At 62.7% G+C, this 56064-nt stretch carries 53 protein-coding genes, 1 tRNA gene, 1 pseudogene and 1 riboswitch (2 of these 56 running past the window's edge); of the genes and pseudogenes, 25 read left to right on the forward strand and 30 right to left on the reverse strand.

The genetic code is table 11. The features are described from left to right. On the reverse strand, positions 1–82 hold the 5' portion of the coding sequence (locus tag AC13QO_RS10850) for a hypothetical protein (protein ID WP_285193377.1). The gene continues 182 nt to the left of window position 1, outside the view; 82 of the gene's 264 nt are visible here — the first part of the coding sequence; it begins with the start codon at positions 80–82; the stop codon falls past the left edge of the window. Between the two features lie 236 nt (positions 83–318). Here AC13QO_RS10850 and AC13QO_RS10855 point away from each other — a divergent pair, with 236 nt between their 5' ends. Both AC13QO_RS10855 and AC13QO_RS10860 read left to right on the forward strand, forming a co-directional pair. Continuing rightward, positions 319–585: a hypothetical protein gene (locus tag AC13QO_RS10855; RefSeq protein ID WP_285193376.1), complete on the forward strand. Its 267-nt coding sequence runs from the start codon at positions 319–321 to the stop codon at positions 583–585. Positions 586–687: 102 nt separating this feature from the next. Then, positions 688–2748, forward strand: a complete 2061-nt coding sequence (locus tag AC13QO_RS10860; RefSeq protein ID WP_488540637.1) for an ATP-dependent helicase — start codon at positions 688–690, stop codon at positions 2746–2748. 47 nt (positions 2749–2795) lie between these two features. On the opposite strand, the gene AC13QO_RS10865 is transcribed toward AC13QO_RS10860, so the two are convergent. The 5 genes from AC13QO_RS10865 to mscL form a co-directional block, all read right to left on the reverse strand. Continuing rightward, positions 2796–3734: an MBL fold metallo-hydrolase gene (locus AC13QO_RS10865; protein WP_085776868.1), complete on the reverse strand. Its 939-nt coding sequence runs from the start codon at positions 3732–3734 to the stop codon at positions 2796–2798. A 239-nt stretch (positions 3735–3973) separates the two neighbouring features. Beyond that, positions 3974–5026: an enoyl-CoA hydratase/isomerase family protein gene (locus AC13QO_RS10870; RefSeq protein ID WP_085776867.1), complete on the reverse strand. Its 1053-nt coding sequence runs from the start codon at positions 5024–5026 to the stop codon at positions 3974–3976. A gap of 145 nt (positions 5027–5171) precedes the next feature. Further along, entirely contained in the window at positions 5172–6206 is a 1035-nt protein-coding gene (gene galE, locus AC13QO_RS10875) for a UDP-glucose 4-epimerase GalE (protein ID WP_085776866.1), read from the reverse strand. Positions 6207–6408: 202 nt separating this feature from the next. After that, positions 6409–7575, reverse strand: a complete 1167-nt coding sequence (locus tag AC13QO_RS10880; RefSeq protein WP_488540638.1) for a pyridoxal phosphate-dependent aminotransferase — start codon at positions 7573–7575, stop codon at positions 6409–6411. 120 nt (positions 7576–7695) lie between these two features. Beyond that, a complete protein-coding gene (gene mscL / locus AC13QO_RS10885) occupies positions 7696–8133 on the reverse strand; it encodes a large conductance mechanosensitive channel protein MscL (RefSeq protein ID WP_183705949.1) in 438 nt (145 codons plus the stop codon). Positions 8134–8354: 221 nt separating this feature from the next. Between mscL and AC13QO_RS10890 the strand changes: the two genes are divergently transcribed. After that, positions 8355–11858, forward strand: coding sequence for a PAS domain-containing hybrid sensor histidine kinase/response regulator (locus AC13QO_RS10890; RefSeq protein ID WP_488540639.1), 3504 nt, complete (start codon positions 8355–8357; stop codon positions 11856–11858). Positions 11859–11867: 9 nt separating this feature from the next. Here the strand turns inward: AC13QO_RS10890 and AC13QO_RS10895 are convergent, their stop codons facing one another. After that, the gene (locus tag AC13QO_RS10895; RefSeq protein WP_488540640.1) at positions 11868–12425 is read right to left on the reverse strand and encodes a TetR/AcrR family transcriptional regulator; all 558 of its coding nucleotides are present in this window, start codon (positions 12423–12425) and stop codon (positions 11868–11870) included. Between the two features lie 136 nt (positions 12426–12561). On the opposite strand from AC13QO_RS10895, the gene AC13QO_RS10900 reads away from it, so the two are divergent. After that, entirely contained in the window at positions 12562–13764 is a 1203-nt protein-coding gene (locus AC13QO_RS10900) for an MFS transporter (protein ID WP_488540641.1), read from the forward strand. A 15-nt stretch (positions 13765–13779) separates the two neighbouring features. On the opposite strand, the gene AC13QO_RS10905 is transcribed toward AC13QO_RS10900, so the two are convergent. Then, a complete protein-coding gene (locus tag AC13QO_RS10905) occupies positions 13780–14223 on the reverse strand; it encodes a YybH family protein (protein ID WP_285193366.1) in 444 nt (147 codons plus the stop codon). Positions 14224–14341: 118 nt separating this feature from the next. Next, positions 14342–14746, reverse strand: coding sequence for a GFA family protein (locus tag AC13QO_RS10910; RefSeq protein WP_488540642.1), 405 nt, complete (start codon positions 14744–14746; stop codon positions 14342–14344). Between the two features lie 57 nt (positions 14747–14803). Between AC13QO_RS10910 and AC13QO_RS10915 the strand changes: the two genes are divergently transcribed. Beyond that, entirely contained in the window at positions 14804–15304 is a 501-nt protein-coding gene (locus AC13QO_RS10915) for a MarR family winged helix-turn-helix transcriptional regulator (RefSeq protein ID WP_488540643.1), read from the forward strand. A 142-nt stretch (positions 15305–15446) separates the two neighbouring features. Here AC13QO_RS10915 and AC13QO_RS10920 read toward each other — a convergent pair whose 3' ends face one another. The 4 genes from AC13QO_RS10920 to AC13QO_RS10935 all read right to left on the reverse strand — a co-directional run bounded on the left by AC13QO_RS10920 (position 15447) and on the right by AC13QO_RS10935 (position 21421). Beyond that, positions 15447–15656: a cold-shock protein gene (locus AC13QO_RS10920; protein WP_011423929.1), complete on the reverse strand. Its 210-nt coding sequence runs from the start codon at positions 15654–15656 to the stop codon at positions 15447–15449. A 300-nt stretch (positions 15657–15956) separates the two neighbouring features. Beyond that, positions 15957–18173 (reverse strand): FAD-dependent oxidoreductase, encoded by a 2217-nt coding sequence (locus AC13QO_RS10925; RefSeq protein ID WP_488540644.1) that lies wholly within the window; start codon positions 18171–18173, stop codon positions 15957–15959. A 68-nt stretch (positions 18174–18241) separates the two neighbouring features. Then, on the reverse strand, positions 18242–19450 hold the full coding sequence (locus AC13QO_RS10930; protein WP_488540645.1) for an acetyl-CoA C-acetyltransferase: 1209 nt from the start codon (positions 19448–19450) through the stop codon (positions 18242–18244). A 174-nt stretch (positions 19451–19624) separates the two neighbouring features. Then, a complete protein-coding gene (locus AC13QO_RS10935) occupies positions 19625–21421 on the reverse strand; it encodes an acyl-CoA dehydrogenase C-terminal domain-containing protein (RefSeq protein WP_488540646.1) in 1797 nt (598 codons plus the stop codon). 240 nt (positions 21422–21661) lie between these two features. On the opposite strand from AC13QO_RS10935, the gene AC13QO_RS10940 reads away from it, so the two are divergent. From AC13QO_RS10940 to AC13QO_RS10955, 4 genes are all read left to right on the forward strand, one after another. Then, positions 21662–22345: a DNA-3-methyladenine glycosylase I gene (locus AC13QO_RS10940; RefSeq protein WP_085776854.1), complete on the forward strand. Its 684-nt coding sequence runs from the start codon at positions 21662–21664 to the stop codon at positions 22343–22345. Positions 22346–22683: 338 nt separating this feature from the next. Continuing rightward, on the forward strand, positions 22684–26448 hold the full coding sequence (locus AC13QO_RS10945) for a peptidoglycan-binding protein (RefSeq protein ID WP_285193358.1): 3765 nt from the start codon (positions 22684–22686) through the stop codon (positions 26446–26448). Positions 26449–26855: 407 nt separating this feature from the next. Beyond that, positions 26856–27779 carry a sulfite exporter TauE/SafE family protein gene (locus AC13QO_RS10950; protein ID WP_085776852.1) on the forward strand — a complete coding sequence of 308 codons (924 nt, stop codon included), beginning with the start codon at positions 26856–26858 and terminating at the stop codon, positions 27777–27779. Next, on the forward strand, positions 27779–28579 hold the full coding sequence (locus AC13QO_RS10955; RefSeq protein ID WP_085776851.1) for a TIGR02186 family protein: 801 nt from the start codon (positions 27779–27781) through the stop codon (positions 28577–28579). Before AC13QO_RS10950 ends, AC13QO_RS10955 begins: the two co-directional genes overlap by 1 nt. Positions 28580–28609: 30 nt before the next feature. Here the strand turns inward: AC13QO_RS10955 and AC13QO_RS10960 are convergent, their stop codons facing one another. Next, positions 28610–28897: a YciI family protein gene (locus tag AC13QO_RS10960; protein ID WP_097601601.1), complete on the reverse strand. Its 288-nt coding sequence runs from the start codon at positions 28895–28897 to the stop codon at positions 28610–28612. A 12-nt stretch (positions 28898–28909) separates the two neighbouring features. Beyond that, positions 28910–29518, reverse strand: a complete 609-nt coding sequence (locus AC13QO_RS10965; RefSeq protein ID WP_285193487.1) for a TetR/AcrR family transcriptional regulator — start codon at positions 29516–29518, stop codon at positions 28910–28912. Between the two features lie 202 nt (positions 29519–29720). On the opposite strand from AC13QO_RS10965, the gene AC13QO_RS10970 reads away from it, so the two are divergent. Continuing rightward, the gene (locus AC13QO_RS10970) at positions 29721–30278 is read left to right on the forward strand and encodes a dihydrofolate reductase family protein (protein ID WP_488540647.1); all 558 of its coding nucleotides are present in this window, start codon (positions 29721–29723) and stop codon (positions 30276–30278) included. Between the two features lie 117 nt (positions 30279–30395). Next, on the forward strand, positions 30396–30977 hold the full coding sequence (locus tag AC13QO_RS10975) for a transglycosylase SLT domain-containing protein (protein ID WP_221113057.1): 582 nt from the start codon (positions 30396–30398) through the stop codon (positions 30975–30977). 51 nt (positions 30978–31028) lie between these two features. On the opposite strand, the gene pdeM is transcribed toward AC13QO_RS10975, so the two are convergent. Continuing rightward, entirely contained in the window at positions 31029–31754 is a 726-nt protein-coding gene (gene pdeM / locus AC13QO_RS10980; RefSeq protein ID WP_085776846.1) for a ligase-associated DNA damage response endonuclease PdeM, read from the reverse strand. 26 nt (positions 31755–31780) lie between these two features. Then, a complete protein-coding gene (locus AC13QO_RS10985; RefSeq protein WP_285193486.1) occupies positions 31781–34291 on the reverse strand; it encodes a ligase-associated DNA damage response DEXH box helicase in 2511 nt (836 codons plus the stop codon). A gap of 97 nt (positions 34292–34388) precedes the next feature. Here AC13QO_RS10985 and AC13QO_RS10990 point away from each other — a divergent pair, with 97 nt between their 5' ends. Both AC13QO_RS10990 and AC13QO_RS10995 read left to right on the forward strand, forming a co-directional pair. Next, positions 34389–34889, forward strand: a complete 501-nt coding sequence (locus AC13QO_RS10990; protein ID WP_085779951.1) for an RrF2 family transcriptional regulator — start codon at positions 34389–34391, stop codon at positions 34887–34889. 21 nt (positions 34890–34910) lie between these two features. After that, positions 34911–35372 (forward strand): carboxymuconolactone decarboxylase family protein, encoded by a 462-nt coding sequence (locus AC13QO_RS10995; RefSeq protein ID WP_183705974.1) that lies wholly within the window; start codon positions 34911–34913, stop codon positions 35370–35372. 51 nt (positions 35373–35423) lie between these two features. On the opposite strand, the gene AC13QO_RS11000 is transcribed toward AC13QO_RS10995, so the two are convergent. From AC13QO_RS11000 to AC13QO_RS11010, 3 genes are all read right to left on the reverse strand, one after another. Continuing rightward, the gene (locus AC13QO_RS11000) at positions 35424–35591 is read right to left on the reverse strand and encodes a hypothetical protein (RefSeq protein ID WP_285193495.1); all 168 of its coding nucleotides are present in this window, start codon (positions 35589–35591) and stop codon (positions 35424–35426) included. Positions 35592–35879: 288 nt separating this feature from the next. Then, positions 35880–36515: a YitT family protein gene (locus AC13QO_RS11005; RefSeq protein ID WP_488540648.1), complete on the reverse strand. Its 636-nt coding sequence runs from the start codon at positions 36513–36515 to the stop codon at positions 35880–35882. A 212-nt stretch (positions 36516–36727) separates the two neighbouring features. Next, the gene (locus tag AC13QO_RS11010; protein WP_285193353.1) at positions 36728–37660 is read right to left on the reverse strand and encodes a class I SAM-dependent DNA methyltransferase; all 933 of its coding nucleotides are present in this window, start codon (positions 37658–37660) and stop codon (positions 36728–36730) included. A gap of 142 nt (positions 37661–37802) precedes the next feature. Here AC13QO_RS11010 and AC13QO_RS11015 point away from each other — a divergent pair, with 142 nt between their 5' ends. Genes AC13QO_RS11015 through AC13QO_RS11025 form a run of 3 tightly spaced genes read left to right on the forward strand, consistent with a single transcriptional unit; the run spans position 37803 to position 39944 of the window. Next, positions 37803–38069: a DUF6460 domain-containing protein gene (locus tag AC13QO_RS11015; protein WP_085779950.1), complete on the forward strand. Its 267-nt coding sequence runs from the start codon at positions 37803–37805 to the stop codon at positions 38067–38069. A 1-nt stretch (position 38070) separates the two neighbouring features. Further along, on the forward strand, positions 38071–38589 hold the full coding sequence (locus AC13QO_RS11020; RefSeq protein ID WP_097601590.1) for a CAP domain-containing protein: 519 nt from the start codon (positions 38071–38073) through the stop codon (positions 38587–38589). 8 nt (positions 38590–38597) lie between these two features. Further along, the gene (locus AC13QO_RS11025; protein WP_488540649.1) at positions 38598–39944 is read left to right on the forward strand and encodes an MATE family efflux transporter; all 1347 of its coding nucleotides are present in this window, start codon (positions 38598–38600) and stop codon (positions 39942–39944) included. Here AC13QO_RS11025 and AC13QO_RS11030 read toward each other — a convergent pair. Continuing rightward, positions 39920–41008 (reverse strand): quinone-dependent dihydroorotate dehydrogenase, encoded by a 1089-nt coding sequence (locus tag AC13QO_RS11030; protein ID WP_488540650.1) that lies wholly within the window; start codon positions 41006–41008, stop codon positions 39920–39922. The genes AC13QO_RS11025 and AC13QO_RS11030 overlap by 25 nt on opposite strands. Further along, a complete protein-coding gene (locus tag AC13QO_RS11035; RefSeq protein WP_097601616.1) occupies positions 41005–41358 on the reverse strand; it encodes a DUF952 domain-containing protein in 354 nt (117 codons plus the stop codon). Before AC13QO_RS11035 ends, AC13QO_RS11030 begins: the two co-directional genes overlap by 4 nt. Positions 41359–41478: 120 nt before the next feature. Here AC13QO_RS11035 and AC13QO_RS11040 point away from each other — a divergent pair, with 120 nt between their 5' ends. The 5 genes and pseudogenes from AC13QO_RS11040 to AC13QO_RS11060 all read left to right on the forward strand — a co-directional run bounded on the left by AC13QO_RS11040 (position 41479) and on the right by AC13QO_RS11060 (position 44740). Beyond that, positions 41479–41877: a hypothetical protein gene (locus AC13QO_RS11040; RefSeq protein ID WP_097601587.1), complete on the forward strand. Its 399-nt coding sequence runs from the start codon at positions 41479–41481 to the stop codon at positions 41875–41877. Between the two features lie 89 nt (positions 41878–41966). After that, positions 41967–42614: a response regulator gene (locus tag AC13QO_RS11045; protein WP_488540651.1), complete on the forward strand. Its 648-nt coding sequence runs from the start codon at positions 41967–41969 to the stop codon at positions 42612–42614. Positions 42615–42842: 228 nt separating this feature from the next. Next, positions 42843–43514: a S24 family peptidase gene (locus AC13QO_RS11050; protein WP_285193349.1), complete on the forward strand. Its 672-nt coding sequence runs from the start codon at positions 42843–42845 to the stop codon at positions 43512–43514. An 11-nt stretch (positions 43515–43525) separates the two neighbouring features. Next, a pseudogene (locus tag AC13QO_RS11055) lies at positions 43526–44240 on the forward strand (thermonuclease family protein). 86 nt (positions 44241–44326) lie between these two features. Further along, positions 44327–44740, forward strand: coding sequence for a tellurite resistance TerB family protein (locus AC13QO_RS11060; protein WP_011423905.1), 414 nt, complete (start codon positions 44327–44329; stop codon positions 44738–44740). Between the two features lie 10 nt (positions 44741–44750). Here the strand turns inward: AC13QO_RS11060 and AC13QO_RS11065 are convergent, their stop codons facing one another. After that, a complete protein-coding gene (locus tag AC13QO_RS11065; protein WP_085776835.1) occupies positions 44751–45626 on the reverse strand; it encodes a transporter substrate-binding domain-containing protein in 876 nt (291 codons plus the stop codon). 417 nt (positions 45627–46043) lie between these two features. Here AC13QO_RS11065 and AC13QO_RS11070 point away from each other — a divergent pair, with 417 nt between their 5' ends. Then, positions 46044–48059 (forward strand): methyl-accepting chemotaxis protein, encoded by a 2016-nt coding sequence (locus AC13QO_RS11070; RefSeq protein ID WP_488540652.1) that lies wholly within the window; start codon positions 46044–46046, stop codon positions 48057–48059. A 250-nt stretch (positions 48060–48309) separates the two neighbouring features. Here AC13QO_RS11070 and AC13QO_RS11075 read toward each other — a convergent pair whose 3' ends face one another. Continuing rightward, complete coding sequence (locus AC13QO_RS11075) at positions 48310–48690, reverse strand: VOC family protein (RefSeq protein WP_285193485.1); 381 nt, start codon at positions 48688–48690, stop codon at positions 48310–48312. A gap of 342 nt (positions 48691–49032) precedes the next feature. Here AC13QO_RS11075 and AC13QO_RS11080 point away from each other — a divergent pair, with 342 nt between their 5' ends. Then, positions 49033–49311 carry a hypothetical protein gene (locus AC13QO_RS11080; protein WP_285193347.1) on the forward strand — a complete coding sequence of 93 codons (279 nt, stop codon included), beginning with the start codon at positions 49033–49035 and terminating at the stop codon, positions 49309–49311. 23 nt (positions 49312–49334) lie between these two features. On the opposite strand, the gene AC13QO_RS11085 is transcribed toward AC13QO_RS11080, so the two are convergent. Both AC13QO_RS11085 and AC13QO_RS11090 read right to left on the reverse strand, forming a co-directional pair. Further along, positions 49335–49408 (reverse strand) — tRNA-Gly (locus AC13QO_RS11085). Between the two features lie 61 nt (positions 49409–49469). Beyond that, positions 49470–50564 (reverse strand): 2'-deoxycytidine 5'-triphosphate deaminase, encoded by a 1095-nt coding sequence (locus tag AC13QO_RS11090; RefSeq protein ID WP_085776833.1) that lies wholly within the window; start codon positions 50562–50564, stop codon positions 49470–49472. Between the two features lie 74 nt (positions 50565–50638). After that, a riboswitch (SAM riboswitch) is annotated at positions 50639–50717 on the forward strand. Between the two features lie 43 nt (positions 50718–50760). Between AC13QO_RS11090 and AC13QO_RS11095 the strand changes: the two genes are divergently transcribed. Together AC13QO_RS11095 and apaG are read left to right on the forward strand one after the other, a co-directional pair. After that, positions 50761–51945 (forward strand): O-succinylhomoserine sulfhydrylase, encoded by a 1185-nt coding sequence (locus tag AC13QO_RS11095; protein ID WP_488540653.1) that lies wholly within the window; start codon positions 50761–50763, stop codon positions 51943–51945. Positions 51946–52169: 224 nt separating this feature from the next. Further along, positions 52170–52562 carry a Co2+/Mg2+ efflux protein ApaG gene (gene apaG, locus AC13QO_RS11100; protein ID WP_010029240.1) on the forward strand — a complete coding sequence of 131 codons (393 nt, stop codon included), beginning with the start codon at positions 52170–52172 and terminating at the stop codon, positions 52560–52562. 49 nt (positions 52563–52611) lie between these two features. Here apaG and AC13QO_RS11105 read toward each other — a convergent pair whose 3' ends face one another. From AC13QO_RS11105 to AC13QO_RS11120, 4 genes are all read right to left on the reverse strand, one after another. Beyond that, complete coding sequence (locus AC13QO_RS11105; protein ID WP_085776831.1) at positions 52612–53202, reverse strand: hypothetical protein; 591 nt, start codon at positions 53200–53202, stop codon at positions 52612–52614. Positions 53203–53313: 111 nt separating this feature from the next. After that, complete coding sequence (locus tag AC13QO_RS11110) at positions 53314–54306, reverse strand: Hsp33 family molecular chaperone (protein ID WP_183706001.1); 993 nt, start codon at positions 54304–54306, stop codon at positions 53314–53316. Between the two features lie 93 nt (positions 54307–54399). After that, a complete protein-coding gene (argF, locus tag AC13QO_RS11115; protein ID WP_085776829.1) occupies positions 54400–55314 on the reverse strand; it encodes an ornithine carbamoyltransferase in 915 nt (304 codons plus the stop codon). 37 nt (positions 55315–55351) lie between these two features. Beyond that, positions 55352–56064, reverse strand: the 3' portion of a protein-coding gene (locus AC13QO_RS11120; protein ID WP_285191802.1) for an aspartate aminotransferase family protein. The gene runs 487 nt beyond the window's last position; 713 of the gene's 1200 nt are visible here — the last part of the coding sequence; its start codon lies beyond the right edge, outside the window; its stop codon occupies positions 55352–55354.

Here is a 56064-nt window from a genome sequence, read left to right on the forward strand (position 1 = left end):
CGAGTGAGGCATAGGCGGAGCCGGCAAAGACACCGCAACCGATAATCAAGGTCGTTGCCCAGAGGCGAAGAAGCGACTGCATGATGGTCTCCAGCGTTTCAGGTCCGGCATTTCAACACGTGGGGGCTCACTTGGTTCCCTCAGCGCCGCAACAGGCGGCTATGCACATAGCTTCAGCCGACGATGCTTCCGCTATCTAGGCCGCCCGTCGACACCGCCGCGCCGACGCACGAAACCTTCAAGAGGGCTGCGGGCAGGCAGCCCTTGGCGAAGGAGGCTACGCCTTCCATATTCGGTTCGAAAAGAGGGATGACGACGATGAAAGTGCTTCTGCCCGCCTTTGTTGCCGCGGTTTTGCTGGCCGGCTGCTCCTCGGCTGATAGCCCGGCGCTGGAACCCATTCCCGGGAGCATCACCTATGGCGGCCAGCCGCGGACCAAGCTCACAAAATCCCCGATCGGCAGCGCCGTCTACAATCAGTTCTACAATGAGACGGGGCAGCGCGTGGAGGAAACCTATATTCTTCAGCCGGACCGCAGCTTGAAACTGGTGCGGCGCGAGGTGGGACCGGATTTTCCCGATTGAGGATCGCCGCGCCGCAGACTTGACAGCGGCTGAAATCGCGAACATTCAAGGAACATCTAATCTTCTCGCAGTGATTCTGCGGGAGCCCGACCGGACGGCTGGATGTATCTCGAAAAGCTCAATCCCCAGCAGCGCATGGCCGTCGAGCACGGCACGCTCACCGACGGCAGTCATATTGCCGGGCCGCTGCTGGTCATTGCCGGCGCCGGCTCCGGCAAGACGAACACGCTGGCGCATCGCGTCGCCCATCTGATCGTCAAGGGCGCCGATCCGCGCCGCATCCTGCTGATGACCTTCTCGCGCCGGGCGGCCGCCGAGATGGCGCGGCGCGTCGAGCGCATCTGCCGTGATGTGCTGGGTTCGAATGCCGGCATCATGGCCGATGCGCTCAACTGGTCCGGCACTTTCCACGGCATCGGCGCCCGGCTGCTGCGCGATTATGCCCAACAGATCGGCCTCGATGCCGATTTCACCATTCACGACCGCGAAGACAGCGCCGATCTGATGAACCTCATCCGGCACGATCTCGGCTTCTCAAAGACGGAAAGCCGCTTTCCGTCCAAGGGCACCTGCCTTGCCATCTATTCCCGGGCGGTGAATTCGGAAACCGCGCTCGACCAGGTGCTGCGCGACGCCTTTCCCTGGTGCGCGGCGTGGGAGCAACAGCTGCGTGAGCTTTTCGCCTGCTATGTCGAGGCGAAGCAGGCTCAGAACGTGCTCGATTACGACGACCTCCTGCTCTACTGGGCGCAGATGGTCGGCGAGAGCGTGATTGCCGAGGATATCGGCAGCCGCTTCGACCATGTGCTCGTCGATGAATATCAGGATACGAACAGGCTGCAGGCCTCGATCCTTCTGGCGCTGAAGCCCCAGGGACAGGGGCTGACCGTCGTCGGCGACGACGCGCAGTCGATCTATTCCTTCCGTGCGGCGACGGTTCGCAATATCCTCGATTTTCCCGCCGCCTTCAGCCCGGCCGCCGATATCGTCACCCTCGACCGCAATTACCGCTCGACGCAGCCGATCCTGGCGGCGGCGAATGCCGTCATCGATCTCGCCTCCGAGCGCTTCACCAAGAATCTCTGGACCGAGCGGCAATCGGCGGAGCGGCCGCGCCTGGTTTCTGTGCGGGACGAGGCCGAGCAGGCGCGTTATGTCGCCGACAAGGTGCTCGACAATCGCGAGGAAGGCCTGAAGCTCAAGCAGCAGGCCGTGCTCTTCCGCGCCGCCCACCACAGCGGGCCGCTGGAGGTCGAGCTGACCCGCCGCAACATTCCCTTCGTCAAGTTCGGCGGGTTGAAGTTTCTCGACAGCGCGCATGTGAAGGACATGCTGGCCGCGCTTCGCTTTTCGCACAATCCGCGCGACCGGGTGGCGGGCTTCCGGCTGATGCAGATCCTGCCGGGCGTCGGGCCGTCGACGGCGCAGAAGGCGCTCGATCTGATGGCCGAGGATGCGAGCCCGTTGTCTGCTCTGGCGTCTATGCCAGCGCCGCCACGCTCCGGCGAGGACTGGACCGCCTTCGTTTCGATGCTGCAGGAGCTGAAATCCGGCAAGGCCGGCTGGCCGGCGGAAATCGAGCTGGCGCGGCAATGGTATGCGCCGCATCTGGAGCGGCTGCACGAGGACGCTTCGACACGGCAGGCCGATCTGTTGCAGTTGGAGCAGATCGCCGGGGGTTATGCCTCCCGCGAACGTTTCCTCACCGAGCTCACGCTCGATCCGCCGGATGCGACCAGCGATCAAGCCGGCGTGCCGCTTCTCGACGAGGACTATCTCATCCTGTCGACCATCCATTCCGCCAAGGGCCAGGAATGGACGAAAGTCTTCATGCTGAACGTCGTCGACGGCTGCATTCCGAGCGATCTTGCGGTCGGCACCACCGCCGAGATCGAGGAGGAGCGCCGGCTGCTCTACGTGGCGATGACGCGCGCCCGCGATGGTCTCGACCTCGTCGTGCCGCAACGCTTCTTCACCTATGGGCAGAACGCCCAGGGCGACCGGCACGTCTATGCCTCGCGCAGCCGCTTCATTCCCGCGACACTGCTGCAGTTTTTCGAAGCCTGCAGCTGGCCGCAGGTGAAGTCGGAAGCCGCCGCTCAGGCGCAAGCGCGCCAGGTGCGCATCGACGTCGGCGCCCGCATGCGCGGCATGTGGCGATAGATCGCGTTGCATAGATTGGCTCTATGCAACGCTCTTTGGTTCGGCGCTCAATAGTCCCAGAAGACCGGCACCCAACGGAAGGCTTCGCCGTCCACCGCCACCCGGCCGACGGACGGGAACGGCAGGTGCGTGGCCACCAGCTGTTCACCGGTCGCCGCCAGCTCTTGCAAAAGATCGCGGCGGACACGAGCCGCTTCTTCGGGATCATGTTCGAAACCATTGTACCAGTCGGGGTGCTCGAACCCGACCGCAAAGATGGCGTCGCCTGCGAATGTCAACCGGTCGCCGCCGGACGCCAGGCGGACCACGCTATGTCCGGGAGTATGGCCGCCGGTGCGTTGGGCCACCACACCAGGCGCCACCTCGGATTGCTCGTCGAACAGCGTCAGATGGCTGCCATACTCGCTCAGGAAACGTTTTGCCGTCGCACGGAGCGCGTCAGGGAAGCCGGGCGGCATGGATACGTGGCTGAAATCGGGCGCTTCCCAGAACTTCGCCTCGGCAGCCGCCACGTGAATCCTGAGGTCTGGGCGCAGTCGGTCCTTGACCCCTTCGACCAGCAGCCCGCCGATGTGGTCCATGTGCAGGTGCGTCAGCACCACGTCGGTCACGGATGCCAGATCGATGCCGGCGCCTTCCAGTCGCTTGATCAACTGACCCGCGCGCGGCAAGTTCAAGTCCGGATCCAGCCCCAAGCCTGCGTCGATGAGGATGGTCTGGCCGCCGCTGCGCACCAGGACCACGTTCAGCGCCCAGTCGAAAGCGTCCCGCGGCAGGAACATATCATCCAGCCAGACCGCCCGGTCGGCCGCGTCGGCGTTATGTCCCAGCATCGCGGTTGGAAGCGGCAGCACACCATCGCTGATGATCAGCACTTCGATTTCGCCGATCCGTACCGCGTAGCGCGACGGAACCAATTCTTCATGTTTCGGACTGCCAGGCTCCTGCTGACCAGTCGTTCGGGTTCTTGCTTCTGCCTGCGACATGATGCGCTCCTGTTTTGATCGAGAGATGTCCGTATGGGTCACGTCGCGGACACTATGCCGAAGCGTATCTGGCGGTCGATCGGGTCAAGGGAGAGAGAAAGCTAGGCTTTAGGACAGGGCGGCCTATGGTTTCGGCGTGTCGCGCCGGAGATTTGGTATTGAAGAGACTGGCAACAGGAAGCAAAAGGCTCTCACCCGCCGCACGGTGCCGCGCATTCGGCATTCAGAGGATGACAGCGTCAGAGTGAAAGCGGCGGGTCGGCCGGTTCCAAGAAACGTTCGACCGTTTCCGTCTTCACGGCCTCGATTGATGCCGGTGACCATTTTGGATTGCGGTCCTTGTCGATGACAGCGGCGCGGATGCCTTCGAAGAAATCGGGATTATCCAGCATCTGCAGGCAGGCGCCGAGTTCGCGGCGAAGACATTCGGCGAGCGAAGCGCTGCGCCGGCCGGCCCTCAGCAGCCGCAGAGCGAGTTTCAGGCTGGTCGGCGACCTGCTGAGCAGCACCCGGCGCGTCTCGGCGGCAAACTCGCCCTCTTCCTTGGCGAGAGCCCCGAGGATTTCCTCGACGCTGTCGAAGGAAAATGTGTGGTCGATCATATCGGCGTTCTGCCGCAAGCGGCTTTCCCCCAGTGGCTCGGAAAATCCCTGCAGCAGGGCATCGACTTCAGTCGACGCGCTGGCGCGCGGCAGGTCGCAAAGAGCATCGATCACCGCGTCGAGCCGCGACGAAGCGATCTGAACATCGGCAAGACCGGCATAGATCGCATCCGCAGCACCAATGTCGAGTCCGGTCAGGCCGAGCCATGTTCCGGCTTCGCCGGGTGCCTTGGGCAGCAGCCATGTGGCGCCGACATCGGGGACATAGCCGATTCCGGTTTCGGGCATGGCAAGCCGCGTACGCTCGGTCACGATGCGATGGCGGCCATGTGAGGACAGACCGACGCCGCCGCCCATGGTAATGCCGTCCATCAGCGCGACATAGGGTTTGGGATAGACGGCAATCTTATGGTTGAGGCGGAATTCCTCGCGCCAGAAGGTTCCGGCGAGATCATCACCGGCGCGGGCGCTTTCGTGCAAGGCACGGATATCACCGCCGGCACAGAAGCCGCGTTCGCCTTCGCCGGTGATTACGACGCTTGCCACATCGGATTCGGAGGCAAAGTCATGAAGGGCCTCCGTGAGCGCGCGGATCATCGGCAGCGTCAGACTGTTCAGCGCCCGCGGCCGGTTGAGCCGGATGATGCCGGCAGTGCCCCGCCGTTCGATGATCACTTCGCCGTGCTGCATGGTTCACCTCATCTGCTGCACCATGCATAGACGAGGATGCGCCATCGCTCCAGAGCATTTCCGGCCCGGCACCGATCGATTGCTCAGCCCGACAGGGACCCCCGGGCTGATGCCGCGGCTTCGCAGCGGCTCGCATAGACACCTCTCAGAAGGAGGCGGCGGCAAGTGCCCGGTGGATGCTGTGCAGGTCGTCGACGTTTCTGTTTGACAGGAAGAGCTCCCACTCGAGCGAGCTCTGGACGATGGTCTCAAGCGAGTCGTATCGGGGCTTCCAGTCGAGCACCTGCCGGGCGAGCGAAGCGTCGGCGACGACGCTTGCCGAATCGCCGGCTCGCCGCGGCGCCATGTGGATCTTGAAGGAATGCCCGTGCAGGCGGGTGACCATGTTCAGGACGTCGAGCACGGAATAGCCGCTGCCATAACCGCAATTGGCGACGAGCGGGCCCTTGTCTCTGCGCAGGTGCTGCAGCGCTTTCAGATGCGCATCGGCGAGATCGCTGACATGGATGTAGTCGCGCACGCCGGTGCCGTCATGGGTGGGATAGTCGATGCCGTAGACATGGACGCTGTCGCGCTTGCCGAGCGCTGCCTCGCAGGCAACCTTGATGAGGTGCGTGGCGCCCGAGGTCGACTGGCCGGCACGGTGGTGCGGGTCAGCGCCGGCGACGTTAAAGTAGCGAAGCGCGACATAGTTGAAATCATAGGCGGCGGCGGCATCACGCAGCATGATTTCGGTCATCAGCTTCGACTGACCGTACGGATTTTCCGGGTTGAGGGGAGCCGTCTCCTTCACCGGCAGATCGCTCTGCTGCTGGCCGTAAACGGCGGCCGTCGAGGAGAAGACGAAGTTGCGGATGCCGGCCCTGATCGAGGCGGAAAGAAGCGCACGGGTCCTGCCGGAATTGTTGTCGTAATAAGAGAGCGGATCGGCGACAGACACCGGCACGACGGCGGAGCCGGCGAAATGGATGATCGCCTCGATGTCGTTTTCGATGAAGATCTTCTTCAGGATGTCGGGGTCGGCGACGTCGCCGAGATAAAAACGCGCCTCCGGCGCCACCGCCCAGCGGAAGCCGGTGGAGAGACAGTCGAGCACGACCACATCCTCGCCGGCATCGATGAGCGCCCAAACCATGTGACTGCCGATATATCCGGCGCCGCCCGTCACCAAAACCGCCATGCCCCACACCCCGCTTCAATTTATAAGCAGGGGCATCAGGCGCCGGTTTTCTTTCCAATTTTGTTATCACGGCGCCGTTGTTCGGCTTTTGAACGGGTATGTTTAGAGTCGTGGTTAGAGGCCGATTTCGCTCTTCGCTACAGTTTTATCGATCGGCCGATTCCGGCACGAAATCGTCCCGCACGGTGTGCCCCGCGCCCTCTCAGCGCTTGACGATATAGTCGCAGAGCCGCTCGGCCGCGATCGCCACCTGGGCGGGGTCGCGCAGGAAACAGGCACGCAGGAAGAGTTCGCCGCCGGCGCCGAAGGCAGCCCCGGGAGCAAGGCCGACGCCTGTCTTGTCGACGATATCGATGGCGGCGCTGCGGCTGTCGGCAACGCCGTCGATCTTCAGGAACGCATAGATCGCGCCGTCCGGCTTCAGCGTTTCGACGCGATTGGTGGCAATCAGCGCATCGCAGAGGATATCGCGCGACCGCGCCGCCTTGGCGATGTTGGCGGCGACGAAATCATCGCCTTGATCAAGGGCTGCGACGGCGCCCTTCTGCATGAACTGCGCCACGCCTGAGGTCGAATACTGGATGAGATTTTCGAGCACCTGGCCCATTTCGGGGGGTGCCACGATCCAGCCGACGCGCCAACCCGTCATCGACCAGTTTTTCGAGAAGGAATTGACGAAGACGATCTTGTCGTCCGGCTCCATCACGTCGAGGAACGAGGCGGCACGGCCGCCGGCGAAGTAATAGCGCGCGTAGATTTCATCCGCCATGATCCACAGATCATGCTTGCGGGCGAGCGCCAGGATATCGCCGAGATCTTTCTTCGTGGCGGTCCAACCCGTCGGGTTGGAAGGGGTGTTGATGAAGATGCCTCTGGTCCCGGATGTGATGGCGGCTTCGACACGCCCGAGATCGACCGTCCATTTGCCGCCTTCGAACTGCAGCGGGACGCCGACGGAGCGGGCACCTGCTATTTCGAGGGCTGCGGCAATATTCGGCCAGGCGGGGGTGAGATAAACGAATTCGTCGCCAGGCGAAGTCAGCGCCTGCACGCAGATCTGGATCGCCTGCATGCCGGAGCCGGTGACATAGAAATGCTCGGCCGGAAGACGGACGGCGAAATGCCTGTCGTAATAATCCGACAGCGCCCGGCGAAGCTCCGGAATGCCGCGCTGCCAGGTATAGAAGGTCTCGCCTGATGCAAGCGCTTCCATCGCCGCCCTGCTGATGAAGTCGGGGGTCGGCAGATCGCCTTCACCGACCCAGAGCGGCAACAGGCCTTCGCGGCCGCGTGCATAATTGACGACTTCGACGATCCCGCTTTCGGGCGCCGCTATGGCGCGCGGGCTGAGGCTTTTCACAATCGACATGCATATCTCCGGTTTCCGCCTTCATAGCGGATTTGCGCCGGCAAATCCCATGATAACAAGTGATCGCATATCGATTTTCGTGATGAATGGCGGCCCGCCCGACAGCGGGCCGAAGACCGATCAGAGGGCCGGGCGTTTGGCCAGCAGATCGCGGATCTCGGTCAGCAGCTGGACGTCGGCCGGCGGCGGCGGCAATTGTTCCGGCTCCTGCTTTTCCTGACGCTCGACCTGCTGGCGCAGATAGTTCACTGCCTTGACCATCAGGAAGATAATCCAGGCAAGGATCAGGAAGTTGATGAGAACGGTGAGGAAGCTGCCATAGGCGAAGACCGCCCCTTGGGCGCGGGCGGCGGCAAGTGTCGGCGCGTTGACGGCCGACGAGAGCGGCAGGAAATAATTGGAAAAATCGAAGCCCCCGAAAATGGCGCCGACGATCGGCATGATAAGGTCGTCGACCAGCGATTTGACGATGCCGCCGAAGGCACCGCCGATGATGACGCCGACCGCAAGATCCATGACATTGCCGCGGGCGATAAAGGCCTTGAACTCATTGAGCATTGGATCCGTCTCCCTTCGATCCCATTTCAGAGATATGCCGTTGTTTCGATTAGCTACATTTTCGTTGCAATTAATCAATTGCAAATCGCAATTATCTGGTGAAGTCGCCACCAGGCCTTTGACTTAAGGTGTAGATGGACGGGAATTTTCAAGGCACCTGAAATGCCTTAAGCTGACTTCGTTGCGGGAGGTGCCGGCGGCTTTTCGCCGGCGGAGGACTAATGCTTCCAGGCTGGGTCATATTCGCGTCTGCCTTCGGCTATCTGCTCCTGCTTTTCGCCGTGGCTAGCTACGGCGACCGCAAGAACCGCGGTCCGGGCGCGCTCGAAGGCGGATTGCCCGTCGTCTATGCGCTGAGTCTTGCGATCTATTGCACCTCCTGGACCTATTTCGGCAGTGTCGGGCTTGCCGCCCAACGCGGCCTGGAATTTGCCGGTATCTATATCGGCCCCATCCTCGTCTTCACCTTCGGCATGCCGCTGCTTCGCCGCATCATCGAGCTTGCCAAGGCGGAGAAGCTCACCTCCGTCGCCGATTTCGTTGCTGCGCGTTACGGCAAGAATCCGACGGTCGCGACGATCGTGGCGCTGATCTCGCTGATCGGCACCATTCCCTATATAGCCTTGCAGCTGAAAGCGATCTCGAGCACCGTCAGCGCGATGGTCAATCCGTCCGACTACGGCATCGGCAGCGGTAATCTCTATTTCCTCGACCTGCCGCTCATAGCCACCCTGGTGCTTGCCTGCTTCGCCATCATGTTCGGCACGCGGCATACGGATGCGACGGAACATCAGGACGGCCTCATCCTCGCCGTCTCGATGGAATCGGTCGTCAAGCTCGTCGCCTTCCTGACAGCCGGCGTCTGCGTCATCTGGTTTCTCTTCGATGGCCCGGCGGACCTCTGGAGCAAAACCGTCGAGAACGACCTAGTCATGTCGGCGCTTAGCTATCATACGCCGATCAGCCGCTGGATCACGCTGATCGTGCTGTCGGCCTTCGCGATCATCATGCTGCCGCGGCAATTCCACGTCACCGTCGTCGAAAACCGAACGGCAAAGCAGCTGAAACTCGCGGGCTTCCTGTTTCCCAGCTACCTCGTCGCCATCAATCTCTTCGTGCTCCCGGTGGCGATCGGGGGCCTCCTGACCTTCGGCGGCACTGGCAATGCCGACTTCTACATGCTGTCGCTGCCGCTTGCCGGCCAGATGCCGGTGGTTTCGCTCATCACCTTCATCGGCGGCTTCTCCGCCGCAACGGCAATGGTCATTGTCGATTCCGTGGCGCTGTCGATCATGGTGTCGAACGACATCATCATGCCGATCTTCCTTCGGCGCAAACTTGCCGGCCGCGCCGGCCAGCGCGACGATTTCGCCAAGACGCTGCTCAACATCCGCCGCAGCGCCATCTTCGCCGTGCTGCTGTTCGGCTATGCCTATTACCGCTCGACCGGCAGCACCGCCGGGCTCGCCTCGATCGGCTTGCTGTCCTTTGCGGCGATCGCGCAGATTGCGCCTGCGCTGTTCGGTGGGCTGATCTGGCGGCGGGCAAATGCGCGCGGCGCCATCCTCGGCCTGACCTCCGGCTTCACCATTTGGGTCTATCTGTTGTTCCTGCCGTCGCTCGGCGGTCCCGACTATTCCTATGTGGCGAGCGCCGTGCTCGGCTTCATCTTTCCGGGCGCGACGCTGTTTACCGCGCCCGACGCCGACCCGCTGGTCAATGCGACCGTCATGAGCCTGCTCGTCAACACGGCCTTCTTCATCGTCGGCTCGCTCACCCGCAATGCCCGACCGCTGGAGCGCATCCAGGCCGGCATCTTCGTCAAGCGGCATTCGCGATCGCAGTTTGCGACACGCGGCTGGAAGACCCGCATCAGCGTCGGCGATCTCAAGGCGGCGATCTCGCGTTATCTCGGCGAAGAGCGCATGCAGCGCTCGTTCACGACCTATGAGCAAAGTTCCGGCCGCAAGCTGGAGGACGAACAGCAGGCCGATATGGCGCTGATCCATTTCAGCGAACAGTTGCTCGGCAGCGCCATCGGCTCGTCCTCGGCAAGGCTGGTGCTATCGCTGATTCTGCAGAAGATCGAGGACGCCTCGTCCGACACCGCATGGCTGCTCGACCAGGCAAGCGAAGCGCTGCAATATAACCAGGACATGCTGCAGACGGCGCTGTCGCAGATGGATCAGGGCATTGCCGTCTTCGACAGTTCCAACCGGCTGACGATCTGGAACCGACGCTTCCGCCAACTGCTTGAGCTGCCCGAGAGTGCCGGCCAAGTCGGCTTTCCCCTGTCGGAGATCGTTACCACACTCAGCCAGCGCGGGGACATCGCGCCCGGCGATCTCAACCAGACGGTGCGGCATTTCCTGACGCTCGACAAACCCTTCGCGCTGGTGCTCGGCGGCGGCGAGCGGATCATCGAGGTGCGCTCCAACGCCATGCCCGATAAGGGCATCGTCGCCACCTTCACCGATATCACCCAGCGCGTCAGCGCCGACCAGGCATTGAAGCAGGCGAATGAAACGCTGGAGCAGCGCGTCGCCGAACGGACGGCGGAACTCACCCGCGTCAACCGCGAACTTGCCGAGGCGCGGGCGGCCGCCGACGAGGCGAATATCGGCAAGACCCGCTTCTTCGCCGCCGCCGGCCACGACATTCTGCAGCCGCTCAACGCCGCCCGGCTCTATTCCTCGGCGCTGGTCGAGCGCATGGCGCAATCCGACAACAGCCCGATCGTGCGCAACATCGATTCGGCACTGGAATCGGTCGAAACCATCCTAGGCGCGGTGCTCGACATCTCCAGGCTCGATACCGGCGCCATGCGGCCGCGGCTCGCTTCGGTCGCGCTTTCCGACCTCCTGGAGCGAATCGAGACCGATTTTGCGCCGATCGCCCGTGAGAAACAGCTGAAGCTGGTGGTCATGCCGACATCGCTCAGGGTCCGCTCAGACCCGAACCTCCTGCGCCGCCTGGTGCAGAACCTCGTTTCCAACGCCATAAAATACACGATCACCGGCAAGGTGCTGGTCGGGGCGCGGCGGCGCGGGAACCAGGTGATCATTCAGGTGATCGATTCCGGCATCGGTATTCCGCCATCGAAATTCCGCACCGTGTTCAAGGAATTCGCGCGGCTGGATGAAGGCGCCAAGACTGCCTCCGGCCTCGGGCTCGGCCTTTCGATCGTCGACCGCATCGCCCGCGTGCTCAACCATCCGGTCGAGCTGCTCTCGACGCATGGCAGGGGCACTGAATTTCGCATCTCCATGCCGCTCGACGTCTCACGCCCGGCCGAGGCTGCGGCAGCCGTCGCCCCCGCCGACCGCCCGGGGCAGCCGCTCAAGGGACTGAAAATCCTCTGCATCGACAACGAGCCGAAGATCCTCGAAGGCATGCGGTTGCTGCTCAGCGGCTGGGGCTGCGAGGTGACGGCGCTTGATTGCCTTGCCGAGGTGATCGCCATGGACGGCCGGGATGGGCCGCCGGATCTTGCCATCGCCGACTATCATCTCGACGACGGCACCGGCCTTGCCGCAATCCTGCATCTGCGCCGGCAGTTCGGCATCGACATCCCCGCCTTGCTTGTTACTGCCGACCGCACGCCTGAAGTGCGCAGCGAGGCGGAGCGGCACGATATCGCCGTTCAGCACAAACCGGTACGGCCGGCGGCGCTGCGCGCCTATATCACCCAGATATCCGGCCTCAAACGCGCGGCTGCGGAATAGCCGGCAAGCTCAGCCGGCCGGGCTGATGACGCGAGAGACGAGATCGCGTACCCGCGCAGTATCCGGCACCTCGCCAAACAGGATGCGGTACATGATCGGCGCCACAACCTGATCCATCACAAGATCGACGTCCGGGAAGGTTTCGCCCCGCGCCTTTGCCCTGTCGGCGATGACGACGATCTGCTGTCGCGTATATTCGCAGCATTTGCAGGCATTGGCGCCGGCCTGCGCCGCCAACACGTCGCGGATCATCTCGCGGCCCGGCCCGGAGGACATTTCATCGGCATATTGCTCGGCCCAGGCCTGAAGATCGGCCGTGCCGCTGCCGGCGTCGACCGGCTGCATATCTGGCCGCAGCCGCTCGACGGCGACATCGGCGAGAAGCTCCTGCAGGTCGCCCCAGCGGCGATAGATGGTCGACGGCGTCACGCCTGCCCTGGCGGCGATCAGCGGGATCGTCACCTCGGCGCGGTTCATCTCGGCCAACAGATCGCGTGCCGCCTTGTGCACCGACGCCTGGACCCGGGCGCTTCTGCCGCCCGGACGGAGATTCTCTTTCACTGCCATGCCTGCAACCCGACCTTCATCCTGACATCGATGGTTCAAAATCTTTGACAGGAGCATAAACGCAAATAATTTGCCTTTGCGGCGCATCCACCCTACATCGAGCTAACGCAACAGGTTAGCTTTAAGGGGTTTATATATGTTCGCCGCAGCCAAATCCACAGAGAATGCGCCGCGCCCCTCGATCAGTTTCCATGCGCTGACGCTCGCCACCTTCTTCGGCGCCTCCTCGGTGCCGACGCCGCTCTACCGGATCTATCAGGAGAATTTCGCGATCTCGCCGGTGCTGATCACCGTTATTTTCGCCGTCTATGCCTTCGCGCTCTTGGCGGCGCTGCTGACAGCCGGCTCGATCTCAGATCATCTCGGCCGCAGGCCGGTAATCTTTTCCGCCCTGCTGCTCGAAATCGTCGCCATGATCCTATTCGTCGTCGCCAGCGGCCCCGGCTGGCTGATCGCGGCGCGGATCGTCCAGGGCATTGCCACCGGCATCGCCGGCGCCTCTCTCGGAGCAGCCCTTGTCGATGTCGACCGGGCGAAGGGACAGATCGTCAATTCGATCGCGCCGCTTTCCGGCATGGCGCTGGGTGCGGTCGGCACCAGCGCCCTGATTCAGTACGGCCCCTTCCCGATGCATCTCGTCTATGCGCTGCTGCTCGTCGCCTTCGCGTTGCAGGCGGCCGCCATCTGGCTGATCCCCGAGAGCGGCGGCACGCGCCCCGGCGTTGTCGGCTCGCTGGTCCCGCGCGTTTCCATTCCGCCGCAGGCGAGGCGGCCGCTCTCGCTGGTGACGCCGATCAATATCGCCAATTGGACGGTCGGCGGTTTCTACCTTTCGCTGGTCCCCTCCCTAGTCGCTACCACGACCGGCAGCGCCGCACCGCTGACGGGCGGAGCAGTCGTCGCGGCTTTGACGGCGAGCGGCGCGATCGCCGTCTATCTCAGGCGCGGCAGGACGGCCACGGCCAATCTCGGCTTCGGCGTATCGGCAAAGACGCTCGGCATCCTGACGGTCGTCGCCGGCGTGCATCTCGCCAATGTGCCGCTGCTGTTGATCGGCACTATTCTTACCGGCGCCGGTTTCGGCACCAATTTCCTGGGCTCGCTCGGCAGCATCATGCCGCTTGCCAAAGCGGACGAGCGGGCCGGACTGCTGTCGGCCTTCTACGTGCAGAGCTACCTCGCCTTCAGCCTGCCGGCGATATTGGCAGGCTTCCTGGCGAAATCCGCCGGCTATCAAGTGACGACGGACATTTATGCGACGGCGATCCTGCTGTTGCTGGGCGTCGGCATCGTGGCCCTTCGCGCCGGCCGAGGAAAGACTGCGGAGAATGCGGCCTAATTCCGGAGGGAGTGTTCACGGCTGCAGATCCAGCAGTGCCCGGCCGCTGCCATCCATGGCGAAAGGCACCGAGGCGTGCTGGTGGGCGACCAGCCAGCGGCCATCCTGCTTGACGAGGCCGAGGGTCTGACGGAACCAGAGATCGACTTCGGTGCCATCGGTCTTCGTCCCGGTCATCCGCGTGAGGCCACTCCAGAAAGCGACACCCTCGCCGACCGTCAGTTTGGCATCGCGCACCTCGCCGCCAATCGGGCCTTCCCAGGTGTCGAACCAGGCCTGCAGGCCTGCCTTGTCCTTGCCGTTGATGACCAGCGGCGGCGCCAGGGAAAATTCCACGGAATCTTCGGCCTCGTAGGAAAGCGCCTCCTCGGCGTTCTTTTCCCCCAGCGCCTTGGCCCGCATCATCAGCATGGCGATGACCGCCTCTTCCTCGTGCCTAACATTTGCTTCGTCGTTCACGGCCGTTCTCCTTTTCCGCTATGGACAGAGGACGAGCGGCAGGAGAACGATCCGACAATGATGCATTTCACTCTCGGCAATTTCGGATGCAAGATCGCTGCGTTCCACCGGAATTACTTCAGAGATAACTCGTCACTGCGGGCTCGTTCCACCAGGCATCGTGCCTGCCATCGGCGTAACGAACCGGCAGCCCCGCCAGTTCCTCCGGCGTGATATTATCCAGGCAGGCGATGTTGATCGAGACATAGGCGCCGCCGATCGCCTCGACATAACCGTCGCCATAGGCGGGGACGCCGCAGGTGCGGCAGAAGCGGTGATGGCCGCTCATCGTGTTGAACTGGTAATCGGATGTCTCCGCCGGGTCGGACATCAATCGGAAATCCTCGGGCTTGACGTGAGCGCCCCAATAGCGCCGCTTGGCACAGATCGAGCAATTGCAGCGGCCGGTGCCGGCTTCGAGGTCGATATCCACCTCGTAGTGCACTTTGCCACAATGGCAGCTTCCCTTGTAAGTCTTCTTCATGGCGATCTCCCCATCGGCGTTGCCTTCAGCATGTCAGTATGACAATGTGTTGTCATTATGAATGAGATACAGAATAGACAACATGTTGTCAAACAGAATCGGCCGGAGCGAACGTTGGAAGCGGATGCCTTTTCCGCTTTCGCGATCACGGCCCTGCGTCTGGCCGCTCACCTGACGGCGGCCGGCGACCGGTTGGCGAAGCCTGCAGGACAGACCAGTGCGCGCTGGCAGGTGCTCGCCGCGGCAAGGCGCGGCGACCTGTCGGTGGCGCAGATCGCCCGCGCGCTCGGCCTCGCTCGTCAGGGCGTTCAGCGGCTGACCGACGTGCTGGAGAGCGAAGGGCTGATCGCCTATGCCGACAACCCGCAGCATCAGCGCGCCAAGCTGGTGCGACTGACGGCGGACGGGGCGGCACGGCTGGGGGCGATCGAGGTGGCGCAGGCCGGATGGGCAAACAAGCTCGGCGCCGGGTTTACCTCAGCCGAGCTCGATGTGGCGCGGGCTGTCATGGCGCGGGCAATGGAGGCGATGGAGGTGGACGAGGCGTCCGGCAGTTGAGCAATTCGCCCCGCGGTGATGCGCCCGCCGTGGACTGAAAACGAAAAAAGGCCGGGCTAACCCGACCTTCCCTGCCATCTCGACGAACCGTGCCAGTACATCCGTGGTCACGATCCGGAGATGATATTCAAGCCGCGGAGGCTCAGGCCGCCTGGAGGCGGTCTGCCGACATCTTGCCGGACTTGTTGTCGCGGACGAGATCGTAGGACAGCTTCTGGCCATCCTTGAGGTCACGCATGCCGGCGCGTTCAACGGCCGAGATGTGGACGAAAACGTCGGCAGCGCCGTCGTCCGGCTGAATGAAGCCGAAGCCCTTGGTTGCGTTGAACCACTTTACGGTACCTGTGTTCATGACGATATCCTTTCGACTCGCTCATAGAAGATTGCAGCCCGGAAATACCGAACGGCGATGAAAACCGATTTTGGAGGAAGGTCGCCAGGAACGACGCAAGCGCCGTTTCAAAGTTCATCTAGCAAGATCGATGTGCAGGGGTGTAATCGGAAATTGTGTCCGCGGCAAGGCGTCGGCAAGGAAAAGTGGAGTTCGGCGAACTGGAGAAAGCGCGGGATTCTTTGCGCCGTGACCCGGCATCCCTCTGCCCTGCCCGGCAGAGGGTGGCTACGTTTGGCGGAAAACGATAGCAAAAACAGGTTACGCCGCCGCCTTCGCCCCTGCATAGGGATCGAACCGCCCATAAAATGTCTCACCCTTGGCGTCCATATCCTTCAACAGTGGCGTCGGCTTGAAATGCTCTCCGTAAGCCGACGCTAACTTTTCCGCCAGTTCCACGAATGCCTTTACGCCCATCCCATCGATATAGCTCAGCGCCCCGCCGGTGTAGGGCGCGAAGCCAAAGCCGAGGATCGAGCCGACATCGGCTTCGCGCGGATCTGTGACGATGCCTTCCTCGACCGTCCGGGCGGCTTCGAGCGCGATGGTGACGAGGAAACGTCGCTTGAGGATGGCGACGTCCACCTCGTCCGGGCTTTTCTGCGGATAGAAGCTCTTCAGCTCAGGCCAGAGCGACTTCTTCGCCGGTTTCGGCGGATAGTCATAGAAGCCCTTGGAATTCTTGCGGCCGAAGCGTCCTTCCTTTTCGACCATGCGGGAGATCAGCTCCATGTGCCTGGGATCGACAGCCCTTTCGCCGAGATCGGCGACCGTCGCCTTGAGGATCTTCAGCGAAAGGTCGATCGCCACCTCGTCGTTCAAAGCCAGCGGCCCCACAGGCATGCCGGCCATCTTGGCGGCATTCTCGATCATGGCGGGCGGCACGCCCTCGATCAGCATGTCGTAGCTTTCAGACATGTAGCGCAGCACGCAGCGATTGACGAAGAAGCCGCGGGTGTCGTTGACGACGATCGGCGTCTTCTTGATCGCCGCGACATAATCGAGCGCCACGGCGAGCGCCTTGTCGCCGGTTTCGCCTCCGAGGATCACCTCCGTCAGCATCATCTTTTCGACCGGCGAGAAGAAGTGAATGCCGATGAAGTCGGCGGGGCGTTTCGAATTCTTCGCAAGGCCCGTGATCGGCAGCGTCGAGGTATTGGAGGCGAAGATCGCGCCCTCGGGCAGCGCTGCTTCGACCGCCTCGATAACAGCCTTCTTGACTTCGCGATCCTCGAACACGGCCTCGATGACGAGGTCGGCATTGGCGAGATCGGCGTAATCGGCCGACGGCGAGATGCGGGAAAGAAGGGCTGCCGCTTCGTCCTGCGTCAGCCTTCCCTTACCGATCGAATCCTTAACGAGCCCTTCGGAGACGGCCTTGCCCTTGGCGGCCGCTTCCATATCGCGGTCGATCAGGGTCACCGGAATGCCGGCGGCGGCGGTGACATAGGCGATCGAGGCGCCCATGAAGCCGGCGCCGACGACGCCGACATGTTTCAGCTCCGTCTTCGGGATACCGGCCGGGCGGCGTGCGCCCTTGCCGAGCTCCTGCATGGAGATGAACAAAGAGCGGATCATCGAGAAAGCTTCCCGGGTCTGCAGCACCTCCGTGAAATAACGCTGCTCAATCTTCAGACCGGTGTCGAACGGCACCTGCAGGCCTTCATAGACGCATTTCAGGATGGCGAGCGCTGCCGGATAATTGCCCGACGTCTCGCGGCGCAGGATCGCCGGCGCGGCCGGCCAGAGCTGCGCGGAGGCCGGCGTCCAGATGCCGCCGCCCGGCAGCTTGAAGCCTTTCTCGTCCCACGGCGCGACCGGCTTCAGTCCATCCCTGATCATCTGCTTGGCGGCGGGGATCAGCTGATCCGGCTCGACCACCTGATGCACGAGGTTCATTGCCTTGGCGCGCGAGCCGCTCAGCGACTGGCCTGTCGTCATCATCTGCAGCGCGTCCTGGGCGTTTGCGAGCCGCGGCACGCGCTGGGTCCCGCCGGCGCCGGGGAAGATGCCGACCTTGACCTCGGGCAGCGCGATCTTGACACTCTTGGCATTGGAAGCGACGCGGCCGTGGCAGGCAAGCGACAGTTCGAAGGCGCCGCCCATGCAGGTGCCGTTGATTGCCGACACCCAGGGCTTGCCGGAGGTTTCGAGCTTGCGGAAGAGGCCGCTCATCCGGCCGACCAGACCAAACAGCGTCTGCACCGCCGTCTCGGGGCTCTTGGCTTTCTCCTCCTGGTAGGAGCTGAACATCGACTTGATCATCGAAAGATCAGCGCCGCCGGAGAAGGAGGATTTGCCTGAGGTGAATACGACGCCCTTGACGGCGACGTCAGCGGTCGTCGCGTCGATGATGGCGTTGAGCTCCTCCATCACCTCGGCGGTGAAGACATTCATCGATTTGCCGGGCATGTCCCAGGTGACGAGAGCGATGCCGTCGGCGTCGGTTTCGACCGTGAAATTGGTGTAGCTGCTCATTGGGAATTCCTCTCCCTGAATTCTATTGCGGTGAAGCCCCTCCCCTTGTGGAGAGGGTCGCGATCCCATCAAACGCGTTCGATAACCGTTGCCGTGCCCATGCCGGCGCCGATGCAGAGCGTCACCAGCGCGGTGTTGAGGTCGCGGCGTTCAAGCTCGTCCAGCACGGTTCCGAGGATCATCGCGCCGGTGGCGCCGAGCGGATGGCCCATGGCGATGGCACCGCCATTGACGTTGATGCTGTCGTGATCGATGTCGAAGGCCTGGATGTAGCGCAGCACCACGGCGGCGAAGGCTTCGTTCAGCTCAAAGAGGTCGATGTCCGACAGGTTCATGCCGGTCCGCTTCAACAGCTTTTCGGTCACGTCGACGGGGCCGGTCAACATCAGCGCCGGATCGGAGCCGATATTGGCGAAAGCCTTGATGCGGCCACGCGGCTTCAGCCCCATGCTCTCACCGCCAGCCTTCGATCCCAAGAGCACCGCAGCGGCGCCATCGACGATGCCGGAGGAATTGCCGGCATGGTGGACGTAGTTGATCCGCTCGATCTCGGGATGGGCCTGGATGCCGACGGCTTCGAAGCCACCCATCTCGCCCGGCATCTGGAAGGAGGGGTTGAGAGAGGCAAGCGCCTGCATATCGGTGCCGGGGCGCATGTGCTCGTCCTTATCCAGGATCGTCAGGCCATTCTGATCCTTGACCGGGATCACCGACTTGTCGAACCAGCCCTGCTGCCAGGCATGGGCGGCGCGCTTCTGGCTCTCGACGGCGTAGGCATCGACATCGGTTCTGCTGAAGCCGTATTTGGTGGCGATGAGATCGGCCGAGACGCCCTGCGGCATAAAATAGGCCGGGAAATTCACTGACGGATCCATGAACCAGGCGCCGCCCGACATGCCCAGGCCGACGCGCGACATGCTTTCCACACCGCCTGCGATGACGATGTCGTCGGCGCCCTGGGCGATCTTGCCGGCGGCGAAATTGACGGCATCGAGGCCGGAGGCGCAGAAGCGAGAGATCTGCATGCCGGGCGCACGGGTGGAATAACCGGCTTCGAAGGCGGCAGCCTTGGGGATGACGGCGCCGGCATCCATGACAGGGTCGACGCAGCCCATGATGATGTCGTCGACGGTTGTCGTATCGAGCCCGTTGCGGTCGCGGATCGCTTCCAGCGTCTTGGCGGCGAGGCGGACGGAAGGCACCTCATGCAGGGCGCCGTCCTTCTTGCCGCGTCCGCGCGGCGTGCGGACGTGATCGTAAATGAAAACCTCGGTCATTGTCTCGTCTCCCTGATGGCGCAGACGCGCCTTTGAATTCTGCGAAGACCAAATAGCCCTTCGTTTTAAGCTCAGGGCGTTCGGCGTTCGAAACGATTCACCGGATCGTTTCGTCGGCTGCGCCGACCGCTTTCTCACCCCCAACCCTCCCCACAAGGGGGAGGGAGAACCGGCTCAAAACGCTTCCGCGGCCAGCGCCATCATCGTGTCGGCGCCGGCTTCGATGCGGGCCTTGCGAAGGGCGGTTTCCGGCATGATCCGCTCCATGAAGAATTTCGCCGTGGTCAGCTTGTTCTTCAGGTAATCCTCGCGGGCGGCATCGCCCGAGGCAAGGCCGTCCTCGGCGGCTTTCGCCATCTTCGCCCACATATAGCCGAGAACGACGAGACCGAAGAGATGCATGTAATCGGTCGAACCGGCGCCGGCATTGTCGGGCTTGGCCATGGCGTTCTGCATGAACCACATGGTCGCGGCCTGGACGTCGTTCAAGCCCTTCTTCAGGTGCTTGGTGAAGAAGGAGAGCTTTTCGTCGCTGCGGTTCTCCTCGCAGAAATCGCCGATTTCCTTGAACAGCGCCATGGCGGCACGGCCGCCGTTGAGCGCGAGCTTGCGCCCGACGAGATCGAGCGCCTGAATGCCGTTGGCGCCTTCGTAGATCATGGCGATGCGGGCATCGCGCACATACTGGCTCATGCCGTGCTCTTCGATATAGCCGTGGCCGCCGAAGACCTGCTGGGCCATGACGGCGTGGTCGAAGCCCCTGTCGGTCATCACACCCTTGAGGATCGGGGTGACGAGGCCGAGAATGTCATCGGCGGTCTGGCGCTCCTTCTCGTCGGTGGCGCGGTGGGCGATATCGGACTTCAGCGCGGTCCAGAGCAGAAAGGCGCGGCCGGCCTCGTTGAAGGCGCGAATGGTCATCAGAGTCCGGCGGATATCGGGATGGACGATGATCGGATCGGCCTTCTTATCCGGCGCCTTGACGCCGGAGAGCGAGCGGCCCTGGATGCGGTCGCGGGCATAATTCGCGGCATTCTGATAGGCGATTTCGGAAATGGCGATGCCCTGCAGGCCGACCATCAGACGCGCCTCGTTCATCATCACGAACATGGCATTGAGGCCGCGGTTTTCGGCGCCAATCAGGAAGCCGGTCGCCTCGTCGTAATTCATGACGCAGGTGGCGTTGCCGTGGATGCCCATCTTGTGCTCGATCGCACCGCAGGACACGGCATTGCGGTCGCCAAGAGCGCCGTCCTTGCCGACCAGGTATTTCGGGACGATGAAAAGCGAGATGCCCTTGGTGCCCTCGGGGGCCCCCTCGATGCGAGCCAGAACCAGATGAACGATGTTGTCGGTCAGATCGTGCTCGCCGGCAGAGATGAAGATCTTCTGGCCTGAAATTTTGTAGCTGCCGTCGTTCTGCGGCACCGCCCGGGTGCGCAGCATGCCGAGATCGGTGCCGCAATGCGGCTCGGTCAGGTTCATGGTGCCGGACCATGAACCGTCGACCATCTTCGGCAGATAGGTTTCCTTCTGCTCCTGCGTGCCATGGACGAGGATCGCGGCGATCGCACCCTGCGTCAGGCCCGGATACATCATCAGCGACATGTTGGCGGCGGAGGTATATTCGCCGACGGCGGCATGCAGCGTATAGGGAAGCCCCTGGCCGCCGAATTCTTCCGGCACGGCAAGGCCGATCCAGCCGCCTTCGCGATAGGCATTATAGGCTTCCTTGAAGCCCTTCGGCGTCGAGACACTGGCGTCGTCCTGACGTCTGCAGCCTTCCTGGTCGCCGGAATAATTGATCGGAAAAAGAACTTCTTCGGCCACCTTGGCGGCCTCGCCGAGGATCGCCTCGATCATATCGGGCGTCGCATCGGCGAACCCGGGAAGATTGTTGTAGCGTTCGAGGCCCAGCACGTCGTTCAAAACGAAAAGCGTATCGTTCACCGGGGCCTTGTAGACTGGCATCTCTCAATTTCCTCCCATTCGGATAGCCGGATCGCGCCGGCCTTGGTCATCGTCTTACAAAATATTGACGTTTGCGTAAACGTCAAACTCTTCCTCTCGATCGCCTTTTCATGAAAAATTCGAGAGGGCGAATCCGCAAGCCGTCGATGCGGAGGCAGGAGACGCCATCTCATCTTCCTTGTCCATTCGGGAATGGCGTATAAGCGCAAGCGTCTTTCACTATGCATCAGGTGGGCCGGCATGATCAGTTTCGAGGCGATAAGGCAGCGTGCGGAAGAGCGAAAAGGCGGTGCGGCCGCGCTGCAGGCAATGCTCGAGAAGCACCAGCCGGATCACGACCGGCTGCGCGCCATGCCGGACGACCGCATTCTGGCCGACATGACCCGCCGCATCTTCTACAGCGGCTTCGTGCAGAAGGTGATCGATGCGAAATGGCCGGGCTTCGAGGCGGCGTTTTCCGGCTTCGATCCGGCGGCGCTGAATATCGCGCCCGACGATTACTGGCATGAGCTGACATCGGACGAGCGGATCATCCGCAACGGCGCGAAGATCATGTCGGTTCGCGCCAATGCCGCCTTCGTCAGAGAACTGGCGAGCGAACATGGCAGCGTCGGCGCCTTCTTCGCCGACTGGCCGCGGGAGGACCAGATCGGCCTCCTCGAGCTGATGAGCAAACGCGGCAGCCGGCTCGGCGGCATGACCGCCCAGTATTTCCTGCGCGGCATCGGCCGCGACAGCTTCGTCGCCACGCTCGACGTGCTCGCCTGCCTGAGATCGGCCGGCGTGCCGCTCTCCTCCTCCGGCACGACGAAGAAGGACCAGCAGCTGATCCAGCAGGCCTTCAACGACTGGGCCGCCGAGACCGGCCTTTCCTTCATCCACCTCTCGCGCATCAGCGCCTATTCGATCGATGCCGCGCACTGAAATTCCGGCCTGGCGATGTCTATCCGATCCGGCGAATTTAACGGCAATTGCCGCCTAAAGAAGCCTTTCGGCTGCAAACGTTAAAAAATTCTCATCTATCTTAACGGCTTGTTTACCACGTTTCGTGAAAGGTGCGGATTGAGCCGTAGTGATCCGCATTCCTTTTTCCAGTCCCGCGTTCCTAAAGAATGCCGCTACATCGTTCAGCCTGAGGAAAGTCTAATTGACTATCTTCTTATGGATGATGCGCTCCGGTCCGCGTGAAGACGTGGGCAGCAGACGAAGAAGCCACGGATCGAGCTCTGACGAGAGGTCGAGCAGTCGAAGCGAGCAAGAAGATGAACGGATCGCGATCAAATCCTTCCCGACAGTCCGACAGGACCTCGCTCGATGCGCTGAACCGCACGATCGAAGGGCTGGAGGCGCGCATCGAAGGGCTGATGGGCAGCGGACGCGATCAGCGGACGCGCACGCCAATGGCCGAGCGCGATCCTTATGCGGCCTCCAATGCGCCGCGCCCCACACGAGCGCCGGTCGAGCCGCGGCCGGATCCGCTCGCGGAAATTCGCCAGCGCCAGCGCGCATTGGAAGCGGGCCGCGAACGCGCCTATGGGCGCGAGCAGGCCACCCAGCTGCGCGACCCCGCACCGCGCGCCGCTGCGCCACTGCCCGCCCCTGCCTTGCGCGCCGGCGGCGACACGATGACCGAGATCGCCCAGGCGCTCGTCAACCTCAGGCAGGACTTGAAGCGCGATATTTCCGAGGGCGTGACCCGCGAGATGAGCGCACTGCGCGCCGAACTGCGCGAGATCAAGGCGACCGCCGGAGACAGCCGCTTCGCCGACGACATTCGCGCCGACATGAACCGCCTGGCCCAGAGCATCAGCCAGTTGACCGGCCGCTCGAGCGGCCCGGAGGCCGCCGGGCTGCGCGAGGATTTCGAGGAGCTGCGATCGCTGATGGACGGGCTGGCGCGCGAGGAATCGCTGCGCCATATGGAAAACCGCTGGGACGGCGTCGAGAGCCGGCTTGCCGCACTCGACACCGAGGGGCTGCAGGAAGAGCTCGTTTCACTGGCCTACCGGCTCGACGATATCAAGCGCCATCTCGGCGGCATGGGCGAAAGCCCCGCGGTCCGGGCGCTGGAAGACAAGCTCATCGCCATCGCCACGGCGATGGAGCAGTTCGGCAACATGATCCAGCCGCATGACCGGGTCATGTCCGAGCAGTTCGCCGCCATGGATATGCGCCTCGACGAGATCAGCCGGGCGATTGCGGCAAGCGGCCGCGCGGCTGCCGCCAACGATCCGACGCTGATGCAGCGGCTGGAAAGCCGCCTGTCGTCGCTCGCCGACCAGATCGACCTGATGAGCCACGACGCGGCCAGCCGGGCAACCCCGGCCGACGAGCTGGCGATGCGGCTGGAAGCGCTGACGGAGCGCGTCGAGGAGCTGGCCAAGGCGGAAGCGACGTCCCGGCTCGACGAGCGGCTGGAACAGCTATCCTACCTGCTGGAGCGCACGCAGAAGGCGGCCGCGCAACCCGACCTCACCGGCCCGCTTTCCGACATCTCCCGCAAGATCGATGCGCTCGAGAATGGAGCGGTCAATGACGTGCTGGCGCAGCGGCTCGATTATCTCGCCCGGCGGATCGACGAGATGGCCTTTCAGCAGCCCGCACCTGCCGCGGCGATCGACGACAGAGCTTTCCAGCGTCTCGAAGGTCGGCTGAGCGACATCGCCGCCCGGCTGGAAGAAACAACGGCGGCGCCGCCGACCGATCCGCAAGCGCTGAAGAACCTCGAAGACCAGATTGCCAACCTTTCGGCGCTGATGAGCGAGCCGCGCGAAAGTGCCGCGATCCCGGCCGACCTCGACCGGCGCATGGGCGCGATCGAAGATTATATGGCGACAAGCGACGAATATATCATCGAGGCGGCGCGCCAAGCGGCGGAGGCCGTCGTCGAGGCCTATTCGCGCAATGGCGGCCTGCAGGGCGGCGTGCCCGCCGCCGACATGTCGGCGCTGACGGCGCTGGCCGAGGATCTGCGCCATCTCGAGGATATCAGCCGCGACAGCGAGGAGCGCACGCACAAGACCTTCAAGGCGCTGCACGAGACGCTGGTCCACATCGCCGACCGGCTCGACGGCATGGAAGAGCGCCGACGGCCGATCGCTCAGATGCCGATGGCCGACGTCGATTTCGATGTCGACCCCTATGCGCTGATGGTGGCTGAAGCCGCCCAGACGGCGGACGTGCCCCCGGCAGCGAAAGCCTCTCCGGTCATCCGCACGGCTGAGGTCGCGGCGGAACCTGCCGCCCCCGCCCAGGCCGCGAGCATGAGCGCAACAAGCGCGATCGCCATCGAAGCCGCGACGCGGCCGCCGGAGACCCCGACACCGGCGCCGGCAAAAACCAGCCTGTTCGCCAGCCTTGGCAAGCGGCTGCGGCCCGGCAAAAAAGCCGAGGCGCAGGCGAAGGAACGACCGGTGATCGACCCTGCGCCGTCGATCGATCCCGCCGACGTGGTCCCGACGGACGCGGCGAACGAACTGCTCGAGCCGGGTTCGGGCGCGCCCGACGTCAAGAAAATTCTTGAACGGGTGCGCGCCAGCCAGAGTGCCCAACGCGGCAAGCCTGCCATCGAGACGGATCGGGCCGACTACATCGCGGCTGCGCGCCGGGCGGCGCAGGCAGCCGCAATGGAAGTGGACGCCAATCCAAAGCAGGCGGCATCCAAGGCCGACAAGAAGGCCGCAAATGCCGACAAGACGAGCAAGACCGACAAGGCGGGCAAGCCCAGCGCCTTTTCGCGCTACCGGCGACCGATCCTTCTCGCCGTCGGCGCCGTCTTGCTCGCCATCATGGCATTTCCGCTGGCCCGAACGCTGACGAGCGGCGAACCCGCACCGCGGCCGCCGGCGGAGGTCTCGGCGCTGACGGGGGCGATGGAAAATCCCAAGCCGGTTCCGCCTGAGGCGGCACCCGCCCAGCCGGACGCCGGCGCTGCCGATCTGAACGTCCCTGCAGCGGCGAGCGCACCGGCCGCCGATCAGGCGCAACCGGAAACAGCCCAGCCTGCTGCCAGCGATCACCTGACCGATGCGGCGCCGCTCGACAGCGAGGGAGTCGCAACCTTGGCCCCCGCCGGTACGTCCGGCGCACAGGAAACATCGAGCTTCACTCCGAACAGCCCGACCGCAGCGGCGGCCGCGCCGCAGGCAGCGATCACCATCCCCGACACCGTGCAGCCGAAATCACTTGCCGATGCGGCACAGGGCGGCGACTCCCTGGCGCTGTTCGAGATCGGCGCACGCTATTCGGACGGCCGCAACGGCATGACCGTCGATCAGAAACAGGCCGCAGGCTGGTACCAGCTTTCGGCCGACAAGGGTTTTGCGCCGGCACAATACCGGCTCGGCAGCATGTATGAGAAGGGCAACGGCGTCGAACGCGACATCGCCAAGGCGAAGGGCTTCTACGAGCAGGCGGCGAACCGGGGCAATGCCAGCGCCATGCACAATCTAGCCGTTCTCTACGCCTCCGGCGCGCTCGGCCAGCAGGATTATGCGACGGCAGCCTCGTGGTTCACCAAGGCCGCCAATCTCGGCATCACCGATAGCCAGTTCAACCTGGCAATCCTCTGCGCGAGGGGCAATGGCGTTCCGGCGGATCTCGAAGAATCCTACAAGTGGTTTGCGATCGCCGCCAAGGCCGGTGACAAGGATGCAGCGCAGAAGCGCGACGAAGTCGCCAATGCCATGAAGCCCGACCAGCTCGAACGGGCGCGCGCCAAGGCCGATCTCTGGAAGCCGGAACCGCTCGACCATCGCGCCAACGGCATCGACATTCCCGACGAATGGGCGGGCACAGGCATGAAGACGGCAACCGTCGACATGAAGAAGGCGATCCGCAACATCCAGGCGATCCTCAACAATAACGGTTTCGACGCCGGCGTGCCCGACGGCGAAATGGGGGCGAAAACCGTCGCCGCGATCAAGAGCTTCCAGAAGTCGATCGGCCAGCAGCCGGACGGCAAGGTGAGCGACGCGACCGTGAAGGCGCTGCTCGAACGCAACAAGCAGGTCGCCAAGGCGATCTAAGGTGCGTCGACGGAGGTCGAGCCGCCGGTGAAGACCCCTCCCCACAAGGGGGAGGGGCTTGCATGCCGCGCCGACGTTATCTCTTTCACGGATTCGCCCGCGGAAACGTTGATGTTGCTGTGGGGTGATGCCGCGCATAGCCCTCCCCCTTGGGGAGGGGTCTTCGCAGGCCTTGCGGCACTAAGCCGCAAGCTTTTCCGAATTTTTCCCACCCTCGTCACAAAACCTGAAAAAAGCCCGATTATGCCGGACATATCGATCCGCGCATCGCCGAATCTCCCGCCATCGATCTCTATCAATCGGGGCCGATCGAAAGCCTCTGGCAACGATTTCACAGTATGGTGCGCATTCGAACGGGGACGTGACAGGAACCGCCCGGCAGGGGCGGTCATCATTCGGGGTCGGTTGTGACAATTTATCTGCCCATCGCAGAATTGTCGGTGAACATCTTCATCATTCTCGGCATGGGGGCGGCCGTCGGATTCCTGTCCGGAATGTTCGGCGTCGGCGGCGGTTTTCTCATCACCCCGCTATTGATCTTCTACAATATCCCGCCCGTCGTCGCCGTCGCCACCGGCGCCAACCAGGTCGTGGCGTCGTCGATTTCGGGTGCGATCACCCATTTCCGGCGCGGCACGCTCGACGTCAAGCTCGGCACAGTGCTCCTGGTCGGCGGTCTTACAGGGGCGACCGTCGGCATCTGGATCTTCTCGCTGCTGCGCGCCATCGGCCAGCTCGACCTGATCATCTCGCTGATGTATGTCATCTTCCTCGGAGCGGTCGGCGGGCTGATGCTGCTCGAAAGCATCAATGCCATGCGCCGCGCCGCACGCAACGAGCCGCCCGCGCCGCGCAAGCCAGGCCACCAGCATTGGGTGCACAAGCTGCCGCTCAAGGTGCGCTTCAAGAAATCGAAGATTTTCCTCAGCGTCATTCCGATCATTGCGCTCGGCTTTGCGATCGGCATCCTGACCTCGATCATGGGTGTCGGCGGCGGCTTCATCATGGTGCCGGCAATGATCTACCTGCTGCGCATCCCGACCAATGTCGTGGTCGGCACCTCGCTTTATCAGATCATTTTCGTGACCGCCTATACGACGATCGTGCAGGCGGCGACGAACTTCTCTGTCGACATCGTGCTTGCCTTCATCCTGATGGTGGCGGGTGTCGTCGGGGCGCAATATGGCGTGCGCGTCGGCCAGAAGCTTCGCGGCGAGCAGCTGCGCGCTCTGCTTGGCCTGCTCGTTCTGGCCGTCGGCCTGCGTCTGGCGATCGCGCTGGTCGTGACCCCTGCCGACGTCTATTCGGTGGTGATGGGGACCGGCAACTGATGCGCCTGCTTGCCTCGATCCTCCTGCTCCTGTGTCTGCTGCCGGCGGTTGCCGGGGCGCAGTGGCTGCCGGGACAGGCAACGGAAGCGGTGCGGGAGGGGCTGGAGATCGGCACATCGACCAGCGAAATCGCCATCACTTCGGATTTCCACGGTGCCGATCTGACGATCTTCGGGGCGCTCTCGAACACCGACCAGCTGCTGCTCGCCATTGGCCAGTATGACGTCGTGGTGGTGCTGGAAGGCCCGCGCGAGGATGCGACGGTGCGCAAGAAGGAGCGCGTCTTCGGCATCTGGGTGAACAGGCGCTCGATGACTTTCGAGGCGGTGCCGCATTCCTATTCGATGTCGAGCTCGCGCATGATCGACGATCTGACGACGCCGTTGGAACTCACCGACCAGGGGATCGGCATCGACCACATTCCGCTGACGCCGGTCGGCTTCGTCGGCGACGGCAGCAATCTCGGCGAGTTCCGTCAGGCTTTCCTGCGGCTGCAGCAGGTGGGCGCGCTTTACGACAGGAACCCGAGCGGCGTGCGGTTCGTTTCATCGAACCTCTTCAAGGCGAGCCTGCGCCTTCCGGCAAATATTCCGAACGGGGTGCACACGGTGCGCGCCTATCTCTTCAAGAGCGGCAATCTCATCACCGATAAATCGCTGCCGCTGCGCGTCATCAAGACGGGCATCGAACAGACGATCACCGATGCGGCCCATGATCAGCCGATCCTCTACGGATTTGCGGCCGTGGCGCTGGCCGTCGTCACCGGCTGGAGCGCCAGCCTGATTTTCCGCAAGGAGTGATCCGGCGCCGCGAACCGTCGCGCTCGTGTCTCATGTCTTCAGGAAGGCGAGCCGCTCGTCGACGCGAGCGGGGGCAATTTCCAGAATATCGGCGCTGACGACGCCTTCCGCCACGAAAGGATCCTGCTGAATCCTGGTTTCGAGTTCGGCGCGCGAGGTGTTGTGAGCGACGACTGCTCCACCGGCGCTCGGCTGAAGGCCGCCGGCGAGAAGAAAAATCCCGTCGTCGAAGCCTCGTTTGAGCCAGGCATTATGCGCTTCCATCAGAACCGGTGCTTTGGCCCTGCTTTCAGAAAATTTCAGAGTAATGAAAAACATGCAGTGTCTCCTTCAGGAATGCTGTCGTGAAAGGGTGTCGGGAAAGGCGGGTGTTTCTGGCCGCTGCTCCGCCAGCCACGCGCGCATATTTTCCACCTCGTTTTGAACAAAGATTTCGTCGCGATAGGCGGCCGCAAGCGTCGCAACACCCTGGCTCCGCATCAGGATGTGCATGGCAAGCGCATCGGCTTCATCCTCGCGGCCAAGCTCACTGAATTGACGTGACAGCCAATGGCGAAACAGATCGAAAAGTTCGGCAGCACGGCTCTTGGCAATGTGATCGAGCTTGGCGAGTTCGGCGCAAAGCGTGCCGACCGGGCAACCGTGGGCCATGATTTTCGACTGATTCAGGATGAGGAGATTGACGAAGCTGAGAATACGCTCGTCAGGTGCCTCGGCCTGTGCTTCCCACTCATCGAGCATTGACCTGGTTTTGAGGAGGCGATGGGTGATCACCGCATCGAGAAGCTCGTCCTTCGTCTTGAAGTGATAATAAAAATTGCCTCGCGAGAGTCCGACTGTACCCGCAATGTTGGCAAAGGACGTTGCTTCAAAGCCTCTCTCGTAGAAAAGCCTGTCGGCTGCTTCGACAATTTGCTGGCGGGTGGCCGCAGCGACCATTTTCATTCTCCCTTCTGTCCGCGAAGCTGCGATTCGTAGGTCAATCGACCTAGGGATTAGGACAATTGACCTAGGAGAGTCAAGCGCCGGAACTTCTTGTCGGCGGCCCCCTTCGCCTCCAGGACCGCTTGCATATCGCAATCAGTTGAATTACTGTGAACCAGTTGCTTATTAAAAGCGGTTTTCACTTGAGGAGGATGAAATGCGGAAGCTTGTCGTCTGGAACCTGATGACGCTCGATGGCTATTTCGAGGGAACGAAACCGTGGGAGATCGACTTCCACAATCTCGCCTGGGGACCGGAGCTCAAGCGCTATGCCGAGCAGTTCGGCGAGGAAGGTGACCTCCTGGTCTTCGGCCGCAAGACCTATGAGGGCATGGCCGCCTACTGGCCGACTGCTGAGGACGAAGACAAGATCAAGGCCTATATGAACGGCATCGCCAAGATCGCCGTCTCTCGAACAATGACCGATCCCGGCTGGAACAATTCGCGCATCGTCAGCGATCCGATCCCCGAATTGACGAGGCTGAAGCAGGAGGACGGCAAGACGATTTTCATCTTCGGCAGCGCCGCGCTTGCCGACAGCCTGCTGAAGGCGGGCCTTATCGATGAGATCCGGGTTTGCGTGGTGCCGGTCATTCTCGGCGGCGGCAATCCGCTCTTCAAGCCGGCCGAGGCTCAGGTGCCGCTGAGGCTTATTGAATCCTCGACCACGCGAAGTGGCGCAGTGATCCTGCGTTATAAGCCGGTCAGGGCGTAGGGGTGGGTCATGGCTGCCGAGTTCCCGGGCAACCTCTTCGAAAAAGTTCGTATTCGACTAAAAACCGGTTTTTAACATTTACGAGTTAGTAATCTCTCGGAAACGAGAGGTTCTGTCATGCGTACTCGTATCGTTCTGACCGCCGTGGGTCTCGCGCTGCTTGCCGGCTGCGCGACGGCGCCGAAGCAGACGAGGAACATCTGCGCCGTCTTCGACCAGCGCGAAGGTCTTTTCTCCAGCTGGCAGAGGGCGGCAGAGCGGACGGAGAAGAAATACGGCGTGCCCGTGCCGATCCTGATGGCGACGATGTACACCGAATCGGGTTTCCAGCCCTACGCGCGGCCGCCGCGCACCAAGCTCTTCGGCTTCATTCCTTGGACCCGGCCTTCGACCGCCTACGGCTATTCGCAGGCGCTCGACGGTACATGGGATCACTATCAGTCGCAGACGGGGAACTGGGCGGCGCGGCGCACGAACTTCGCCGACGCGATCGATTTCATCGGCTGGTATCATTACCAGAATAGTGTGGAGACCGGTATTCCGCTCAACGATGCCTATAATCTCTATCTCGCCTATTATTCGGGGCCGACGGGATATAAGCGCGGCGACTGGCGCTCGAACGGGCAATTGCAGCAGACGGCACAGAAGTTCGCGCGAATGGCGGGGACATATCAGCAGCAATTGCAAGGGTGTGATTAAGTTCAAAGGCGTGCAGTGTGGCACCCCCACGGCACACATCGAGGACAGACGCTACCCCCGCAAATTCCCATACCTGACCGAATAAATCCGATCGCGTCCCAGCAGATGCGCGATGAGCGATTCCTTTTCGAACAAGCCCTTCATCGCCTGATGGCCGAGATCGAGGCCGCCGCTCATCACCCCAAAGGCCGGCATGAGGAGGCGAGCGCCGTCCGTGGCGAAGCAGGGGCGGCGGATTGATCGTTCGCGCCGGCGCACGGTCGCCGAAGGATGCAGGTGGCCGGCGATTTCGCCGCTCTGCAAGCCGTTCCTCGGCTCGTGGCGGAAGGTCAGGCCGGCATAATGCACCTCGTCGGCGCAAGCGCCGGGCAGATCGACGATGCCATCGGGATCATGGTTGCCGTTGATCCAGATCCATTCGCGGCCGCGCGCCATACCGACGATCAGCGCGCGAAAATTTTCCGGCAGATGCTTCGAACCGATGCGGTCGTGAAAATTGTCGCCGAGCGAGATGACGAGCTTCGGATCATAGCGGGAAATGACGGCGGCAAGCACGGTCAGCGTCGCCAGCGTGTCATAGGGCGGCAGCATCATGCCACGGCGCGCGAAGGCTGCGCCTTTTTCGAGATGCAGGTCGGAGACGACGAGCAGTCCGGCATCCGGCAGATAGAGGGCGCCGAGCGGATCGCAGACGGCGGCAATGCCGTTCACCGATGTCTCGATGCCGGGGATCGCAGCCAATCCGGAAATGTCGCGCGCCAGCGCCAGGCGGTTCATCACAGTCGTATTTTTCCCAGTCATCATCATGCCAGAGCTTCGGCGATCAGATCGTCCGCCGCCTCGGCCAATAGCGCATCATGGGCCTCGCCCGGCACCGCCTCGCGGCCGATTTCCAGCATCACCGGCACGGCGAGCGGGGAAATATGGTCGAGCGGGCGGTGGGTGATGTGGCCCCTGATTCGCATCAGCATATCGCCAAGACGGCTTATATCCAAAAGCCCCGTCGCCGCATCCTGGCGCGTTGCCTGCAGCAGGATGTGATCCGGCTCATGGCTGCGGAGCACGTCATAGATCAGGTCGGCCGAGACGGTGATCTGGCGGCCGCTCTTTTCCTTGCCCGGATGGCGGCGCTCGATCAAGCCCGCAATCACGGCGCAATTGCGGAAGGTGCGTTTCAACAAGAAGGATTCGGCGAGCCAGGCCTCGAGATCGTCGCCGAGCATATCCTCATCGAAGAGGTCGGAGAGGCTCAACCGGCCATTGGCGATCATCAGCCCCATATCCTCGAGACCCCAGACGGCGAGCGAATAATCGGTGGCGACGAAGCCGAGCGGCTTGGCGCCCGCTCGCTCCAGCCGGCGGGTCAGCAGCATGCCGAGAGTCTGGTGGGCGAGACGGCCTTCGAAGGGATAGGCGACCATATAGCCGCGGCTGCCGCGCGGGAAGGTTTCGATCAGGAACTCGTCGCGCTTCGGCAGCATCGACTTGTCGGTCTGCAGCGACAGCCAGTCGCGCACCTGATCCGGCAGGTGGCGCCAGCGATCGGGATCGGCGATCATCGCCCGCACCTGCTCGGCGAGATAGGTCGACAGCGGAAACTTGCCGCCATTATAGGCGGGGATCTTCGGATCGAGCGAAAAGGCCTGCGACGCCAGGCATTCATTTTCGCGTATGCCTTCGAAACGCAGCACCTTGCCCGAAAACACGAATGTGTCGCCCGGCGACAATTGCTCGAGGAAATATTCCTCGACCTTGCCCAGCGTGGCGCCGCCGCGACCGAGCCGGCCGCCCTCGCCGCGCTTGACCATGCGGATGTTCAGCATCGGGCTTTCGACGATGGTGCCGAGGTTGAGGCGGTATTGCTGGGCGACCGCCGGATTGGAGACGCGCCAGCGGCCCTCCTTGGTCTTGCGGATGCGAGCGTAACGCTCGTAGGTCCTAAGCGCATAACCGCCGGTCGCGACGAAATCGATGACGCGCTCGAAGGTCTCCCAGCTAAGATCGGCATAGGGCGAGGCGCTGGTGACCTCGTCATAGAGCTCCAGCATGTCGAAGGGTTCGGCGCAGGCCATGCCGAGTACGTGCTGGGCGAGCACGTCGAGAGCGCCGCGGCCGACGGGCGGCGTGTCCTGGGCGCCGATATAATTGGCGTCGAGGGCTGCCTGGCACTCCATGACTTCAAAGCGATTGGCCGGCACGAGGATCGCCTTCGAAGGCTCGTCCATGCGGTGGTTGGCGCGGCCGATGCGCTGGGCAAGGCGTGAGGCGCCCTTCGGCGCTCCGACATGGATGACGAGATCGACATCGCCCCAGTCGATGCCGAGATCGAGCGTTGAGGTGGCGACGACGGCGCGCAAGCGGTTTTCGGCCATCGCCGCCTCGACCTTGCGGCGCTGGGCGACATCGAGCGAGCCGTGGTGGAGGGCGATCGGCAGGTTGTCGTCATTGATCGTCCAGAGTTCCTGAAACAGCATCTCGGCCTGACTGCGGGTATTGACGAACAGCAGCGTCGTCTGGTGTTCGAGGAGCTGCTTGTAGACATCGGGAATGGCATAGCGGGCGGCATGACCGGCCCAAGGAATGCGCTCTTCGGTCGACAGGATCGAGATATTGGGTTTGGCACCGCCTTCGACGACGACAAGACCAGCGTGATGTTCCCTCCCCTCCTCCTGGGCGACCAGCCATTTCTGCAAGTCCATCGGCTCGGCGACGGTCGCCGACAGGCCGATGGTCTTCAGGCCGGGGGCAAGGCGGCGAAGGCGCGCAAGGCCGAGCGACAGCATATGGCCGCGCTTGGAGGTGACGAGCGAATGAAGCTCGTCGAGCACGACATATTTCAGGTCCTTGAAGAAGCGCTCCGCCTCGCGGTTCGCCAGCAGCAGAGCAACCTGCTCCGGCGTCGTCAGCAGAATATCCGGCGGATTGAGCTTCTGCCGCTGGCGCTTGGCAATCGGCGTATCGCCGGTGCGGTTTTCGATCGTGACGGGCAGGCCCATCTCTTCGACCGGCTTCATCAGGTTGCGCTCGATATCGATCGCCAGCGCCTTCAGTGGCGAGACATAGAGCGTGTGGATGCCGGTGAAGGCGGAGCCGGGCGGAATTTTGCCGCGGCGGGTGAGATCAGTGAGCGAGGGCAGGAAGCCAGCGAGCGTCTTACCGGCGCCGGTCGGCGCAATCAGCAGCGTGCTTTGACCGGCCTCGGCGCGGGACAGCAGTTCCAGCTGATGGGCGCGAGGGCGCCAGCCCTTTTCCGCAAACCAGCGGGCAAAGGCTTCAGGCAATAGGGCGCGGGCTTCGGAATCGATCTGGTCCACGTCCTGAAGGTAGTGAAAAGCGGGCGAAAAAGAAGGGCAGTTGACAGAAGCGAGAATCATGGATATTTTTTATCCACGAATTGAGGAGATGACACCGATGAAAATGAGCGATGGAGTCGAGCAGGCCATTCACAGCGTCGCCATGCTCTCCGGCCTCTCCGAAGGCGGTGTCCTTTCGGCGGCTGCGCTGGCGGAATTCCACGGCGTGTCGACAAGCTATCTGCTCAAACATCTGCAGGCACTGTCGGGCGCCGGCATCCTCGATACGGTGCCGGGGCCGAAGGGCGGCTATCGGCTGGCGAAGGCGCCGGCGGAGATTTCGCTGCTCGACATATTGCTTGCTGTGGAGGGACCGGCCCCGGCCTTTCGCTGCGCCGAAATCCGCCAGCGCGGACCGAACCCGGTCTCCGACCACTTCTTTTCCAAGCCCTGCAATATCAGCGCGGCAATGCTCCGGGCCGAGCGGGTCTACCGGGCCGAACTTGCCAAGACCAGCATTGCCGATCTCGGCATCGAACTCGCCGCCCTCGACGACGGATCGATCGCAGCCCGAGGCTGCGCCTTCCTTGAAATCCATGAACGCAAGACGGCTCGTTGAGCCATATCAAAGGAGAAAGACATGCAACCGCGTTTCAACTTCGCCAAAGCCGCTCCCGATGCCTACAAGGCGGTCGTCGCACTCGAACAATATGTCCAGTCTTCCGGACTGGAGCGCCGCTTCATCCATTTGATCAAGCTGCGCGCCTCGCAGATAAACGGCTGCGCCTACTGCGTCGATATGCATGTGAAGGAAGCCCGCCACGACGGGCTCAGCGAACAATGGATCAACCTGATGTGCGTCTGGCGGGAATCGCCGGTCTATGACACGCGCGAAAGGGCCCTGCTCGGATGGGTCGACGCTGTGACCAATATCGCCAAGACAGGCGCGCCTGACGCAGACTACGAGGCGCTGAAGGCGCATTTCTCCGAGAAGGAGATGACCGAGATTACGGTGGCGATCGGCGCGATCAATATCTGGAACCGGCTTGCCGTCGGCTTCCGCTCACAGCACCCGATCGATCAGGTGACGAAAGCCGCATGATCGATATTGACGGGAACCGACCCGAAGATCTCGGGTCGGTCGAATATCAGGTTAATCGCGATCGGCAGCGGCGCGCGCCGCAACGGCTTCGGACCCACTGCCCGAGAGGTTGATGCTGTTGAATATGTCGCGGACGACCTTGGTAATTTCCTCTGCGGAAGCGCCCTTGGCGTATTCTTCCTGCATGCGGCGTCTTACGAGTTTTTCCAAATCTGACATGGTTCACCTCATCAAATCCGGCGCGACAGGAGTGTCGCGCCGAGGCCGATCTGAGGCAAGTTACGATTTGTTTAGAATGGGTTACCGATTTGTAAGGTTAGTCCGCTATCGGTGAAGGTCCGATTAGGGCACGTCCCCTCTCACCGTTTTACGGGGAGAGGGGACGTGCCCTGCGAAAGGTGTGCGAGGAACGGAGAGGTCGCGGCATATCCCTTCGCCTCGCGTGCGGCATCCGAAGGACGGGTCGAGACCCGTGGTTCCGGCAGACGGATAAGGGGGCAGCCACCCCTACAACGCAATATAGCGGTCGGCGCGGTGGTTGATGGCAACGAAGAGGTTGAGGACAATGGCGCCGAGCACCGAATAGAAGACGACGGACGGCGTGGTGACGAAGAAGGCGGCGGCGAGGACGCACATGTCGATGGCGAGCTGGACGAGGCCGGCGCGGATGCCGAAGCGTTCCTGCAGGTAGATGCCGAGAATGCCGACGCCGCCGAGGCTGGCGCGGTGGCGATAAAGCGCCAGCAGGCCGAAGCCGAGCAGCAGGCCGCCGAGAAGGGCAGCCCACGCCGGGTGGATGCTCGAAATCGAAAAGAAGCGCGACTGCACGTCTGATAGCACCGAGGTCAGGCCGATGGCAATGAAGGTCTTGATCGTGAAGGCCATGCCGAGGCGCGTCCACGAGAGATAGAAGAACGGCAGGTTGAGCAGGAAGAAGGCGAGGCCGAAATTGACGCCGAAGGCATAGTGCAGCAGGAAGGCGACACCGGCGGTGCTGCCGGTGAGAAGGCCGGCACTGGCGAGCACATAAATGCCGAGAGCGGCAATCAGACTGCCGGAGAAGATACCTTGCACATCTTCGATCGGCGTATGGCGGGTCGCGCTGGTATTCCAGACGCCAAGGGCATTGATGCGCTGTGTCATATTCCAGTCTCCACGGCAGACAGGTTCGCGAAAGCCTCGGAGGAACTCCTGAAGGCGGTGACGTTTTTTGCAATGTGAAATGAGCCGGCGGGGCGCGGTCGGTATCGCCGCGCTCTTGGCGATATCAGTGAAATATCAGTCTTCTGCCGTTGCAATCAAGCAAAATAGGTAAGCAATGCTGACCTATTAAAAAAATAGCAAGAAAAGTTCGCTTACGCAGCGTTGCGCGTAAGGAACAGAATGCCGGAAACCGGTTTTCCGCCATCTTTGCGAATGACCGTCTTGACGATCTTGAGGATCTCGAAGCCGTGGCGGGAAAGCAGCCGCCTCACATAGGCTTCCGAATGGGCGTAACGCAACGACGGGGCGAGTTGGAAAGCCTCTCCGTCGCCCGCATCCTCGACGGAGAAGGTGAAGTCCGCACCGACGGCGGCGAGTTCGCCGACGATCGCAAAGACGCTCTCGAGGTTGCCGAGATACATCAGCACGTCGGCTGCGCTCACGAGATCGGCGCGCCGGCGCCGGGCATCACCGAACAGGCCGGAGAGATCGGGCGCAAGCGACAGATCGGCCTGGGCGAGATGATCATAGACCTGTTTCTCCGCGGCCTTGGCCAGCATGTTCTGCGAGAGGTCGAAGCCTTCGAGGCGGCGGGCGCGGGCGCGGATCTCCGGGCCGAGCAGGCCGGTGCCGCAGCCGAGATCGACGGCGCATTCGTAACGCCTGCCGGTGGAGGCGATGAGGTCTGCGAGCTTCTGCGGGACGCTGTAATCGAGTTTTTCGACGAGGGCGGTGTCGAATCGATCGGCATAATCGTCGAACAGGCGCTCGACGTAGCGGCTCGGCGGCCGCTCGGGGATCGCAGCGTCGCCGAGAAGGGCAAGCTTGAGGGTGGCGCCGAATATATCCTCGGGATCGAGGGCAATCGTCCGGCGATAGGCCTCGATCGCGGCTTGCCCCCTGCCCGCCTTTTCCAGATAGGTGGCGAGCCGATACCAGCCGGCGGCCCAGGCAGGCACGAGCTCCAGCGCCTGCTCCATCAGCTCGGCCGCTGCCTCAGCCTCGCCGCCTTCTTCGAGCATCCTGGCATAATCGGCGCGGCGGTCGGCGATGACATCGCCTGAGGAAAGCTGTTGGGACTGCATGACGAACCTATCGTTTCGCTGGCATTTGCCGGCGGCCACAAAAAAACTCAAGTCCTATTTCAGAGGCGAAGCGGCCAATTCCGGAAAGGGCTTGCGGGCGGTGCGCCGCGACCTTATTCCAGGGGCAAACAGGAGATGGCGCATGTCCGATCAGGTGAACAGGTTCCTCGGCGATTCGCTCGGCCGCACATTGATTAAACTCATCGTGGTGTCGCTGATCGTCGGATTCGTCATGACCGTGTTCGGCCTGACGCCGTGGAACATCATCTATGGGTTCCGCGACTTCATCCTGGAACTCTGGCACCGGGGCTTTGCCGCGCTCGGGCGCGTCGGCGACTATCTCCTCCTCGGGGCGACGATCGTCATCCCGCTCTTCGTCATCCTTCGCCTTTTCAGCTACCGCCGATAACATGATATCAATCGATCTTTCCAGGCGCAGCCTGCTCACTCTTTCCGGACTTGCACTCGCCGCCGGCATCGCCGGCTGCACCACGACCCCGCGAATTGCCGGCACGCCCTCGAACGGCGAGGACGAGACGACGAGCGTGCTGCCGCTCGTCAACCAGTTGAGGGCGAAGAACGGCCTGCCGCCGCTTGAGGTCGATCCGGCGGCGCAGACGGCGGCCCTCTTCCAGGCGAAGCGCATGGCGAGCGCCGGCAAGATGGCGCACCTCATGGGCATGACGGACAGCTTCGGCGCCCGCGTCAAGGCGAGCGGCGTGCGGCTGCCGGCGGCCGAGAACATCGCTTCCGGCCAGCAGAGCGTCGACGCCGTTGTGACTGCCTGGATCAATTCGCCGCATCATCTGGAAAACATGCTCGGGCGTTATGACGGCCTCGGCGTCGCAGTCGCCCATAATACGTCTTCCAGGAACCTGCCCTACTGGGCCATGGTGCTTTCCAGCCGAGGCGATTCTGCCTCGATCTAAGGCAGGTCATGGATACGCGCAGCAACAACAACACTCTCGCTTTCGTAGTGACGCACCGGTTGGTGCTTTCGATCGCTATTCCGATGACGCTCGGCTTCATGACGACGCCGCTGCTCGGGCTGACGAGCACCGCCGTCGTCGGTCATATGGGCAACGCGGAAGCGCTGGCGGGGCTGGCGATCGGCGCGATGCTCTTCGATCTGATCCTCGGCAGTTTCAACTTCCTGCGCGCCTCGACGACGGGACTGACGGCGCAGGCCTATGGCCGGCGCGACGGGCACGAACAGCAGGCTGTCTTCTGGCGAGCGCTGATCTCAGCGCTCGCCTGCGGGCTGGCATTGCTCTGTCTTTCGCCGCTGATCGAGACCGCGGGATTGCGGCTGATGGGCGCGGAAGGGGCGATCGCCGAGGCGACCGGCACCTATTTCGCGATCCGCATGCTGGCGGCACCGGCGGCGCTGGCGAATTACGCCATTCTCGGCTTCGTGCTCGGGCGCGGACAGGGCAGTGTCGGGCTGCTGCTGCAGGCGCTGATCAACGGCATCAATATTCTGCTATCCATCTATCTCGGCCTGTCGCTCGGCTGGGGCGTTGCCGGAGTCGCCTGGGCAACCACGGCCGGTGAAACAGCCGGCGCATTCGCCGGGCTTTTCATCGTGCTCAAAGATTTCGGCAGGGCCGAGCGTCCGGCATGGGCTGAGATCTTTTCCCGGCACCGGCTGGCGGAGCTTTTCGCACTCAACCGCGACATCCTGATCCGCACCTTCGTGCTGATCGGCGCCTTCACGATCATGACGCGGATCGGCACCGGCTTCGGGGCGGTGACACTGGCCGCCAATGCCGTACTGATGAATTTCTTCCTGCTGTCAGGTTATTATCTCGACGGGCTTGCCAATGCCGCCGAGCAGATCACCGGCCGGGCGATCGGCGCGCGGTACAGGCCGGCCTTCGACCGCGGGCTGAAGCTGACAACCATCTGGTCGTTCGGACTGGCCGCATTCGCTTCCGCCTTTTTCTTCCTCGCCGGCCCGTGGCTGATCTCGGTGCTGACCACCGCGCCGGAGGTGCGGCAGGCGGCCGAAACCTATCTGCCCTGGGCTGCGATTACCGGACTAACGGGGGCGCTCGCCTTCCTGATGGACGGCGTCTTCATCGGCGCGACATGGTCGGTCGACATGCGCAACCGGATGCTGATGTCCTTTGCCGGCTACCTCCTAATGCTCGCCGTCTTCGTGCCGCTCTTCGGCAATCACGGCTTGTGGCTTGGCATGAACGCCTTCCTGCTGTTCCGCGGCTTCTTCCTCGCCATGCTGGTCGGGCCGCGGGCCGATCAGACCTTCCGCGCCGCCCAGTAATCCAGCCTGCTGTCACGCAGCGCGCGGATCGAGCCGGCCTTTTCGCGGTCGAGCAGCGCCGAAAGACCGCGGACGATATCGCCGGGCAGGCTGGGGCCTTCATAGACCATGCATGAATAGAGCTGGACGAGATCGGCACCCGCCCTGATTTTCTCCAGCGCTGTTTCGGCCGAGGAGACGCCGCCGACGCCGATGATCGGCAGATCAGGGCCGACGCGCTTGCGCATCCGGGCAAGCACCGCCGTCGATTTTTCGAACAGCGGCACGCCGGAAAGACCACCGGCCTCCTTCGCCTGGCGCTGGTCCTTGAGACCGTCGCGAGACAGCGTGGTGTTGGAGACGATCAGTCCATCCAGCGGATGCGCGAGCGCTTCCGCCGCAATATCGTCCATGCCTTCCTCGGTCAGGTCAGGGGCGATCTTCAGAAAGACCGGGATCTTCCGACCGGATTTTTGCGCCATCTCGTCGCGCGCCGAAAGCACGGCCGACAGCAGCGCCGCCAGGCTTTCGCGTGCCTGCAGGTCGCGCAGGCCGGGCGTATTCGGCGAGGAGATATTGGCGGTGAAATAACGCGCGACGGAATAGAAGCGACGGATGCCGGCGACATAATCGGCGATGCGATCTTCGCTATCCTTATTGGCGCCGATATTGACGCCGATCATGCCGCCGCCCGCCAGTGTCGAGAGACGTCCGAAAGCGGCGTCATGGCCCTCATTGTTGAAACCGAGGCGGTTGATGACGGCTTCATCCTCGACCAGGCGGAAGATGCGCGGGCGCGGATTGCCAGCCTGCGGCTTCGGCGTCACGGTGCCGATCTCGGTAAAGCCGAAGCCGAGCTTCAAGAGCGCTTCCGGCACCTCGGCATTCTTGTCGTAGCCGGCCGCCATGCCGAGCGGGTTTTCGAAAGTGAGGCCGGCGATGGTCTGGCGCAGGCGCGGATCGGGAGTGATCCGGCAGGCGGGCACGAGGCCAGACTTCAGCGCGGCGATCGACATGCCGTGCGCCGTTTCCGGGTCGAACAGGAAAAGGCCCTTGCGGGCTATGCGCTTGAAGGGATCGATCATGGCTGCAGCTCCGGGAAGATATGAACGCCGTTCTCATCGAGCGGCAGCGGCGCCTCCCAGAGCACGGCCGCAAGCGGCAGATCGGCGTAGAGATGCGGGAAGAGATCGCCGCCGCGGGAGGGTTCGAAGAGGAGCTTGTCACCGAAACCGCGGCCATCGACGGCGACCAGCACTAGGCCGGACTGGCCGGCAAAATGCAGGGCCGCGGTCTGCTTCACCTGGTCGGCCGTGGAGAAATGGATGAAGCCGTCCTTGAGATCGATGCCGGCGCCATGAAAAACACCGCTTTGTCTGGCTTGCTGCCAGAGCGTTTCCGTCACGATCTTGTAAAGGGTCGGTGTCACGGTCATCATGGCCTCGCGATTGCTGATCCTTGGGTCATGAGCGCTTTGCCGGAAAGAGGCGGCGATGTCCACGCCTCGGCACGCAAAAAGCCGGGCCAGCCCAGGCAAAATCCGGAGGATGAAACGATGAAGATTTTGGTTCTCGCACTTGGCGCTGTTCTCCTGCCGCTTGGCGCCGCAGCGGCCGAGACCGATGCGGGCCGATTCCAACTGGAGAAGAGCGGCGACCATTTCGTCCGGCTCGACCGCCAGACCGGCGCCATGTCGATCTGCCAGGACAAGGACGGCGCCCTCGTCTGCCGTATGGCGGCCGATGAGCGGGCGGCCTATGAGGACGAGCTCGACCGGCTTTCAGAGCGGGTGACCAAGCTGGAACAGGGCGGCCTCATCCAGCGTGCGCTGCCGAGCGACGCCGAGATCGACCGCTCGATCAGCATCATGGAGCGGATGATGAAGAGCTTCATGGGGATGGTGAAGGAGTTCCAGGCTGACGAAAAAGCCAATCCCCTTCCGCAGAAGACATGATCTGATATAGTCATTTCAGAATGCCTGCATGCAATGCCGAGGGGACGGCGCGCATGCGGCATGATCGGACTCTTGGGAGGGAGTTTTCGATGCAGGAACAGACCATCATCATCGCGGACGATCATCCGCTGTTTCGCGATGCGCTGCGCCAGGCGGTGATCGGCATGGAAGGCCGGCAGACCATCGTCGAGGCCGGTGATTTCGCAGCCGCACGCACCGCCGCCGGCACATATCCAGATGCCGACCTGATGCTGCTCGATCTCGCCATGCCCGGCGTCAGCGGCTTTTCCGGCCTGATGGCGCTGCGCGCCGAATTCGCCAGCCTGCCGATCATCATCGTTTCGGCGAGCGACGACGCCACGACGATCCGCCGGGCCCTGGAGCTCGGCGCTTCCGGCTTCATTTCCAAATCCTCGGGCATCGAAGACATCCGCCGCGGCATCCAGACGGTGCTTGCCGGCGATATCGCCACACCGGAAAGCTATCGCGACGGCCAGGAGCAGGATCCCGACGTCGCCGACCTGATCCGCCGCCTGCACACGCTGACGCCGCAGCAGAGCCGGGTGCTGACCATGCTGGCCGAGGGCCTGTTGAACAAGCAGATCGCCTATGAACTCGGCGTCTCCGAAGCGACGATCAAGGCGCATGTCTCGGCAATCCTGCTGAAACTCGATGTCGACAGCCGCACACAGGCGGTCATCCAGCTCGGCAAGATCAACATGGCGATGGTGGCTTGAGGGCGGCCGAAACCGGTCGATAACAGGATTTTATTCCTCCTTACCTTTACGGTCGGCGTGGGGTCAGCTAGTATTCTGTCGCTGAAGCATCGGCTCAAAAAGTCGGAATCGATTTTCGGCAGGTGAGATGTTCAGACTTAGAGTGTTAGAGCGTCCTTTATACGTCCGAAGCGGACGCGCGGTGCTCTAAAGCGCAGCCTGAGACAGGCTGCACGGAATCGGGCGCATATGCTGTCACACAAGCAGATCTGGGAGGCGATCGACAGGCTTGCCGAACGGCACGAGCTGACGCCATCCGGTCTTGCGCGCCGTGCCGGGCTCGACCCCACCTCGTTCAACAAATCTAAACGGCTTTCCGCCGATGGGCGGCTGCGCTGGCCATCGACGGAATCGATCGCCAAGGTGCTCGATGCGACGGGGGCGAGCATGGAGCAGTTTCTCGCCTTCATGCAACCGGCCGCCAGTTCCGCCGGAGAGCGGATCGGCGAGCGTGCCGGCCCCCCGCCGGGCAGCGCCATTCCTCTGCTCGGCTTCGCCCAGGCCGGCGCCGGTGGCTTCTTCGACGATAGCGGCTTTCCGGCCGGTCATGGCTGGGACGTGGTGGAGTTTCCGGCCAACCCGTCGCAGAGATCCGGCGTCTATGCGCTGGAGGTGCAGGGCGAAAGCATGATGCCGCTTTATCGCGACGGCGACGTGCTGATCGTCGAGCCCGGGGCGCAGGTGCGCCGCAACGACCGCGTCGTCGTGCGCACATGCGCGGGCGAAGTAATGGCCAAGGTGCTGCTGCGCCAGAGCCCGCGGTCGATCGAGCTGATGTCGCTTAATCCCGAACATCCCAACCGCACGCTCGATCTTGCCGATGTCGATTGGATCGCCCGCATCATCTGGGCCAGCCAGTAGGAAGATATTCCATGCGCCCTGCCGCCGTCTTTACAGGTATTATGGGGATGGCGGTGGTGGTCGGCCTGCTGAAGGCAGGCGAAGCGAGGCTTCGCGGCGGCACGGCAGGGGAAGAAACCGCAGCCACAGAGGAGACAGCAGCGGCTGCGCCGAATGTTGCCTCCGGGGCCGCCGAACCGGCAGTGACAATATCCGACGAACGTGCCGAAATGATCGCCCGCTCTGTGGAACCGGCGGTCCCGCACCCAGCGGAGCGGCGACTGAAGGCGCGGCGCCCAGAGCCGCCACTATCCCGCAACAAGCGGCGCCGACATCCAGCCAAACGGCAGGGCCGGCCGAGAAAAAGGCCATGGAGCTGCCGCGGCCACGGGTCGAAGACGCGGGCATTCTTTCCTTCGGGGAGCGCAGGCTCCAGCTTGCCGGCATCGCCCCCACGCCGGCCGACAGGATATGCGGGCCGGCAGGCCGGCAATGGCCCTGCGGCATGATGGCGAAGACGGCGCTGCGCCAGCTCTTGCGCAACCGCAGCTCACCTGCGATCTCGACACGGTCGAATGGAAGGGAACGGCGATCGCCGCCTGTCGGCTCGGTACGCAGGATCTCGGCGCGTGGCTTGCCGAAAGCGGCTGGGGGGAAGCAGAGGCGGGTTCGCCGCTTGCATCCGTCGCCGACAAGGCGAAACCGGCGCAGAAAGGCATTTACGGCGGCGATCCGCGCCGCAAGTGACAGGCCGCCCGCCGGGGGAGAGCTGCCAATCTCTTGTAAAGGCCGCCGCCAATTCCTAATCTGCGCTGATCAACAAGGAATCCAAGATGAACAAGCCGCTTTCTGCCCATGATGCGCTGATTTACGTGATGGTGATGGCATCCGCCGTCGACAGCACCATGAACGACAGGGAGATGGAAAGGATCGGTCAGCTGATCGGCTTCCTGCCGGTTTTCAGGGATTTTGATGACGACAAGCTCATTCCGATAGCACGCGACTGCGCCGCGCTTCTGGCTGGGCCTGAAGGCCTCGACGTGGTCCTCGAAACGGTCCGCGATACCTTGCCGGCAAAACTCTATGACACCGCTTATGCGCTTGCCGTCGAGGTGGCCTCCGCCGATCTTTCGGTCAAGGCAGAGGAACTGCGACTGCTCAGCCTGCTGCGGGACCGCCTCGGCCTCGATAAGCTCACCTGCGCGGCGATCGAGCGGAGCGCCATTGCCCGCTTCCGCAAGGGATAATCCTTGAGGCTCAGTAGAGCCCGTAGGGAAAATAGCGCAGATAGATCTCCTGGAGACGGCCGGTGCGCGACAGCGCCGCCAGCGCATGATCAATGGCGGATGTCAGCACGCTGTCCTTCTGTCGCAGCATGATCGTCATGCCCTCGCCGAGGAAATGTTCGGAGAGGTAGGGGCCGTCGAAAAGCGCGCAGCATTTGTCGGAGGCCGGGGACGAGACCCAGAAAGAAAGCTGCAGCGCATCGGCGAAGGCAGCATCGACCTTTCGCTCCTTCAGCGCCGCAAGCAGGGCGTCCTTCGTGTCGAAAGCCTGCGCTTTCAGCGCCGGGAAAAAGGCTGCCAGCATCGCCTCGTGCACCGTGCCTTTGACGACGCCGACCGAATGGTTGGAGAGCGCAGCAGCGGTCTTTCCATCAAGCGGGGCGGCGAGATTGCGCACGAAGCGCGCCGGCAGCATCAGATATGGCCGGGAGAAGAGAAATTGCCGGCGCAGCTCCGGGGTGACCGCAAGGCCGGCGATGACGGCATCGCCCTGCGATGCGGCGAGGGCATCCTTGAGATCGGTGAAAGGCATTGCCTGGATCTGGCACTTATCCGAAATCTCCAGCTCGCCGCAGATTTCGCGGGCGAGATCGACGTTGAAGCCGGAAAGCTTGCCGTTCTGATCCGTGAAATTAAACGGCGGGAAATCAACCGACGTCAGAAAGCGCAAGCGGACTAGGGACGAGAGATCCGGTCTGGCGAGACGCTCGCGGGCATCGAAGAGCAACGGCAGCGAAGGGGCAGCCTGCTGAGCGAATGCGGCAAAGTTTGAAAACAGCGCTGCCAGAAACAGACCGGCCGCCAGAAAAGCCCTGAGAGTCGGGGATGCCAGCTGGGGTTCAATCATGATGATCCAGTTCCGGGGTTGGGGATCGACGAGATGTAACAGAGTCATGCCCGCCGGGGAATATCATGGGAGTGAGGGAGCGGATGAGGCTCACGAACTCATTGGCCGCGACATCCTCCAACGCTCCTCATTTGCCGCAGCATCCTCCCACGCCCCTCGAAGAATGAGCTCTCTGGAGCGATGGCGCAGACCTCCCGCTGCCCCTCAAAACTAGGGGTGCGCCTGCACCTGCACGTTAGCGCGGAATTAAAGAATATCACCTCTATTTGTCGCGACGACACAGGGCCGCCAGCCGATTGCATGATGCATGCGTCAATTCCCTATCCGGCGCCGCGACAGTCAGGCAGCGCTCTTTACCAACATAATTTCCAAACACCGGACGCGCCGCGCGCCCGGCAAAATCGGGTGACATTTTCCATGTTGAAGCATCTGAAAATCCGTACCAAGATCATTTCGGTCGTGGCGCTGCTCGGGCTGATCACGATGGCGGGGCTCATCTATGTCATCTCCGAGTTCCGCCGGGCGGACGCCGCTTATGGCGCCTTTATCGATCATGAGGCGCAGGCCTCGATGCTGATCGCACGTGCCAGCGCCTCGGTCGTAGCCTCGGTGCTGCAGGTGACCTTGGTTGCCGAGACGCAGCCCGATACGCCGACATACCAGACGGCGCTTGCCACGCCGAGCAAGCTGCCGCAGGCCCGCGACCGGATGAAACAGGCCCTCGCCCTGGTTCCGAGCCGCAAGGCAGCGATAGACGAAATCCAGGCCGGCATCGATGAAATCGAAGCTTTAGCCAATAAGATCATCGAGCAGAGCAAGGGCAAGGACAGCGCGGGCGCACTCGCAAACGTCGCCCTGATCAATGCCAAGCTCGATGCGCTGACGCCGAAGATGATCGCCAACAATGATGCGATGATGGCGATGCTCAACGATGGCGGCGACGGCCTCTCGGCATCCGTCAACGGCCGGATCACCTTCTGTCTCACTCTGATCGGCACCGCTGTTCTCACCGCGATCGGCTTTGGCGTCACCATGGCGCAGAAAGGCATTGCCGGCCCGATGACGAAGCTCAGCCTGCGCATGACGCGCCTTGCCGAGGGCGACACCGATAGCGATATCAGTGGTCTCGACCGCCGCGACGAAGTCGGCCAGATGGCAAAGGCGGTCTCGATCTTCCGCGACAACGCGATCGAGCGTCGCCAGATCGAGGCGCGCGCCGAGGCAGACCGCAGCGTCAGCGACGGCGAGCGCCGCGAACGCGAGGCGCAGAAAGCCCGCGAGGCAGCAGAACTCGAACGCGCCGTCGCAGCCCTCGGCGACGGCCTGCGTCGCCTTGCCGCCGGCGATCTCGCTTCGCATATCGACGCGCCCTTCGTCGCCCATCTCGATGCGCTGCGCCAAGATTTCAACCACTCGGTTGAGAAGCTCAACGAGACCATGCAGGCGGTCGGGGCCAATGCGCGGGCCATCGGCGCCGGCGCCAACGAGATTCGTTCCTCCGCCGACGAGCTTTCCCGGCGAACGGAACAGCAGTCGGCCTCCGTCGAAGAGACTGCAGCGGCGCTGGAAGAAATCACCACGACGGTGCGGGATGCCGCCAAGCGCGCCGAGGAGGCGAGCCAGCTCGTCACCCGCGCCCGCCTCGGCGCCGAAAAATCCGGCGAGATCGTCCGCAAGGCCGTCTCCGCCATGCACGAGATCGAAAAGTCTTCGGGCGAAATTTCCAACATCATCGGCGTCATCGACGACATCGCCTTCCAGACCAACCTCTTGGCCTTGAATGCCGGCGTCGAAGCCGCGCGCGCCGGTGAAGCCGGCAAAGGCTTTGCGGTCGTCGCCCAGGAAGTGCGCGAGCTCGCTCAGCGCTCGGCCAATGCCGCCAAGGAGATCAAGTCGCTGATCACCAATTCCGGCTCTCATGTCCAGACCGGCGTCACGCTGGTGGGCGAGACCGGCAAGGCGCTCGATGTGATCGTCACCGAGGTGCAGCAAATCAACCAGCACGTCCACGCGATCGCCGAAGCCTCGCGCGAACAGTCGATCGGGCTGCAGGAGATCAACACCGCCGTCAACACCATGGATCAGGGTACGCAGCAGAATGCGGCGATGGTCGAGCAATCGACGGCCGCCAGCCGCAGCCTCGCCACGGAAGCGGCAGCACTCAACACCCTGCTCGGCCAGTTCCGATTGACCGGCACCGGCGGCTTTGCCGCCGCCGCACCGAGCGCGTCTACGCGGCCGACAGCCCCGCCACCGCGGGTGGTGGCCCCGCGCCCGGCAGCAGCCAAGGCATCGATCCGCGTCGCCAGGGAAGGCACGACCCGCCCGGCCGCCTCCCCCGCCCGGGCGCTAGGCCAGAAGATCGCCAACGCCTTCGGCGCCGGCAACAGCAGCACGCCGTCGACGCAGGATGCCGACTGGACGGAATTCTGAGCCGGCAAGAGGCACGCCTGCCCGGTTCGCGCGGATAGCTGCCCCTCGCCCTAACCCTCTCCCCGTAAAAACGGGACGAGGGGACGTGCCCAGCGAGAGGTCGGCGGGGAATGGAGAGGTCGCGGCACATCCCCTTCGCCCGGTTTACGGGGGTCCGAAGGACGGGCCGAGACCGTGGCGCGACCCGGTCGATGCCGGCAGCCGGATGAGGGGCAGGCTACGGGCCGCACCCTTCCTTCTGGGATTTCACTCAAACCGGCCGCCAACCAATCTCGACCAGAATATTTCCGGGCGCCGTGCAATAAAACAGCCAGCCGCCGCGCATGACGGCTGGCGGGCCGGACAGGACCGCACCGGCGGCAACAAGCCCGGCATGAACAATATCAACATCAGCCTTCTCAGCCAAAATAAAGCCGACGTGATAAGTCTGACGCTGCAGTTCGACCTGGTCGGCGGTGCCGAACTTCGCGATCGCGTGGCTGAGGACAATTTCGAGGCCGGCGTCGTCGGTCAGTATCGCCAGGCCATTCTGGCCCCGCATATCCTTGAGCATCAGGCCGAAGTGGCGGATGAAGAAATCCGCCGTCGCGGTAATATCGGGAACGTGAAAATCGAGATGGTTCAGGCGCATGACAGTCTCCGTTTGAAAAAATCCCGGGACTGCCTTTTGCCGTCTCCGCACGCCGCCGGGATCCCGCATCTTGATGCGGATCACGTCGCGGGTTCTCGTGCCATAGGCCACGGAGCAGAGCTTCTTGAGAGCGCTCACGACGCTCCAACGGAAGGGATCGGGCTTACCTCAACCGATCCTGCCTTTTTCGACACTGCCGATCTAGCAGACACCGCCGGTTTCGGCAACGCATGGATTTCCGGGCAGCACTTCTCGAACGAAGGCGGAGACGCCGTTTCAACTGGTGCGTCTGTTGCGATCGGGAGTAAGATCGCCACGTTCTGCGCATCGGAAGGGATGGATATGAAACCGGCAATCATCGGCCTCATCGGCACACTCGTTCTGGCGGGATGCAACACCGTCAGCTACAGCGGCCCGGGCCTCGAACCCATCCCAGGCAGCATCACCTATCACGGCCAGCCGCGCACCAAGCTCACCAAATCGCCACCCGGCTCCTCCTTCCCGCATGATTTTATCGACCAGTACGGCCAACAGGTGGAGGAAACCTACATCATCCAGCCCGACCGCAGCCTGATCATCGCACACCGCCGGTATAAGCCGATTCGGTTTTTCGGGGATTAGAAGGACATCGCTGGAAAGGCAGCTGGAGCGGGTGAAGGGAATCGAACCCTCGTATTCAGCTTGGGAAGCTGCTGCTCTACCATTGAGCTACACCCGCGATGACCTGAGATTTCCAACAGATGGGGGCCGCTGTCAAGTCGCGGCCCGTCAGGCCGGCGTCAGATGCGGAAATGTTTGGAAAGCTTGAGGCCCTGGGCCTGATAGTTGGAGCCGAGGCCGGAGCCGTAGAGACTGGCCGGTTTTTCCTGCATGTGCTCGTAGACCAGGCGGCCGACGATCTGGCCGTCTTCGAGGATGAAGGGCACTTCGTGGCTGCGCACTTCGAGCACGGCGCGGCTGCCGCGCCCGCCGGCCGGCGCATGGCCGAAGCCCGGATCGAAGAAGCCGGCATAATGGACGCGGAATTCGCCGACCAGCGGATCGAAGGGGGTCATCTCGGCGGCATAATCCGGCGGCACATGCACGGCTTCGCGCGAGACGAGGATATAGAACTCGTCGGGATCGAGGATCAGCTCGTTGCGGCCGCGGCTGTAGAGCGGCTCCCAGAAATCGAAAATATCGTGCTGGTCCTTTTCATCGACGTCGACGACGGCGGTATGGTGTTTGCCGCGATAGCCGATCAGGCCGTCCTTGTCGCCGGTGAGATCGATCGACAGCGCGATGCCGCCGCCCGAGACGTTCGGCTGCTTGCTGGCAACGAGCGTTTCGCTTTCATGCAGCCTCAGAAGTTCCGGCTCGCCGAGCACGGACTGGCCGACGCGGAAGCGGATCTGCGACAGGCGCGAGCCGCGGCGCACGACGATCGGGAAGGTGCGCGGGCTGATTTCGAGATAGAGCGGGCCGGAATAGCCCGGCGGGATCTTGTCGAATTCCTGGGCGTAGTCGGTGATGACGCGGGTGAAGATATCGAGCCTGCCGGTCGAGCTCTTCGGATTGGCCGAAGCCGACATGTCGGCAGGCAGCGCCAGGCTCTCCATCAGCGGTACGATATAGACGCAGCCGGTTTCGAGCACCGCGCCCTGGGAAAGGTCGATCACGTGCAGGCTCAGCCGATCGAGCTTGTCCGAGACCAGATGCGAGGGGCCGGGCATGAAGGAAGCGCGCACACGAAAGGCCTTGCTTCCTAAGCGCAGGTCGAGGCTCGCCGGCTGGATCTGATCGCGGTCGAGCTCCCGCTCGGAGTTCAGACGCCCCGTTTCGAACAGTGCCGCAATCGCGCGGTCCGCCAGAATTCCAGTTTCGCGAGCCATAATGCCCCATCCATCATTTTGCCGCCGACAAAACCAAAATCGGGGAATTGACGCAAGCAGCTAACAGCAGTATTGCAAAATTATCCCGTGGTGATTTGGCCGGTCGGCTTGCAGCCACGTTAAACAAGTGGCTAAAAAGACCGGGTTATGAAACCGGTCTGCTTTTGCGGCCGGTTTTTTGTTATGTGAAGGTGATGGCATGAGCAAGACCTGGCGCCCGGCAACCCAACTCGTGCATGGCGGCACGCTGCGTTCGCAATATGGCGAAACATCAGAGGCAATCTATCTCACCCAGGGTTTCGTCTATGAGACGTCGGAAGCGGCCGAAGCCCGCTTCAAGGGCGAAACGGACGGCTTCATCTACGCTCGCTACGGCAGCCCGACCAACGACATGTTCGAAAAGCGCATGTGCGCATTGGAAGGCGCTGAAGATGCCCGCGCCACCGCCTCCGGCATGGCAGCCGTCGCCGCCGCCGTCCTCTGCCAGGTTAAGGCAGGCGACCACATCGTCGCCGCCCGCGCGCTGTTCGGCTCCTGCCGCTGGGTCGTGGAAACGCTGGCGCCGAAATACGGCATCGAGTGCACGCTGGTCGACGGCCGGGATCTCGCCAACTGGGAAAAGGCGGTCTGCCCCAATACCAAGGTATTCTTCCTGGAGAGCCCGACCAACCCGACGCTCGAAGTGATCGATATTGCAGGCGTCGCCAGCCTCGCCAACCAAGTCGGCGCCAAGCTGATCGTCGACAACGTCTTTGCGACGCCGCTCTTTCAGAAGCCGCTCGAACTCGGCGCCCATATCGTTGTCTATTCCGCCACCAAGCACATCGACGGCCAGGGCCGGTGCCTCGGCGGCGTGGTGCTTTCCGACAAGGAATGGATCGACGAGAACCTGCACGACTATTTCCGCCATACCGGCCCGGCCATGTCGCCGTTCAATGCCTGGACGCTGCTGAAGGGCATCGAAACGCTGCCGCTGCGCGTCAAGCAGCAGACTGAAAATGCGGCGAAGATCGCCGATTTCCTGGCAGAGCAGGGCAAGGTCGCCAAGGTGATCTATCCCGGCCGCAAGGACCACCCGCAGTCTGACATCATCGCCAAGCAGATGACCGGCGGCTCGACGCTCGTCTGCTTCGAGCTGAAGGGCGGCAAGGAGGCGGCCTTCGCAGTGCAGAACGCGCTTGAGATCATCAAGATCTCCAACAATCTGGGCGACAGCAAAAGCCTGATCACCCATCCGGCAACGACGACGCACAAGAACCTGACGGAAGAGGCGCGTGCCGAACTCGGCATTTCTCCGGGCACGGTGCGGCTTTCGGCGGGCATCGAGGATACGGACGACCTGATCGAGGATTTCGCGCAGGCGCTTTCCAAGGTTTCGGCCTGATCGACTGGAATAGCGGCCGGACTTCAATGAGGAGCCGGCCGCCGATCTGCGGGAACAAGTACCCGCGCGCCGGCGTTGCGAAGTAAAATTAACGCTGACGATTAGGCTTAACGATCGAAAACCATACGATGATCACCATTTGACCGCTGATCAACGTTCCGTTTCTTGATGGACGGGGCCTCTTTATAAGATACGAGTAACATATCTTGACTATGGTGCAAGGCATGTATCGCGCCCTCACAAGAGATATCGAAGTCGTGGTCGAACCGTTCTATCTGGAGGAGCAATCCGATCCGGAAGACGATCGCTATGTCTGGGGTTACCGGATCGTCATCAGCAACAATTCCGGCGTCGCCGTACGCCTCATCAATCGCTACTGGAACATCACCGACCAGAACGGGGTGGTGGACGAGGTGACCGGCCCCGGCGTCGTCGGCGAACAGCCGCGGCTCAGCCCCGGCGACACCTACGAATATTCCTCCGGCTGCCCGCTCGACACGCCCTCAGGCCTGATGTTCGGCCATTACCAGATGGAAACGGATGAAGGCGAGCTATTCGACGTCGACATCCCCGCCTTCTCGCTGGATTCACCGGGGCTACTGCGCGTGCTGAACTGAGCGCAGGCCCCAAAGTCGATATGCTCGATTCACCCCCAGATGACATGCATCAGAGATCAAAAGGATCCGAGGCCGTCCGGGTGTCCGGCTTTGCTTCGAACGGATCCTTTGATTGGGGCGTGGCTGGCCGCTGAGCGACTGCAGCGTTTACCGCCTTTTGGCAGGTGAGCATCTCATCCGTTGCCCTGACCGAATTTTTTAAACTCAGCGCAACAATCTGCTTTCCGTTGAAGGTGGCGCGAAAACCCAGTTTACGAGCGAACTCGGCAATGAGACTGGAATCCTTAAAATCGATCCATAATCCCTTGAAGCCATCAAGATCGAGAGCGCTCGCATTCGCCGTCCATTGAGAACGATCTAACGACAACTCGATGGGATATTGCTTTCCCACTTCCAAGGATTTCCAGTTGGGATTTGCGATCACAATGTAAAAAGGGCTCTCCTTTTTTGTAAAATTAAAGCCCAGACGAAAAACGGTGCCGTCATCAAATGAAGTGAGAACAAAACAGCCGTTGCCCAAGGTCGGGTCGACAGCCACGGTCCAGCCGCCAACCTCTTTCCATTTGATTGTTTCGTCATCAGCCAGGACAATCCGTGGCATCGCAGCAATGAATGCGAATACAAAATACAAAAGCCGCATTGACGTCCCGCCCCCAGAACCAGTTGGGATAATAGGTGCACAGTGACTACTAAAAGTCGAGTCACTGTGCCGCTGCAATGCGCATCTTTTTCGCGCCAAGCGCGACTAATGTTATTCCGCCGGCTGAAGCTCGGCTGCTTCGAAGCGGTAGGTGGTCGAGCAGAATTCACAGGTGACGGATATCTCGCCGTTTTCCTGGCTGGCCTCGATCTCCTCGGCGGTGAACCCCTTCAGCACGTTGCCTATTTTTTCCCGCGAGCAGCTGCAGCGGTCGAAGACGGCGCGGGGCTCGAAGACGCGCACGCCGCGCTCGTGGAACAGGCGGAACAAGAGACGTTCGGTGCCGACCTGCGGATCGGTCAGCTCGTCGGCATCGATGGTCTCGACCAGCGAGCGCGCTTCGGTCCAGGCGTCATCCTCGCCATGCGGACGGTCGCCGTTATCGCCGTCGCCGCCGTGGAGATCAGGCTGGCGCATGCGCTCCGGTGCCTCCGGCAGGAACTGGGCGACGAGGCCGCCTGCCCGCCAACGATGGCGCGGCTTGCCGGTATCGTCACGATCGAAGAGTTCCGCCGCAGCCAGGCGCACACGCGTCGGGATCTGCTCCGACTGGCGGAAATAGACGCCGGCGATCTCCTCGAGCGACGTGCCGTCGAGGGCGACAATGCCCTGATAGGGCTGGGCGAACTTGCCCTGATCGATGGTGAAGGCGAGCACGCCCTTGCCGAGCAGTTGCTCCGGCTCGGTCTCGCCTGAGGCAATCGCCTGGTCGAGCAGCGCCCGGTCGAAACGGGCATAGGCACGCACGTTCTCCGGCGTCGAGAAATCGGCGACGAGCAGATCGACCGGGCCGTCGCCCTTGGTCTGCACGGTGAACTTGCCGTCGAACTTCAGCGAGGTGCCGAGCAGCACCGTCAGTACGACGACTTCGGCGAGCAGCCGGGCGACGGGCGCGGGATAATGATGGCGCTCGAGGATCGCATCGAGCATGGGGCCGAGCTGGACGGCGCGGCCGCGCACATCCAGACCCTCCACCTGAAAGGGGACGACATGATCATCGCCGGCGAAATCGAACTGGCCGAGGGCGGCTGCAGCTTCTGCCATGGCTTTACTCCTAGTTTCTGGAGCGGCGGCCAAAGTGTCCGGCGCTCGCGCAGTCGGGCCGCAAGCTTATGACTCGCAACATCCGATTATGGTTCAGATCGCGCCCAGGCACCAAGCAAGAATCGACTTCTGCGCATGAAGACGGTTTTCCGCTTCATCGAAGACCACGGATTGCGGGCCGTCGATCACCTCGTCCGTCACTTCCTCACCGCGATGAGCAGGCAGGCAATGCATGAACAATGCATCGCTGCCGGCCTTGGCCATCAAGGCCGCATTGACCTGATAAGGCTGGAAGACGTTGTGACCCCGGGCCCGATGTTCCTGATTCATGGAGACCCAGGTATCGGTCACCACGCAATCGGCGCCTTCGACCGCACGGTCGGCATCATGGCAGAGCATGACTTCGGCGCCCTCATTGCGGGCCCAGTTCAGATAGTGATCCTTGGGCTCGGAACCAAGAGGCACGGCCATGTTCATGCGGTAGCCGAAGCGCGCAGCCCCTTCCACCAGCGAATGCAGCACATTGTTGCCGTCGCCGGTCCATGCGATCGTCTTGCCCTTAATCGGGCCGCGATGCTCCTCGAAGGTCATGATATCGGCCATGATCTGGCAGGGGTGGGTGTCGTCCGTCAGCGCATTGATCACAGGCACGGTCGCGTGCTCGGCGAGCTCCAAAAGCCTGGAATGCTCGGTGGTGCGGATCATGATCGCATCGACATAACGCGACAGCACCTTGGCGGTGTCGCCGATCGTCTCGGCGCGGCCGAGCTGCATTTCAGTGCCCGACAGGAACAGCGTTTCGCCGCCGAGCTGGCGCATGCCGACGTCGAAGGAAACGCGGGTGCGCGTCGACGGCTTTTCGAAGATCATCGCCAGCATCTTGCCAGCGAGCGGCTTGTCGCCCTTGCCTGATTTGAAGGCCTGCTTGCGGGCGAGCGCGTCGTTCATGATAGTTCTGAGGTCGGCCGAGGTGACGGCCGAAAGATCGAGGAAATGTTTAGGAGCCATGTTCTTACCTGTCGTGCGCCCGAAGGCGGCGATCCCTTCAAGCCGTCTTCTTGATCTTGGCGGCGCGGATGCTCTCGGCAGCGCGCTCGAGGCGCACGAGCCCCTCGCGGGCTTCTTCGGCAGTGACCACCAGCGGCGGAAGAAGGCGGATGACGTTGTCGCCGGCCGGCACGCCGAGCAGATGCGCGGCGCGGATCGCCTGCAGCAATTCGGCCGAGGGAACCGCAGCCTTGACGCCGAGCAGAAGCCCCTCGCCTCGGATATCCTCGATCACATCGGGATACCGATCCTTGAGCGAGGCCAGCCCCTGGCGGAAGACGAGCGCGACGTCGCGCACATGCTCAAGGAAGCCATCGGCGAGGATGACGTCGAGTACGGCACTGCCGACCGCCATGGCCAGCGGATTGCCGCCATAGGTCGAACCATGCGTGCCGGCCTTCATGCCGGAGGCAGCCTCGGCCGTGGCAAGGCAGGCGCCGAGCGGGAAACCGCCGCCGATGCCCTTGGCAACGGCCATGATATCGGGCGTGATGCCGGACCATTCATGGGCGAAGAGCTTGCCGGTGCGGCCGACGCCGGTCTGGACCTCGTCGAGGATCAGCAGCAGGCCGTTTTCGTCGCAGATCCGGCGAAGCGCCTTCATGAATTCGCCGGTGGCGGGACGCACGCCGCCCTCGCCTTGCACCGGCTCGATCAGGATTGCGGCCGTCGCATCGGTAATGGCGGCGCGGACGGCCTCGATGTCGCCGA

It is taken from the genome of Rhizobium sp. CNPSo 3670 (assembly GCF_057784555.1).

Bases quoted from the DNA above. Each gene is read 5' to 3' on its own strand.
- AC13QO_RS10855 (WP_285193376.1), top strand. From the start codon at position 319: ATGAAAGTGCTTCTGCCCGCCTTTGTTGCCGCGGTTTTGCTGGCCGGC.
- AC13QO_RS10860 (WP_488540637.1), top strand. From the start codon at position 688: ATGTATCTCGAAAAGCTCAATCCCCAGCAGCGCATGGCCGTCGAGCAC.
- AC13QO_RS10865 (WP_085776868.1), bottom strand. From the start codon at position 3,734: ATGTCGCAGGCAGAAGCAAGAACCCGAACGACTGGTCAGCAGGAGCCT.
- AC13QO_RS10870 (WP_085776867.1), bottom strand. From the start codon at position 5,026: ATGCAGCACGGCGAAGTGATCATCGAACGGCGGGGCACTGCCGGCATC.
- galE (WP_085776866.1), bottom strand. From the start codon at position 6,206: ATGGCGGTTTTGGTGACGGGCGGCGCCGGATATATCGGCAGTCACATG.
- AC13QO_RS10880 (WP_488540638.1), bottom strand. From the start codon at position 7,575: ATGTCGATTGTGAAAAGCCTCAGCCCGCGCGCCATAGCGGCGCCCGAA.
- mscL (WP_183705949.1), bottom strand. From the start codon at position 8,133: ATGCTCAATGAGTTCAAGGCCTTTATCGCCCGCGGCAATGTCATGGAT.
- AC13QO_RS10890 (WP_488540639.1), top strand. From the start codon at position 8,355: ATGCTTCCAGGCTGGGTCATATTCGCGTCTGCCTTCGGCTATCTGCTC.
- AC13QO_RS10895 (WP_488540640.1), bottom strand. From the start codon at position 12,425: ATGGCAGTGAAAGAGAATCTCCGTCCGGGCGGCAGAAGCGCCCGGGTC.
- AC13QO_RS10900 (WP_488540641.1), top strand. From the start codon at position 12,562: ATGTTCGCCGCAGCCAAATCCACAGAGAATGCGCCGCGCCCCTCGATC.
- AC13QO_RS10910 (WP_488540642.1), bottom strand. From the start codon at position 14,746: ATGAAGAAGACTTACAAGGGAAGCTGCCATTGTGGCAAAGTGCACTAC.
- AC13QO_RS10915 (WP_488540643.1), top strand. From the start codon at position 14,804: ATGAATGAGATACAGAATAGACAACATGTTGTCAAACAGAATCGGCCG.
- AC13QO_RS10920 (WP_011423929.1), bottom strand. From the start codon at position 15,656: ATGAACACAGGTACCGTAAAGTGGTTCAACGCAACCAAGGGCTTCGGC.
- AC13QO_RS10925 (WP_488540644.1), bottom strand. From the start codon at position 18,173: ATGAGCAGCTACACCAATTTCACGGTCGAAACCGACGCCGACGGCATC.
- AC13QO_RS10930 (WP_488540645.1), bottom strand. From the start codon at position 19,450: ATGACCGAGGTTTTCATTTACGATCACGTCCGCACGCCGCGCGGACGC.
- AC13QO_RS10935 (WP_488540646.1), bottom strand. From the start codon at position 21,421: ATGCCAGTCTACAAGGCCCCGGTGAACGATACGCTTTTCGTTTTGAAC.
- AC13QO_RS10940 (WP_085776854.1), top strand. From the start codon at position 21,662: ATGATCAGTTTCGAGGCGATAAGGCAGCGTGCGGAAGAGCGAAAAGGC.
- AC13QO_RS10945 (WP_285193358.1), top strand. From the start codon at position 22,684: ATGAACGGATCGCGATCAAATCCTTCCCGACAGTCCGACAGGACCTCG.
- AC13QO_RS10955 (WP_085776851.1), top strand. From the start codon at position 27,779: ATGCGCCTGCTTGCCTCGATCCTCCTGCTCCTGTGTCTGCTGCCGGCG.
- AC13QO_RS10960 (WP_097601601.1), bottom strand. From the start codon at position 28,897: ATGTTTTTCATTACTCTGAAATTTTCTGAAAGCAGGGCCAAAGCACCG.
- AC13QO_RS10965 (WP_285193487.1), bottom strand. From the start codon at position 29,518: ATGGTCGCTGCGGCCACCCGCCAGCAAATTGTCGAAGCAGCCGACAGG.
- AC13QO_RS10970 (WP_488540647.1), top strand. From the start codon at position 29,721: ATGCGGAAGCTTGTCGTCTGGAACCTGATGACGCTCGATGGCTATTTC.
- AC13QO_RS10975 (WP_221113057.1), top strand. From the start codon at position 30,396: ATGCGTACTCGTATCGTTCTGACCGCCGTGGGTCTCGCGCTGCTTGCC.
- pdeM (WP_085776846.1), bottom strand. From the start codon at position 31,754: ATGAACCGCCTGGCGCTGGCGCGCGACATTTCCGGATTGGCTGCGATC.
- AC13QO_RS10990 (WP_085779951.1), top strand. From the start codon at position 34,389: ATGAAAATGAGCGATGGAGTCGAGCAGGCCATTCACAGCGTCGCCATG.
- AC13QO_RS10995 (WP_183705974.1), top strand. From the start codon at position 34,911: ATGCAACCGCGTTTCAACTTCGCCAAAGCCGCTCCCGATGCCTACAAG.
- AC13QO_RS11000 (WP_285193495.1), bottom strand. From the start codon at position 35,591: ATGTCAGATTTGGAAAAACTCGTAAGACGCCGCATGCAGGAAGAATAC.
- AC13QO_RS11005 (WP_488540648.1), bottom strand. From the start codon at position 36,515: ATGACACAGCGCATCAATGCCCTTGGCGTCTGGAATACCAGCGCGACC.
- AC13QO_RS11010 (WP_285193353.1), bottom strand. From the start codon at position 37,660: ATGCAGTCCCAACAGCTTTCCTCAGGCGATGTCATCGCCGACCGCCGC.
- AC13QO_RS11015 (WP_085779950.1), top strand. From the start codon at position 37,803: ATGTCCGATCAGGTGAACAGGTTCCTCGGCGATTCGCTCGGCCGCACA.
- AC13QO_RS11020 (WP_097601590.1), top strand. From the start codon at position 38,071: ATGATATCAATCGATCTTTCCAGGCGCAGCCTGCTCACTCTTTCCGGA.
- AC13QO_RS11025 (WP_488540649.1), top strand. From the start codon at position 38,598: ATGGATACGCGCAGCAACAACAACACTCTCGCTTTCGTAGTGACGCAC.
- AC13QO_RS11030 (WP_488540650.1), bottom strand. From the start codon at position 41,008: ATGATCGATCCCTTCAAGCGCATAGCCCGCAAGGGCCTTTTCCTGTTC.
- AC13QO_RS11035 (WP_097601616.1), bottom strand. From the start codon at position 41,358: ATGACCGTGACACCGACCCTTTACAAGATCGTGACGGAAACGCTCTGG.
- AC13QO_RS11040 (WP_097601587.1), top strand. From the start codon at position 41,479: ATGAAGATTTTGGTTCTCGCACTTGGCGCTGTTCTCCTGCCGCTTGGC.
- AC13QO_RS11045 (WP_488540651.1), top strand. From the start codon at position 41,967: ATGCAGGAACAGACCATCATCATCGCGGACGATCATCCGCTGTTTCGC.
- AC13QO_RS11050 (WP_285193349.1), top strand. From the start codon at position 42,843: ATGCTGTCACACAAGCAGATCTGGGAGGCGATCGACAGGCTTGCCGAA.
- AC13QO_RS11060 (WP_011423905.1), top strand. From the start codon at position 44,327: ATGAACAAGCCGCTTTCTGCCCATGATGCGCTGATTTACGTGATGGTG.
- AC13QO_RS11065 (WP_085776835.1), bottom strand. From the start codon at position 45,626: ATGATTGAACCCCAGCTGGCATCCCCGACTCTCAGGGCTTTTCTGGCG.
- AC13QO_RS11070 (WP_488540652.1), top strand. From the start codon at position 46,044: ATGTTGAAGCATCTGAAAATCCGTACCAAGATCATTTCGGTCGTGGCG.
- AC13QO_RS11075 (WP_285193485.1), bottom strand. From the start codon at position 48,690: ATGCGCCTGAACCATCTCGATTTTCACGTTCCCGATATTACCGCGACG.
- AC13QO_RS11080 (WP_285193347.1), top strand. From the start codon at position 49,033: ATGAAACCGGCAATCATCGGCCTCATCGGCACACTCGTTCTGGCGGGA.
- AC13QO_RS11095 (WP_488540653.1), top strand. From the start codon at position 50,761: ATGAGCAAGACCTGGCGCCCGGCAACCCAACTCGTGCATGGCGGCACG.
- apaG (WP_010029240.1), top strand. From the start codon at position 52,170: ATGTATCGCGCCCTCACAAGAGATATCGAAGTCGTGGTCGAACCGTTC.
- AC13QO_RS11105 (WP_085776831.1), bottom strand. From the start codon at position 53,202: ATGCGGCTTTTGTATTTTGTATTCGCATTCATTGCTGCGATGCCACGG.
- AC13QO_RS11110 (WP_183706001.1), bottom strand. From the start codon at position 54,306: ATGGCAGAAGCTGCAGCCGCCCTCGGCCAGTTCGATTTCGCCGGCGAT.
- argF (WP_085776829.1), bottom strand. From the start codon at position 55,314: ATGGCTCCTAAACATTTCCTCGATCTTTCGGCCGTCACCTCGGCCGAC.